This window comes from Neobacillus notoginsengisoli (assembly GCF_003515685.1).
GTDB classification, from domain to species: Bacteria; Bacillota; Bacilli; order Bacillales; family Cytobacillaceae; genus Bacillus_D; species Bacillus_D notoginsengisoli.
Genome location: NZ_QWEG01000006.1, coordinates 230,687 through 286,976, shown reverse-complemented (window position 1 = coordinate 286,976; position 56,290 = coordinate 230,687). Strand labels below are relative to the sequence as shown.

Annotated in this window: 54 protein-coding genes, 1 riboswitch and 1 other annotated feature (1 of these 56 only partly in view); of the genes, 41 read left to right on the top strand and 13 right to left on the bottom strand. The window is 46.4% G+C overall.

What is annotated here, in order from left to right; genetic code table 11:
* Window positions 1-317: 317 nt before the first annotated feature.
* Window positions 318-791 carry an RNA deprotection pyrophosphohydrolase gene (ytkD, locus tag D1B31_RS11620; RefSeq protein ID WP_118920948.1) on the top strand — a complete coding sequence of 158 codons (474 nt, stop codon included), beginning with the start codon at window positions 318-320 and terminating at the stop codon, window positions 789-791.
* 32 nt (window positions 792-823) lie between these two features.
* Here the strand turns inward: ytkD and D1B31_RS11615 are convergent, their stop codons facing one another.
* From D1B31_RS11615 to D1B31_RS11605, 3 genes are read right to left on the bottom strand one after another with little or no spacing between them, the layout of a single operon-like run.
* Window positions 824-1,627 carry an ABC transporter permease gene (locus tag D1B31_RS11615; protein WP_240035247.1) on the bottom strand — a complete coding sequence of 268 codons (804 nt, stop codon included), beginning with the start codon at window positions 1,625-1,627 and terminating at the stop codon, window positions 824-826.
* Entirely contained in the window at window positions 1,617-2,384 is a 768-nt protein-coding gene (locus D1B31_RS11610; RefSeq protein ID WP_118920946.1) for an ABC transporter ATP-binding protein, read from the bottom strand. Before D1B31_RS11610 ends, D1B31_RS11615 begins: the two co-directional genes overlap by 11 nt.
* Before the next feature lie 20 nt (window positions 2,385-2,404).
* Window positions 2,405-3,358 (bottom strand): ABC transporter substrate-binding protein, encoded by a 954-nt coding sequence (locus tag D1B31_RS11605; protein ID WP_420846096.1) that lies wholly within the window; start codon window positions 3,356-3,358, stop codon window positions 2,405-2,407.
* A 161-nt stretch (window positions 3,359-3,519) separates the two neighbouring features.
* Between D1B31_RS11605 and D1B31_RS11600 the strand changes: the two genes are divergently transcribed.
* Window positions 3,520-4,311, top strand: a complete 792-nt coding sequence (locus D1B31_RS11600; RefSeq protein WP_118920944.1) for an alpha/beta hydrolase family protein — start codon at window positions 3,520-3,522, stop codon at window positions 4,309-4,311.
* A gap of 99 nt (window positions 4,312-4,410) precedes the next feature.
* A complete protein-coding gene (locus D1B31_RS11595) occupies window positions 4,411-4,653 on the top strand; it encodes a DUF2584 domain-containing protein (RefSeq protein WP_118920943.1) in 243 nt (80 codons plus the stop codon).
* Between the two features lie 102 nt (window positions 4,654-4,755).
* Here D1B31_RS11595 and pckA read toward each other — a convergent pair whose 3' ends face one another.
* The gene (gene pckA, locus D1B31_RS11590) at window positions 4,756-6,345 is read right to left on the bottom strand and encodes a phosphoenolpyruvate carboxykinase (ATP) (RefSeq protein ID WP_118920942.1); all 1,590 of its coding nucleotides are present in this window, start codon (window positions 6,343-6,345) and stop codon (window positions 4,756-4,758) included.
* A 128-nt stretch (window positions 6,346-6,473) separates the two neighbouring features.
* Here pckA and D1B31_RS11585 point away from each other — a divergent pair, with 128 nt between their 5' ends.
* The 3 genes from D1B31_RS11585 (at window position 6,474) to asnB (ending at window position 10,824) form a co-directional block, all read left to right on the top strand.
* Window positions 6,474-6,848, top strand: coding sequence for a thiol-disulfide oxidoreductase DCC family protein (locus D1B31_RS11585; RefSeq protein WP_118920941.1), 375 nt, complete (start codon window positions 6,474-6,476; stop codon window positions 6,846-6,848).
* Window positions 6,849-6,962: 114 nt separating this feature from the next.
* A riboswitch (SAM riboswitch) is annotated at window positions 6,963-7,081 on the top strand.
* A gap of 218 nt (window positions 7,082-7,299) precedes the next feature.
* Window positions 7,300-8,499: a methionine adenosyltransferase gene (gene metK / locus D1B31_RS11580; RefSeq protein ID WP_118920940.1), complete on the top strand. Its 1,200-nt coding sequence runs from the start codon at window positions 7,300-7,302 to the stop codon at window positions 8,497-8,499.
* Window positions 8,500-8,934: 435 nt separating this feature from the next.
* Window positions 8,935-10,824 carry an asparagine synthase (glutamine-hydrolyzing) gene (gene asnB, locus D1B31_RS11575; protein WP_118920939.1) on the top strand — a complete coding sequence of 630 codons (1,890 nt, stop codon included), beginning with the start codon at window positions 8,935-8,937 and terminating at the stop codon, window positions 10,822-10,824.
* A 98-nt stretch (window positions 10,825-10,922) separates the two neighbouring features.
* On the opposite strand, the gene D1B31_RS11570 is transcribed toward asnB, so the two are convergent.
* Entirely contained in the window at window positions 10,923-11,444 is a 522-nt protein-coding gene (locus tag D1B31_RS11570; protein WP_118920938.1) for a gamma carbonic anhydrase, read from the bottom strand.
* Between the two features lie 146 nt (window positions 11,445-11,590).
* Between D1B31_RS11570 and D1B31_RS11565 the strand changes: the two genes are divergently transcribed.
* Window positions 11,591-12,397, top strand: a complete 807-nt coding sequence (locus D1B31_RS11565) for an alpha/beta hydrolase (protein WP_118920937.1) — start codon at window positions 11,591-11,593, stop codon at window positions 12,395-12,397.
* Between the two features lie 13 nt (window positions 12,398-12,410).
* Window positions 12,411-13,481 carry a tetraprenyl-beta-curcumene synthase family protein gene (locus tag D1B31_RS11560; RefSeq protein WP_118920936.1) on the top strand — a complete coding sequence of 357 codons (1,071 nt, stop codon included), beginning with the start codon at window positions 12,411-12,413 and terminating at the stop codon, window positions 13,479-13,481.
* A 407-nt stretch (window positions 13,482-13,888) separates the two neighbouring features.
* Here the strand turns inward: D1B31_RS11560 and mnmM are convergent, their stop codons facing one another.
* Entirely contained in the window at window positions 13,889-14,461 is a 573-nt protein-coding gene (mnmM, locus tag D1B31_RS11555; protein WP_118920935.1) for a tRNA 5-(aminomethyl)-2-thiouridylate-methyltransferase MnmM, read from the bottom strand.
* A gap of 31 nt (window positions 14,462-14,492) precedes the next feature.
* Entirely contained in the window at window positions 14,493-15,458 is a 966-nt protein-coding gene (gene mnmL / locus D1B31_RS11550) for a tRNA modification radical SAM protein MnmL/YtqA (protein WP_118920934.1), read from the bottom strand.
* Between the two features lie 141 nt (window positions 15,459-15,599).
* Between mnmL and D1B31_RS11545 the strand changes: the two genes are divergently transcribed.
* The 11 genes from D1B31_RS11545 to D1B31_RS11485 all read left to right on the top strand — a co-directional run bounded on the left by D1B31_RS11545 (window position 15,600) and on the right by D1B31_RS11485 (window position 27,529).
* Window positions 15,600-15,932, top strand: coding sequence for a YtzC family protein (locus tag D1B31_RS11545; RefSeq protein WP_420846094.1), 333 nt, complete (start codon window positions 15,600-15,602; stop codon window positions 15,930-15,932).
* A gap of 16 nt (window positions 15,933-15,948) precedes the next feature.
* A complete protein-coding gene (locus D1B31_RS11540) occupies window positions 15,949-16,128 on the top strand; it encodes a glycogen biosynthesis protein GlgD (protein ID WP_118920932.1) in 180 nt (59 codons plus the stop codon).
* Window positions 16,129-16,511: 383 nt separating this feature from the next.
* A complete protein-coding gene (locus D1B31_RS11535; RefSeq protein ID WP_118920931.1) occupies window positions 16,512-17,465 on the top strand; it encodes a hypothetical protein in 954 nt (317 codons plus the stop codon).
* Window positions 17,466-17,487: 22 nt separating this feature from the next.
* Entirely contained in the window at window positions 17,488-19,467 is a 1,980-nt protein-coding gene (locus D1B31_RS11530) for a heme lyase CcmF/NrfE family subunit (protein ID WP_118920930.1), read from the top strand.
* A complete protein-coding gene (locus tag D1B31_RS11525) occupies window positions 19,464-19,940 on the top strand; it encodes a cytochrome c-type biogenesis protein CcmH (RefSeq protein ID WP_118920929.1) in 477 nt (158 codons plus the stop codon). The genes D1B31_RS11530 and D1B31_RS11525 overlap by 4 nt, the downstream gene beginning before the upstream one ends.
* A 62-nt stretch (window positions 19,941-20,002) precedes the next feature.
* Window positions 20,003-20,317, top strand: a complete 315-nt coding sequence (locus D1B31_RS11520) for a hypothetical protein (protein ID WP_118920928.1) — start codon at window positions 20,003-20,005, stop codon at window positions 20,315-20,317.
* A gap of 122 nt (window positions 20,318-20,439) precedes the next feature.
* Window positions 20,440-20,952, top strand: coding sequence for a cytochrome c3 family protein (locus D1B31_RS11515; RefSeq protein WP_118920927.1), 513 nt, complete (start codon window positions 20,440-20,442; stop codon window positions 20,950-20,952).
* Between the two features lie 2 nt (window positions 20,953-20,954).
* On the top strand, window positions 20,955-22,400 hold the full coding sequence (locus tag D1B31_RS11510; RefSeq protein WP_118920926.1) for an ammonia-forming cytochrome c nitrite reductase subunit c552: 1,446 nt from the start codon (window positions 20,955-20,957) through the stop codon (window positions 22,398-22,400).
* A gap of 157 nt (window positions 22,401-22,557) precedes the next feature.
* The gene (locus D1B31_RS11505; RefSeq protein WP_118920925.1) at window positions 22,558-23,739 is read left to right on the top strand and encodes an MDR family MFS transporter; all 1,182 of its coding nucleotides are present in this window, start codon (window positions 22,558-22,560) and stop codon (window positions 23,737-23,739) included.
* A gap of 498 nt (window positions 23,740-24,237) precedes the next feature.
* Window positions 24,238-24,456: a binding site (T-box leader), on the top strand.
* A gap of 181 nt (window positions 24,457-24,637) precedes the next feature.
* On the top strand, window positions 24,638-27,049 hold the full coding sequence (gene leuS, locus D1B31_RS11495) for a leucine--tRNA ligase (protein WP_118920923.1): 2,412 nt from the start codon (window positions 24,638-24,640) through the stop codon (window positions 27,047-27,049).
* Window positions 27,050-27,214: 165 nt separating this feature from the next.
* Window positions 27,215-27,529 carry a rhodanese-like domain-containing protein gene (locus D1B31_RS11485; protein WP_118920921.1) on the top strand — a complete coding sequence of 105 codons (315 nt, stop codon included), beginning with the start codon at window positions 27,215-27,217 and terminating at the stop codon, window positions 27,527-27,529.
* A 161-nt stretch (window positions 27,530-27,690) separates the two neighbouring features.
* On the opposite strand, the gene D1B31_RS11480 is transcribed toward D1B31_RS11485, so the two are convergent.
* Window positions 27,691-27,942, bottom strand: a complete 252-nt coding sequence (locus D1B31_RS11480; RefSeq protein WP_118920920.1) for an alpha/beta-type small acid-soluble spore protein — start codon at window positions 27,940-27,942, stop codon at window positions 27,691-27,693.
* A 115-nt stretch (window positions 27,943-28,057) separates the two neighbouring features.
* Between D1B31_RS11480 and D1B31_RS11475 the strand changes: the two genes are divergently transcribed.
* Window positions 28,058-28,240 carry a sporulation protein Cse60 gene (locus D1B31_RS11475; protein WP_118920919.1) on the top strand — a complete coding sequence of 61 codons (183 nt, stop codon included), beginning with the start codon at window positions 28,058-28,060 and terminating at the stop codon, window positions 28,238-28,240.
* Between the two features lie 72 nt (window positions 28,241-28,312).
* A complete protein-coding gene (locus D1B31_RS11470) occupies window positions 28,313-28,588 on the top strand; it encodes a hypothetical protein (RefSeq protein WP_118920918.1) in 276 nt (91 codons plus the stop codon).
* An 87-nt stretch (window positions 28,589-28,675) separates the two neighbouring features.
* Here the strand turns inward: D1B31_RS11470 and D1B31_RS11465 are convergent, their stop codons facing one another.
* Window positions 28,676-29,947, bottom strand: coding sequence for a BaiN/RdsA family NAD(P)/FAD-dependent oxidoreductase (locus D1B31_RS11465; protein WP_118920917.1), 1,272 nt, complete (start codon window positions 29,945-29,947; stop codon window positions 28,676-28,678).
* Between the two features lie 323 nt (window positions 29,948-30,270).
* Here D1B31_RS11465 and D1B31_RS11460 point away from each other — a divergent pair, with 323 nt between their 5' ends.
* The 3 genes from D1B31_RS11460 (at window position 30,271) to D1B31_RS11450 (ending at window position 34,043) form a co-directional block, all read left to right on the top strand.
* Complete coding sequence (locus D1B31_RS11460) at window positions 30,271-31,872, top strand: putative polysaccharide biosynthesis protein (protein WP_118920916.1); 1,602 nt, start codon at window positions 30,271-30,273, stop codon at window positions 31,870-31,872.
* A gap of 62 nt (window positions 31,873-31,934) precedes the next feature.
* Window positions 31,935-32,651, top strand: a complete 717-nt coding sequence (locus D1B31_RS11455; protein ID WP_118920915.1) for a pseudouridine synthase — start codon at window positions 31,935-31,937, stop codon at window positions 32,649-32,651.
* A gap of 507 nt (window positions 32,652-33,158) precedes the next feature.
* The gene (locus D1B31_RS11450; protein WP_118920914.1) at window positions 33,159-34,043 is read left to right on the top strand and encodes a gluzincin family metallopeptidase; all 885 of its coding nucleotides are present in this window, start codon (window positions 33,159-33,161) and stop codon (window positions 34,041-34,043) included.
* A gap of 120 nt (window positions 34,044-34,163) precedes the next feature.
* Here the strand turns inward: D1B31_RS11450 and D1B31_RS11445 are convergent, their stop codons facing one another.
* Window positions 34,164-34,385 (bottom strand): DeoR family transcriptional regulator, encoded by a 222-nt coding sequence (locus D1B31_RS11445; RefSeq protein WP_118920913.1) that lies wholly within the window; start codon window positions 34,383-34,385, stop codon window positions 34,164-34,166.
* A 533-nt stretch (window positions 34,386-34,918) separates the two neighbouring features.
* Here D1B31_RS11445 and pepV point away from each other — a divergent pair.
* From pepV to D1B31_RS11415, 6 genes are all read left to right on the top strand, one after another.
* Complete coding sequence (gene pepV, locus D1B31_RS11440; protein WP_118920912.1) at window positions 34,919-36,343, top strand: dipeptidase PepV; 1,425 nt, start codon at window positions 34,919-34,921, stop codon at window positions 36,341-36,343.
* A gap of 14 nt (window positions 36,344-36,357) precedes the next feature.
* Entirely contained in the window at window positions 36,358-37,221 is an 864-nt protein-coding gene (gene dat / locus D1B31_RS11435) for a D-amino-acid transaminase (RefSeq protein WP_118920911.1), read from the top strand.
* Window positions 37,222-37,353: 132 nt separating this feature from the next.
* On the top strand, window positions 37,354-37,896 hold the full coding sequence (gene thpR / locus D1B31_RS11430) for an RNA 2',3'-cyclic phosphodiesterase (RefSeq protein WP_118920910.1): 543 nt from the start codon (window positions 37,354-37,356) through the stop codon (window positions 37,894-37,896).
* 44 nt (window positions 37,897-37,940) lie between these two features.
* Complete coding sequence (locus D1B31_RS11425; protein WP_118920909.1) at window positions 37,941-38,918, top strand: diacylglycerol/lipid kinase family protein; 978 nt, start codon at window positions 37,941-37,943, stop codon at window positions 38,916-38,918.
* Window positions 38,911-41,049, top strand: a complete 2,139-nt coding sequence (pulA, locus tag D1B31_RS11420) for a type I pullulanase (protein WP_118920908.1) — start codon at window positions 38,911-38,913, stop codon at window positions 41,047-41,049. The genes D1B31_RS11425 and pulA overlap by 8 nt, the downstream gene beginning before the upstream one ends.
* A 355-nt stretch (window positions 41,050-41,404) precedes the next feature.
* Window positions 41,405-42,178 (top strand): phosphotransferase family protein, encoded by a 774-nt coding sequence (locus D1B31_RS11415; protein ID WP_118920907.1) that lies wholly within the window; start codon window positions 41,405-41,407, stop codon window positions 42,176-42,178.
* Here the strand turns inward: D1B31_RS11415 and D1B31_RS11410 are convergent.
* Window positions 42,170-42,460, bottom strand: coding sequence for a YtzH-like family protein (locus D1B31_RS11410; protein ID WP_118920906.1), 291 nt, complete (start codon window positions 42,458-42,460; stop codon window positions 42,170-42,172). The genes D1B31_RS11415 and D1B31_RS11410 overlap by 9 nt on opposite strands.
* Window positions 42,461-42,679: 219 nt before the next feature.
* On the opposite strand from D1B31_RS11410, the gene trmB reads away from it, so the two are divergent.
* Complete coding sequence (trmB, locus tag D1B31_RS11405; RefSeq protein ID WP_118920905.1) at window positions 42,680-43,321, top strand: tRNA (guanosine(46)-N7)-methyltransferase TrmB; 642 nt, start codon at window positions 42,680-42,682, stop codon at window positions 43,319-43,321.
* A 229-nt stretch (window positions 43,322-43,550) separates the two neighbouring features.
* Window positions 43,551-44,393, top strand: coding sequence for a YtnP family quorum-quenching lactonase (locus tag D1B31_RS11400; protein WP_118920904.1), 843 nt, complete (start codon window positions 43,551-43,553; stop codon window positions 44,391-44,393).
* A 46-nt stretch (window positions 44,394-44,439) separates the two neighbouring features.
* Here the strand turns inward: D1B31_RS11400 and D1B31_RS11395 are convergent, their stop codons facing one another.
* Complete coding sequence (locus tag D1B31_RS11395; RefSeq protein WP_118920903.1) at window positions 44,440-44,760, bottom strand: PepSY domain-containing protein; 321 nt, start codon at window positions 44,758-44,760, stop codon at window positions 44,440-44,442.
* Between the two features lie 175 nt (window positions 44,761-44,935).
* On the opposite strand from D1B31_RS11395, the gene D1B31_RS11390 reads away from it, so the two are divergent.
* The 7 genes from D1B31_RS11390 (at window position 44,936) to murC (ending at window position 53,722) form a co-directional block, all read left to right on the top strand.
* The gene (locus D1B31_RS11390) at window positions 44,936-46,009 is read left to right on the top strand and encodes a M42 family metallopeptidase (protein ID WP_118920902.1); all 1,074 of its coding nucleotides are present in this window, start codon (window positions 44,936-44,938) and stop codon (window positions 46,007-46,009) included.
* A gap of 136 nt (window positions 46,010-46,145) precedes the next feature.
* A complete protein-coding gene (locus D1B31_RS11385) occupies window positions 46,146-46,697 on the top strand; it encodes a DUF84 family protein (protein ID WP_118920901.1) in 552 nt (183 codons plus the stop codon).
* Window positions 46,698-46,846: 149 nt separating this feature from the next.
* Window positions 46,847-47,365, top strand: a complete 519-nt coding sequence (locus D1B31_RS11380; protein ID WP_142922581.1) for a hypothetical protein — start codon at window positions 46,847-46,849, stop codon at window positions 47,363-47,365.
* A gap of 167 nt (window positions 47,366-47,532) precedes the next feature.
* Complete coding sequence (locus D1B31_RS11375; protein WP_118920899.1) at window positions 47,533-47,847, top strand: thioredoxin family protein; 315 nt, start codon at window positions 47,533-47,535, stop codon at window positions 47,845-47,847.
* A gap of 897 nt (window positions 47,848-48,744) precedes the next feature.
* Complete coding sequence (locus tag D1B31_RS11365; RefSeq protein ID WP_240035246.1) at window positions 48,745-49,569, top strand: DUF1444 domain-containing protein; 825 nt, start codon at window positions 48,745-48,747, stop codon at window positions 49,567-49,569.
* A gap of 153 nt (window positions 49,570-49,722) precedes the next feature.
* On the top strand, window positions 49,723-52,236 hold the full coding sequence (locus D1B31_RS11360; protein WP_240035245.1) for a DNA translocase FtsK: 2,514 nt from the start codon (window positions 49,723-49,725) through the stop codon (window positions 52,234-52,236).
* Between the two features lie 184 nt (window positions 52,237-52,420).
* The gene (gene murC, locus D1B31_RS11355; protein ID WP_118920897.1) at window positions 52,421-53,722 is read left to right on the top strand and encodes a UDP-N-acetylmuramate--L-alanine ligase; all 1,302 of its coding nucleotides are present in this window, start codon (window positions 52,421-52,423) and stop codon (window positions 53,720-53,722) included.
* Window positions 53,723-53,758: 36 nt separating this feature from the next.
* Here the strand turns inward: murC and D1B31_RS11350 are convergent, their stop codons facing one another.
* Window positions 53,759-54,874: an aminopeptidase gene (locus D1B31_RS11350; protein ID WP_118920896.1), complete on the bottom strand. Its 1,116-nt coding sequence runs from the start codon at window positions 54,872-54,874 to the stop codon at window positions 53,759-53,761.
* A gap of 484 nt (window positions 54,875-55,358) precedes the next feature.
* Here D1B31_RS11350 and D1B31_RS11345 point away from each other — a divergent pair, with 484 nt between their 5' ends.
* Together D1B31_RS11345 and D1B31_RS11340 are read left to right on the top strand one after the other, a co-directional pair.
* Window positions 55,359-55,838 carry a DUF948 domain-containing protein gene (locus D1B31_RS11345; RefSeq protein ID WP_118920895.1) on the top strand — a complete coding sequence of 160 codons (480 nt, stop codon included), beginning with the start codon at window positions 55,359-55,361 and terminating at the stop codon, window positions 55,836-55,838.
* Between the two features lie 13 nt (window positions 55,839-55,851).
* Window positions 55,852-56,290, top strand: the 5' portion of a protein-coding gene (locus D1B31_RS11340; protein WP_118920894.1) for a YtxH domain-containing protein. It continues 56 nt past the right edge of the window; 439 of the gene's 495 nt are visible here — the first part of the coding sequence; its start codon is at window positions 55,852-55,854; its stop codon lies off the right edge, out of view.

The following is a 56,290-nucleotide window of genomic DNA, read 5'->3' as shown; positions in this document are numbered from 1 at the left end:
ACCTCACGTACGGTTTGATGAGGGGGAACAGGAAAAGGACTTGCCCACTTGTCTGGCTTAGTAAGGTGGAACACCCTGAAACCCGAGGACAAGAAGGGCAAAGTCTAATTCCTGTTTTCTACTCTACAAGGAAATTACAAAAACTGTCTTTGTGGAAAACTCAAAACGAGTTGGTGTAATCCAGCTCCAGCGCCTAGCCCCTCGAGGTCACAAGCCATTCCGACCAAAAGGTTAAAGGCCGAACCTTTCGTCCGGCTCGTCTTGTGCTTGTCGGGGCTGACCAAGGCGCTTGCGCATTTTGTTCCGAGGAGTTGTTTATGAAAGAATTTAAGGATCTTAACGGATATAATGTCGAACTGTCGTTTAGTAAAGGTGCCTTCAAAGAAAAGGCGGTGCATGTACTCGTAATTTGTCTTTACGATGGGAAGTGGCTGCTAACAAGGCATAAGGAGCGTGGGCTTGAATTTCCCGGCGGAAAAGTCGAACAAGGGGAAACACTCGAACAAGCTGCAGCCAGGGAAGTAAATGAAGAAACAGGGGCGGTGGTACAAAACCTTGAATGGCTGGCAGAGTACAGGGTCATGGTACCTGAAGGCCCTTTTGTCAAAGCCGTTTTCGTTGCGGATGTAAAAAGTATGGAAAACCAGAAGACTTACTATGAAACAGAAGGTCCACAAATCATTGAAGGCAGTCTTGAGACAAAGAGGCTTGGGGAAGCATTCAGTTTTATTATGAAAGACGATGTAGTCGGAGAATGCCTGAAGCAAATTGAAGAAGATAAAAGAATATAAGGCCGGTCCAGGGCACCAGCCTTCATATTTTTTTATTCTTTTACAAGTTTCCTCTCGATTAAGGCGACGATTTGATACATTACGGTTGCAAACACGGCAATGACCAGCAAAGATAGAAGGACCAGAGTGAAATTAAAGACCTGAAAGCCATAAATAATCATATAACCAAGCCCTTTTGAGGAAACAAGAAATTCACCGACAATGACCCCAACCCAAGACAGGCCGACGTTTACCTTCAGGGTGGAAATGATGGTTGGGAAAGAGGCAGGCAGAATGGCTTCCTTAAAACATTGAAGCCGGGTTGCACCAAAAGTCTGGAGCACTTTAAGATAATTGGAATCCACCTCCCTAAACGAGGTGTAAACGACAATGGTTGTTATAATGATGGATATGATGGCTCCCATTGAAATAATTGAAATATAACCGGGACCCAAAGCGACAATCAGAATGGGCCCGAGGGCAACTTTTGGCATCGCATTCAAGACAACGAGATAAGGGTCAAGAATTTTTGACAACAGCGGTGACCACCATAAAAGTGCTGCAATCAATGTTCCAAGCAATGTGCCCAAAATAAACCCCGCAACTGTTTCAGTCAAGGTAACGGAAAGATTAGAGAGAAGTGTTCCATCAGCTCCCTTTTGCAAAAAAAGCTGCCATATTTTCGAAGGTGAGCTGAAAATGAGCGGGTCGATCCATTGCTGTCTGCTGCAAAGTTCCCAGCCTGAGAAAAAGGCTAGGAATATGAGGGCCTGAGATAAAAAGACCCTTCTTTTCTCCTTCTTAACTGACAGCAGATACGCGGAGTGCTGGGAGCTGACAATCGCATTATGGTTCAAGGGATTCCAGCTCCTTCCATATCTCTTTGAAAAGCTTCCCGTAGCATTCGTGGTTCCTTGCATCAAACGGAGTCAAAGCTTTCAATTCATCTGGTATTTCAAAAACACGATGTATTCGCCCGGGACTTGAGGAAAATAAATACACCCGGTCACTCATTGCGATTGCTTCGCCAATATCATGGGTAACGAGGACAGCGGTTTTTCCGAGCCCCTTCAGAGTAGCTGAAACGAGATCCTCGAGTTTCAATTTTGTCTGGTAATCAAGCGCGGAAAAAGGCTCATCAAGGAGGAGAACTTTTGGATCCGCGGCTAGAGTCCTAGCGAGGGCGGCTCGCTGGCGCATCCCGCCCGATAATTGCTTCGGCAGTTTTTTTTCTACTCCCGGCAACCCAATATCATACAGGAGCTGTCGTGCGGCTTTTTTCTTCTCCGGCGTACATGTTCCCGCAAGCTTGAGTCCAAGAAGGACATTTTCTTCAATCGTCTTCCAGGGAAACAGATAATCCTGTTGAAGCATATAGCCTATTTGGCGCTCTTCCGGGATGACGGGGTTGCCTTTTACGAGCACATGTCCGAGTGTTGGTTCTACCAAACCGGCGATAATGGATAGGAGAGTCGTCTTGCCGCAGCCGCTTGGGCCGAGGAAGGAGATAAATTCTCCCTCCTCAACAGAAAAGCTGATATCACAAAGGGCCGTGACAGCCATGTTCTTTGTGAAATAGGTGTGATGGATTTCAGTGATTTGCAGGAAACTCATGTGGCTGCCTCCTTTGCGGCTCATTTGACTTTTTCGGCAATTTCCGTATTCACTAGCGTTTTATACTCAATCCGCTGAGGAAGTTCGCCAGCTTCATCCATAATATTCTGGAGATTATTCCATTCGTCTTCGTCAAGGATCGGGTCTGTCGCAAAGGAGCCCTGGCTCTTATATCGGTCGACAACTGTTTCAATGATGTCAAGCTCTGTATCGTCGAAATATGGGGCAATGGCTTTGGCAATTTCCTTTGAATCCGTCTTTTCAACCCACTGTTGAGCTTTGTAGACTGCCTTGGTGAATTTTTCAACTGTAGCGCGATTTTTCTTCATATAGCTTTCTTTTGCCATGAAAGTGGTATAAGGAATGTGTCCGGACTCTGTCCCGAACGATGCGACAATATGGCCTTTTCCTTCTTTTTCAAAAATGCTGGCCGTCGGCTCAAATAACTGTACAAACTCACCTGTGCCTCCTGCAAATGCATTGGCGATATTGGCAAAGTCGACATTTTGAATTAGATTCAAATCTTTGTGGGGATCAATGCCGTGTTTCTTAAGGACGAATTCTCCAGCCATTTGCGGCATCCCGCCTTTACGCTGGCCGAGGAAGGTTTTGCCCTTCAGCATATCCCATGTAAAATTGTCTACTTTCGTTCTGGAAACGAGGAAAGTGCCGTCCGTCTGGGTCAGCTGGGCAAAGTTGATAACCGGGTCGTTCGAGCCTTGAGCGTGTACATATATGGACGTTTCCGAGCCGACAAGGGCAATGTCCGCCCCATTCGAGAGTAGGGCAGTCATCGTCTTATCACCGCCCCATGTCGTTGTCAGTTCGACATCCAGGCCTTCTTCTTTAAAGAAGCCTTTGGCGAGGGCGACGTATTCAGGGGCATAAAAAATGGATCTGGTAACTTCAGCGATCCTGACTTTTTCAAGTTTTTTCTCTGCCGGTTTTTCCTGGCAGGCGGATAAGAGCAGCATTGCGCCTGCTAGCAGCATGAACGCTGCCCTGAACCTTTTTTTCATACACTAACTACCTCCCGGGTAAATAAAAATGGGCTTATTGTTCCTGTGATATCGTATGAAATGGGAGTGATTGTGTGAATGCCCACCGGGAAAAAATAATGTTTGGAGGAATATCGATGGAAGCAGCAGATGGACAGATTCTTTCAATTCAAACGTTTCCGTCGCCGAACCCTGATGTTAGTCTGTTTCTCATTACTTATTTCGCTGACGGATTAAAAGTAAAAGGCATGCTGGCTAAACCTGCCGCCTATGAACCGACCGATGGCTTCTTATATTTGCGCGGCGGGATTAAGAATGTCGGCAAGGTCAGGCCGGCGCGGATCGCCCAATTTGCTTCAGAAGGCTTTACTGTCTTCGCACCGTTTTACCGGGGAAACCAGGGTGGCGAAGGGGAGGAGGATTTTGGAGGCGAAGACCGGATGGACGCTTTCGCGGCCTACCGGCTTTTAAAGGGATTACCTGGCATTCAGGATGTCCATATTTTCGGGTTTTCCCGAGGCGGGGTAATGGCGCTGTTGACTGCGCTGGAATTTCCTGATGCCGCGTCGATGGTTACGTGGGCCGGGGTAAGTGACATGGCCCTTACTTATGTTGAACGGGAGGATTTAAGGCGGATGATGAAGCGGGTCATTGGGGGAACCCCTGTAAAATATCCGAACAGATACGAATACAGAACCCCGCTTTACGAACTTGAGTGTCTGAAAGTTCCAGCCCTCATTATTCACGGTGCCAAGGATGACAACGTATCTCCTGAGCATTCTTACCGGCTTGAAAAAAGACTGAATGAGCTTGGAAAACCGGTCGAAAGCTGGTATTTCGGCGACTATACCCACTTCTTTCCGCCCGCAACGAACAGAAAAGTCGTCGCAGACTTAACGAAGTGGATGAAAAGCCACAGTGGGAAATGATAAAATAATAAAAGGAACAGATGATATATTTGCCGGAGTATGAAAAATCAATGGACAAGTTTAATAACTACAAAAATAATCTAAGGGGGAAGGGCACGGATGGGCATGCCTCTTGAACTGAATACGATGATCGTGACAAAAGGAAAAGAACAGCGTTTGGAGGAAAACTTATTCCTTCTTGAAAAAGAAGGTTACCGCCTTTATCCAATTGATATCCCGATTGATATCAGAAAGGCAATCAATGCTGAGTCGAGAGGAACCGCTAAAATCCGGAAAGTGGAATGGGAAGGAAATGTCACTATGATCACTTACGAATTTACTTCTCTGCATTCTCCTAATTGAAGAGAAAAGAACCCCTTGTAAAATATTTGCCGGGGGTTCTGTAATAGTTGCAAGAAGTTTGTTTAGTTAAAGTTTTTTAGAATAATCATGGGTTCACGGGAATCAGGCTCCTCCCAGCGGTCCGCCCTTTTCGGCGATTTCTGGATTCGCACTTACGAATTTCCTGAAGTTCTCCCGGAACTTTTCGGCGAGCTCATTCGCTTTCTGCCGATAAGCTTCAGGGTCTTCCCATGTCTTTTCTGGCTGGAGGACTTCATCAGGCACACCAGGAACATGGAGCGGCACCAGCAATCCGAAGATTTCATCCCGAATTGTTTCGGTGTTGTTCAACTCACCTTCAAGAGCTGCCTGGATCATTGCCCTCGTATAGGCAAGCTTCATTCTGCTGCCTGTTCCGTACTCTCCTCCGGTCCAACCGGTATTGACAAGGAAAACTTGGACATTGTGTTCAAGGATTTTCTCGCCGAGCATTTCAGCATACCGGTTAGCTGGCAGGGGCAGGAATGGTGCCCCAAAGCAGGTCGAGAAAGTGGCCTGCGGCGAAGTGATGCCTCGCTCAGTACCAGCAAGCTTAGAAGTGTAGCCGCTCAGGAAATGGTACATCGCCTGTTCTTTTGTCAATTTTGCAATAGGCGGTAAAACGCCAAAGGCATCAGCTGTCAGGAAGACGATTGTACTCGGATGCCCCGCCACACTAGGCATAACAATATTTTTAATTGCCTCAAGCGGATATGCGGCTCGTGTGTTTTCTGTCAAATGGCCGTTATCATAGTCAGCCAGGCGCGTATGTTGATCAACCGCAACATTCTCTAGGACAGAGCCGAAGCAGATTGCATCAAAAATCTGAGGCTCTTTTTCACGGCTTAGGTTAATCGTTTTTGCATAGCAGCCGCCTTCAATGTTGAAAACGCCATTTGCAGACCATCCATGTTCGTCGTCACCGATTAGGCGGCGGTTTGGATCAGCAGACAAGGTTGTTTTTCCGGTTCCGGACAAACCGAAGAAAAGGGAGACATCCCCTTCGGTCCCAACATTGGCAGAGCAGTGCATGGGCATGATCCCGGATTCGGGCAGAAGATAGTTCATAACTGAAAAAATCGATTTTTTCATTTCCCCTGCATATTCCGTGCCTCCAATCAGGACAATCCTTTTTTCAAACGAAATAATAATGAATGTCTCCGAATGGGTCCCATCTGTTTCCGGATCGGCCTTGAAACCAGGTGCCGATATAATAGTAAACTCAGGACGATGCTGGAGCTGACTCTCATCAGGACGGATGAATAGCTGGCGGGCAAATAAATTATGCCATGCATATTCATTTATCACCTGTATCGGAAGCTGGTACCTCTTATCCGCACCCGCAAATCCATTAAAAACGAAAACCTCATTTTTTTGTTTTAAATAGTCAATTACTTTATGATAGAGAGTAGAAAATACATGTTCGGAAATGGGGCGGTTTATCTTTCCCCAGTCAATTTTATCTCTTGAGGCGGTCTCATCGACAATGAACTTATCTTCCGGAGAACGTCCAGTGTATTTACCAGTAGAAACACTTAGTGCACCTGTCGAGGTGAGCAGTCCTTCGCCGCGGCTTAGGACATTTTCAACCAATTCCGGAACAGACAGCTGAATTTTTAAAGCGTTTTCATTCAAAAGTTTAATCGGAGTATCTGGATTATGAACACGATACATGGATTGATTTCCCCTTTATCCTTTGTTTTTTTCAACCGGTTTTCATCTCGATAATTAGTATAGCACAATTGTTTAATTGGTCTATACTAATAACTCGGAAATTACAAAAAAAATTGGGAGGGATGGCCATGAAATTTGTAGCCTTGTATGACGGAGATTGTCTTCTTTGCCAAAGATCAAAAGTGAAATCGCAGAAACTGGATTGGCTGGAGAAGGTCAACTGGCTTTCTCTTCAGGAATATGAACGTGAAGGGCGCAAACCCTCCTTTGAGGCCGCCGACCTTCGCAGGGAGCTCCACCTGCTTGACGATTGCGGCCGTGTATATAAAGGGTTTTATGCTATGAGAAAACTGTTGCTTCAGTTCCCGCTCACCATTATCCCTGCACTCTTGTTGTATGTACCGTTTGCATCTTTTATCGGCGCTCCGGTTTACCGATGGATTGCCAAGAACAGGTTCAAATGGATGGGAAAGGAGTGCAGCAATGGCAGTTGTTCCCTTTAACGTGAGTTTTAAAAAAGTGAGTGTCCTAAAAGGCCGTTTTTATATAGTGTTTTTCATGAAAAATACATTGACATGAAACCGCAGTATGGTATGATTTTACCTTGAACGGATACTCTCTTATCCTGAGCCGGTGGAGGGACAGGCCCTATGAAGCCCGGCAACCTGTTGAACGGTAATTTTCGTCAGCAAAGGTGCCAAACCTGACGCAAGGCAATAGCCTTGAACGATAAGAGTGAAAGGCTGAAGCAAACAATGCAAACCTTTCCTCATACGGGGAAGGTTTTTTTATTAAAGCCTTACGAATCAGCGTGGTCAGTGATAAGCCATTCATAAAAACCTAATGTTTACTTCATACTACTTAGGGATATGAGTACCGTGAACCGAGGTGCCGGCAGGACGGAATAGTACCAAGATGCCAGCCTCTTATTTAAAGAAAACAGGAGGAATTCAGATGCCATCAAAACGCCGTTTGTTCACATCTGAGTCAGTAACCGAGGGTCATCCAGATAAAATCTGTGACCAAATTTCTGATTCAATTTTAGACGCGATCCTGGCGCAGGATGCAAATGCCCGCGTTGCTGCAGAAACTTCGGTAACAACGGGACTCGTACTCGTTGCAGGGGAAATTACTACTTCAACTTATGTAGATATCCCGAAAATTGTCCGCGAAACAATTCGTGAAATCGGATATACACGTGCAAAATACGGCTTTGATTCGGATACATGCGCGGTTCTTACTTCCATTGACGAACAGTCCCCAGACATTGCCATGGGGGTCGACCAGGCGCTTGAAGCTCGCGAAGGAAGCATGTCCGATGAAGAGATTGAAGCAATCGGGGCGGGAGACCAGGGCCTCATGTTCGGCTTCGCTTGCAATGAAACCGAGGAACTTATGCCGCTTCCGATTTCTCTTGCCCACAAGCTTGCGCGCAAGCTGACGGAAGTCCGCAAAGATGAAACACTTCCATATCTTCGCCCGGATGGCAAAACACAGGTAACGGTTGAATATGATGAAAACAATAACCCTGTGCGGATTGATACAATCGTTATTTCAACCCAGCATGGCCCTGAAGCCACATTGGAGCAAATCCAGAGCGATCTGAAGGAGCATGTCATCGGCCCGGTAGTGCCAAAAGAACTAATTGACGATAAAACGATTTATTTTATCAACCCGACCGGCCGCTTTGTTATCGGCGGACCGCAGGGCGACGCGGGCTTGACTGGCCGCAAGATTATCGTTGATACGTATGGCGGCTATGCACGCCATGGCGGCGGCGCCTTCTCCGGAAAAGATCCGACAAAGGTTGACCGTTCCGCGGCATATGCAGCGCGATATGTGGCGAAAAACATCGTTGCGGCTGGTCTCGCAGACAAAGTCGAAGTCCAACTTGCCTATGCAATTGGGGTTGCCCGCCCAGTATCCATTTCGGTCGATACATTTGGAACTGGAACCGTCAGCGAAGAGGTGCTTGTTGAATTGATTGAAAACAACTTTGACCTCCGTCCTGCCGGTATCATCAACATGCTCGGCCTGCGCCGTCCTATTTACAGGGCGACAGCAGCCTATGGCCATTTTGGCCGCACCGATGTAGATCTTCCATGGGAGCGGACAGACAAAGCCGAAGCCCTCAAAAACCAGGCTCAAAATTAAAGCGGAAGCGCCTTCGCGACAGACAAAAACCGCCTGTCCCTGCGAGGCTTATTCCTGGGAGCTTTCCTTAGTGGTCAGCCCCGACAAGCTTAAGACGAGTCCCGCAGGATGGGCCTGCCCTCCGGAGGGAATCGGCTTAAGACCTCGAGGGGCTAGGCGCTGAAGCTGGATCACTCTCAAACTGGAGAAGCGATTTCTATATAAAAAGATCATTGTCCGGGAGTTGCATTCATGAATGTAACTCCCGGTTTTTAATTCCGTCAAATTGGCGGAGGGAAATAAAAATGTATAATCTTCATATGGAGGATTATTTTTCCTTCAGCTCTAAGTGCAATTTTCTGCTGAAAAATGTTAGTATAAAATGGTGCAAGTTTTGGCAATCGAAATTTTTGCCATATGACTTAAAAAGCAATGATCGGAGTAGGTGAACACAGAATGTGCGGTTTTATCGGCTGTATGCATGATGAAAAACAGAATTTTAATGATGAAGACAAGCAGCTTTTTAAAAGCATGAATAATATCATCACCCATCGCGGGCCGGATGATGCTGGATATTATTTTGACGAACATGTGCAATTTGGATTCAGACGTTTAAGTATTATTGATCTAGAATGTGGCGCTCAGCCGCTCACATATGAAAATGAGCGTTATTGGATTATTTTTAATGGCGAAGTGTACAACTATGTAGAACTTCGGGAGGAGCTTTTGCAGAAAGGATTGACCTTTGAAACAAGTTCCGATACGGAAGTAATCATCGCCCTTTACAGTCACATGAAAGAAAAGGCGGTTACAAAGCTGCGTGGGATGTTTGCGTTTGTAATTTGGGATAAGCAGGAAAAAACCTTATTTGGCGCGCGTGACCATTTCGGCATCAAGCCGTTTTTCTATTATGAAAACGAGGGTCGCACATTTTTTGCGTCAGAGAAGAAGAGCATCCTGATGGCAATCGAAAATGACGAACTCAACTATGACTCTTTGCAGCACTATTTGACGTATCAATTTGTTCCTGAACCAGAAACGATGACCAACGGCATCCACAAGCTTGAGCCCGGCCATTATTTTACGAAAAAATTCGGCGGCAAAATGGAAATCAAACGTTTTTGGAAGGCGAACTTCTCACCGGTGTTAAAGTCGGAAGATGATTTTGTCAAGGAAATCAGGGACGTTCTGTTTGATTCTGTCAAAATGCATATGCGAAGCGATGTGCCGGTCGGTTCATTCCTGTCCGGAGGCATCGATTCTTCAATTATTGCTTCCATCGCAAAAGAGTTCCATCCGTCCATCAAAACGTTCTCTGTCGGGTTCGAGCGGAACGGATTCAGTGAAATTGATGTGGCAAAAGAAACCGCCGACAAGCTCGGGGTTGAGAATATCAGCTATGTCATTACTCCTGAAGAGTATATGGCGGAGTTGCCGAAAATCATGTGGCATATGGATGACCCGCTTGCAGATCCTGCCTGCGTTCCGCTCTATTTTGTGGCGCGCGAAGCTAGGAAACATGTAACAGTCGTCCTGTCGGGCGAAGGCGCCGATGAATTATTCGGAGGCTATAACATTTACCGTGAGCCTGGTGACCTGCAGGTATTTAATAAAATTCCCCGCGTAGGGAAAGTTCTTTTGAAAGGGATTGCCGGGATGATGCCAGAGGGCACAAAAGGCAAGAGCTTCATAGAGCGCGGGGTTACCCCGATGGAGGAGCGCTATATCGGGAATGCGAAAATGTTCGCAGAGGAAGAAAAGCGCGAGCTGCTGAACGTGTACCGGGAAGGCCTGGATTTTACCGATATCACCAAAAAGCTCTATGCCGAAAGTGTAGGGTATCATCCGGTTGACCAGATGCAGTATATCGACATTCATACGTGGATGCGCGGTGACATTTTATTGAAAGCAGATAAAATGACGATGGCACATTCGCTTGAGCTTCGTGTTCCATTCCTAGATAAGGAAGTATTCTCGGTCGCATCAAGAATTCCATCCGACCTGAAAACCGCTAACGGGACAACGAAGTATATCTTGCGCAAGGCTGCCGAAAGCTTTGTTCCGGAACACGTGTTGAACAGGAAAAAGCTCGGCTTCCCAGTTCCAATCCGCCACTGGCTGAAGGATGAAATGAACACCTGGGCAAAAGACATAATCCGCGAAAGCAACACAGACCATCTTTTCAACAAGCTATATGTAGAGAAACTGCTTGATGACCACTGCCTTGGCAAGGCGGACAATAGCAGGAAAATCTGGACTGTGCTTGTGTTCATGGTGTGGCATCAGGTGTACGTAGAGGAGAAATACTCGTTTGGTTCGGATAAAGTTTATCAAACGATGAATTAACTTACATGTAGAAAGCTCCCTCTTTGACAGGGGGCTTTTACTGTTATTTTGACCATAAAAAAAGCCAGTCCAAAGACCGGCTAAGAGTTTTTGTTGCACTATTCATTTATTGGAACAAGATTTTTATAGTATTGTGCTTTTTCCGCATACTCCTTAGTAATTCTTTCCATTTCCTTTTCATCCTCCGCCGTCAGTTCGCGGACTACTTTCGCCGGCCTGCCGAGTGCCAGTGTGCGCGGAGGGATTTTTTTACCTGGCGGGACGAGGCTGCCCGCGCCAATAAATGCGCCTTCCCCAATTTCAGCGCGGTCAAGGATAATCGAGCCCATGCCGATAAGGGCATTTTTTCTTACAACGCAGCTGTGAAGGGTGCATTGATGGCCGATTGTCACTTCGTCCTCAAGGATGAGCGGATTGTTCGGGCTCTGATGAAGGACGGAATTGTCTTGGATGTTGACTTTTTTGCCAATAATTGTAGGCGCGATATCGCCGCGGATGACGGTGTTATACCAGACACTTGATTCCGGGCCAATTTCTACGTCACCGGTTATGGTGACAAAATCTGCGATGAATGCTGTTTCATCGATTTGCGGAAACTTGCCTTTATACGGATAAATCAATTTATTACGCTCCTTTGCCATGTTTCTACATTGAAAGTGTACAGGATATGGTCTGAAACTTGCAAAGCATATCGGCTCAGGTAAAGCCGAATTCTATGTTATAGTACTTTTAACGTGAGTTAAGGTAAGCTAGGAGGAAGCAGTTTATGTGGAAATGGGAAGCAGACGGCGGTGCGAAAGCCGTTATTGTGATGGTGCACGGTGCGATGGAGCATCGTCGGCGTTATAGCTGGCTGATCGAGATGTGGCGTTCTTCGGGATTCCATGTCATTATGGGTGATCTGCCGGGCCAGGGAATGACGACCCGTGCCAGCCGCGGCCATGTCGATTCTTTCGATGAGTATTTGGACGAGGTGAAGGATTGGATCGAGGCTGCCTATTCATACGGGCTGCCAGTTTTTTTACTCGGTCATAGCATGGGCGGGCTGATTGCAATCCGGCTTTTGCAAGAAGAGGAATTGACGCTTGCGGGAGTAATCTTGTCTTCGCCGTGCCTCGGTCTCGTTCACCAGCCTTCCAGGGTTATCAATACGCTTTCCTACGGTTTAAATGCGGTTTTCCCTTCATTTAAAATGAATTCAGGCATCACTGTGAAAATGGCAACGAGAAATAAGGAAGTTCAGGAATTTGATTTAAATGACACCCTGTATGTGACGAAGGTGTCCGTTAGATGGTACCGGGAGCTTCAGGATGCGATGAAGCAAGCATTCGAGGCACTTGGCAAAATAAAGGACGTTCCGGCACTGGTTATGCAGGCCGGCGATGACAAGATTGTCAATAAAAAAGCGGTTAATACATGGTTTAACCATGCTCCGCTTTCGGAAAAAATGTACAAAGAGTGGCCAAGCTTCTACCATGAAATTTTTAATGAACCAGAGCGCGAAAAAGTGTTCGAATATGCCCGTGATTTTGTCCACGGCCAGCTGCGCTCGATTGGTTACGTAATCGACTAAATAGGTGATAAGAATGGCAATCCCAGTTAAACCGGCCAGCTTAATGGCAAAAACATACAAAACAATCCTGCCGGCAGTAAGGGAAGAACTCTCGCACTGGAAAAAGAGGGCTGAGGCGATCCCAAATGAGGAACTGCGCAGGCAGGCGCTCGCCAGTATTGAAACAAAAACATTCCATTGTGAAGGCGGGGCCATCCTCGCCCTCATTGCGAAAAAGGAATATAGAAGAGCAATTAAATTCATTGTCGCGTACCAGACCATCAGCGATTACCTCGATAATCTGTGCGACCGGAGCACTTCCCTTGATCCGGACGATTTTGCAAGCCTGCACGATGCGATGTTTGATGCGCTTCTGCCCGCTCCTTCGTACGGTGACTACTACTCGAAACGCGAAGACCGGGATGACGGCGGCTATTTGGCGGCGCTTGTTGACACGTGCAAGTCGGTGCTTGAATCAATGGAAAGGTACCCGGTCATTAAGGACCATCTTTTGGATTTATGCGGGTTTTACTGTGAACTTCAGGTACATAAACATGTTATCCCAGAAGAACGAGAGGGACGGCTGATTGAATGGTTCGCAAGGCACAAAAAACGGATGCCGGAAATGGAATGGTATGAATTCTCCGCATGTTCAGGTTCGACCCTCGGCATTTTCTGCCTTGTTTCCTATGCATTAGGGACTGATTTTCTTAAGGATGATGCCCAAAGGGTCATGAATGGCTACTTTCCATATATTCAGGGGCTTCACATCCTGCTCGATTACTTAATCGACCAGGAAGAGGACAGGGAAGGCGGAGATTTAAATTTCTGTTTTTATTATCAAAGCCAGGAAGCTCTTTTTGAAAGGCTGATGCATTTTATCAAAGAAGCTGACCGGCATACGGAAGGACTTCCGAATCCTAGGTTCCACCGGCTCATTAATCGAGGACTTCTAGGGATTTATCTTTCGGATGAAAAAGTCCGCAGCCAGGCGGGCGTACGCCGTCTTGCAAAAAAAATCATCCAGTACGGCGGGCCGGTCAGCCGCTTTTTCTACATTAATGGAATAGCCTACCGCCTGTTCCAAAAAGTACTGCCAAACTAAAAAGAGGCCTCCGTCAGAAAATGGCGGAAGGCCTTTTTAGTGTATTTTAATCCAACTCCACGAAGGGAGGCTAAGTATGCGTTTAGAGCCCGAAGGCGGTTCTGACCATTGCCGTTCGGTCGCTAAGTGAGCCTTTAGAGCCCGAAGGACCGTCTGGCCATTGCCGTTCGGTCGCTAATTGTGCGTTTAGAGCCCGAAGCATCGTCTGGCCACTGCCGTTCGGTCTCTAAGTGTGTCTTTAGAGCCCGAAGGACGTTCTGGCCACAGTTGTTCGGTCGCTAAGTGTGTCTTTAGAGCCCGAAGGACGTTCTGGCCACTGCCGTTCGGTCTCTAAAACCTCCTTCAATGGCAAAAGACTGGCTGCCCCTAGCTGTGCGAGACTTCTCCTAATGACAAGGTGTATGTTGTTAGCGCTTTTCAATCGCAATAATAAACGGCGGATGATTTTGCTGGTTAATAAACTGATATTGAAGAACATGTGCCTTTTTTTGGTCAAGGCGGCTGACATAATCGATCAGACTGTCCCGCTCGGCCGCCCCGCCTTCATGCCCGTGGTACACAACCAGGACGATGATTCCTTCCGGAGCCATCATTTCCAGCAGCTTTTCAACCGCCGCAATGGTTGTGGCTGGTTTTGTGATCACACTTTTATCGCTGCCTGGCAAGTAGCCAAGATTAAAAATCGCGCCTTTGATTTTACCGTGATAGGAAGCAGGAATGAACTCAGCTGCCTGTTCATGCCCCGCCAGGAAAAGTGACGCCTGGTTTAGGGCATCATGCTCGCTCAACCGCTCACGTGTAGCCTCCAACGCTTCAGGCTGGACATCAAATGCGAAGACGGCTCCATTTTTGCCGACAAGCCTGGCTAGAAAAAGTGTGTCATGCCCATTCCCCATTGTTGCATCGACAACTGCTCCGCCGGCGCCAACAGCCTTTTCGAGAAGGTTCCTGGCAAATGGAAGGACCCCTTCAAGCTTCATAACTCATACCCCCACAATCATTTATAAATCTTTATTTAGCTTTTGCCGGTGCATGATGGCAAAACTTGCCTTGCCAGCTGTTGCGGCGCTTCATTTCCGCATCAATTGCATTCAGCACTTCCCACTTGTTGACACTCCACATCGGCCCGACCATCAGATTAATTGGCCCGTCACCGGTAATCCGATGGACAATCATTTCAGGCGGCAAAATCTCCAATTGGTCGCACACCAAATTGATATACTCATCAAACTGAAGGAATTCCAAAAGCCCTTTTTCATATTGTTTAACCATCGGTGTGCCTTTCAAAAGATGAAGCAGGTGAATTTTTATCCCTTGAACATCAAGTTTTGCGACTTCGCGGGCTGTTTCCAGCATCATGTCCGTAGATTCTAACGGAAGTCCGTTAATAATATGTGTACAGATCCGGATTCCATGCCTGCGAAGCTTTTCAACTCCTTCAACATAGCAATTGAAATCATGGGCCCGGTTTACAAGCTTTGCAGTCCGTTCATGCACCGTCTGGAGGCCAAGTTCCACCCATAGGTATGTCCGTTCGTTCAGTTCGGCAAGGTACTCGACGACATCATCCGGCAGGCAGTCAGGCCTTGTCGCAATCGACAGTCCGACAACCCCATCCTGCTTTAGAACTGCTTCAAATTTTTCGCGCAGTTCCGCGACAGGAGCATGTGTATTGGTGAAGGCCTGGAAATAGGCCATATATTTGCCGTCTTTCCATTTTGTATGCATTTTATCTTTAATTTCATGGAATTGTGTTTCGAGCTCATCGGCGCGCTTTCCGGCAAAATCACCTGAGCCAGCAGCGCTGCAGAATGTACAGCCGCCATGTGCGACCGTCCCATCCCTGTTCGGACAGTCAAAGCCGCCATCGAGCGCCACCTTGAACACTTTGTGGCCGAAATGGCTGCGCAGATGGTAATTCCATGTGTGGTATCTTTTCTCGTCCATAGCAAATGGAAAAGGGTTCGTTTGCTTCATACGTGCATACCCCTTTTTCTACTCTTTAGTTTAGGTCCTTATGAATTTTACCATGAACTGACCAACTATGCTATTTCATTTCCTGGCAGTATTTATCAGCTGCAGAAGGTGATAGATGCCGGCTGGGTGAACACAATAAGAATGAAACTGCTTTGGCAGGTTCCGGCCTGCCGGTCAGCAGGCCGAATCAACAAGATAGGGGGGACTTCATTGGCAACCCGGCAATCAATAGACGAATTTATCAGCAAATGCCAGCAAACAATCGAGTTTGCTCAGGAGCAATATAACCATACCGCCAGGCAAGAGCATTATAACGCGGACGGCTATACGGAAGCATTAAAGGCGCTGGAAGATACGTACAATGAAATGACCGTACTGGCATTCTCCGCCAACTCTCAGCAGCGGGAAAGGCTCAACCGAATGAGGCTCCAGCTTCAGGGGATCCAGAACGACTTAATCCTGCAAAGGTATTAAGGAGGGGGACGGACGCATGAAAAAAAGATCAAAGCAAAATAATCCGGAGCAGAAGACAAGAAACGGGTTGAACAGCCAAAATATCGAAGCCGGAAGTGAATTCAATTTAATCGACAGGGCCAAAAAGGCATATGAAGATTCCGGCGGCCAGCGAGTAAAGTCGAAGATGCACGTGGAAAATGATAAATACTCATAACAATGAATTTCCTCTTAGGCAGTGCCCCCCCTGGGCGCTGCCTTTTGATTATGCAAAAATTCCCTTTTGCAACAATTTAACTCACTTTCGTCCGTGGTACTCAAAGCTCTCTGTATAAGTTCATAAAATCTTCATAATTTCTTCACAACCCCTTCAAAAGCTGAAACCCATCCGTATGTTAGCTTTTCGGTATTCTCTCGTTTTTCACTATAAGAAGCCGTTCACAATTTGGAAAACACCCTCTTAAATTTTGTGATGTAGGTCACAGAATGAGGATCTTTTCCGTGGTTTAAATAAGGTAGTAACAAACCAATTTTTCTTAGCTTATAAAACAATGAAACCAACGATTGTGAAGAAATACGCCCATGAAAGGAAGAAGACCAATGGGGAAAAAACTTTCCGTTATCTTATTATGTTTTGCCCTTATGATGCCGTCCTTGGCTTTTGGAGAAGAAAAAGAGAAAGGCATTCTGAAACTAGAAGAACTGAGTGTCCAAGTCATGCCTGAATTCGCAAACCATCCAAATGACAAGGATACAAATAAGCCCCCGCTCCTAATTGGCTACCAGGGCAGTTTGATCAACAATTCCGCCAAGGCACAAACTGGCAAAATTGAAATTCCGCTGCCCGTAAACGAAAAAAACTTCCGGATTGGATTTGCGGCCGACTATTCGAGCGATTTGTCACAGATGTTCGAAATCGAATATAACCTTGACCTTGAAAAAGGAACGATTTCCTGGGAAACAAGCAGGGAAATCGAACCGAAGGACCAGTACAAATTCGTCATTGAATTTTATACTGACGCCATAAAGGTGAATAAAAGCACGAAAACATTGGACTACTCGTTTAAAAGCTTTGCCGATATCACCCTCGTAAATGTCACGGTCCTGGAACCAATTGAGGCAACGAATGTAAAACTGAGCCCTCCGGCAACCGAAGTTCCGCATGAAAACCCTTATGGGCTGAAGATGCATACGTATCAACTTAAAGAAATGAAGGCCGGCGAGGAAAATAGCTTCACACTTTCCTATGACCGGAAGGAAACGAAAACAACAAACGAGCTGATGGAAGAAGTTGGCGGCGAATCGACTCAAGCCAAAGCAATCAAGACTGAAAAAGTGCCGCTCGGACTGACGATTGCCGGCATTAGCGCGGCCAGCCTGCTTGCAGCGGGATTACTTATCCTTTTCCTGAAAAGAAGGCAGCAGCAAGTCCCTGTAACTGTTCCCGCTTCCGGCAGCGGAGCAGAAAAGAAGGCGCAGTTAAGAAAAATGCTAATCGACGGCACAATCACTGAAGACGAATATAACAAATTGCAAAAGAAATTGAACATATAGAAACGACGAGGAGGCCGGCAGTATGTACATCATTGGAAATCTATCTCTGATTCTTGGAATCGTGCTCTCGGCCTATACCCTCGCTGCAACCATCGCCGGAGTTCGAAAAGGAAGCGCGCAATGGCTTGAAAGCGCGAGAGGCGGCATCATCGGCACCTTCATCGCAGCGTTAACCGCTTCGGCATTGCTCCTCTATTTCCTAGGAACGGGGCATTTTGAATTCACATATGTAGCTTCTTACACAAACAGGACGCTGCCGCTCATTTATAAACTGTCGGCGTTCTGGGCAGGCAACGCAGGTTCGCTCCTTTTCTGGACACTGCTTCTTTCTATCTACACAGCCATCATCGGTTTTGCCAAAAAAACCGCCTATACGCCCTATACGCTTGCGGTGCTTTCGCTGAATCTGCTTTTCTTTTTCACCGTCATGATTACGCTTGTGAATCCATTTGAATTGTCTGATACCATACCGGCGGACGGCAACGGTCTGAACCCGATGCTTCAAAACCCAGGTATGGTTATCCATCCAGTCACGCTCTACCTTGGCTATGTCGGGCTTGCCGTTCCATTTGCCTTTGCGATGGCCTCCCTAATGCTGAAAAACATGGATTCTGACTGGCTGAGGCTGACTAGAAAATGGACACTAACTGCCTGGATGTTTTTGACCGCCGGCAACCTGATTGGCGCTTGGTGGGCTTACGTCGAACTCGGCTGGGGCGGCTACTGGGCATGGGATCCTGTTGAAAACGCGTCCTTCATGCCTTGGCTGACCGTATCGGCCCTGCTCCATTCGGTCATGATCCAGGAGCGGAAAAACATGCTCCGCAAATGGAACCTGTTTCTTGTCATCCTGTCATACGGTTTGACCCTGTTCGGAACATTCTTAGTCCGTAGCGGGATTCTGACAAGCGTACATGCCTTTGCAGACAGCGGCCTAGGAACTTATTTTTTCATCTTCCTTGCCTTCATGGCGCTCTTCGCAGCGTATCTCGTCGTCTCAAGGTACGGGCTCATCCGCAGCAAAAGCGTGCCCGTAAGCGCTTATTTTTCAAAAGAAAGCAGCTTCCTTCTCAATAACTATATTTTGCTCGCGGCAGCTTTCGCCGTCTTCTGGGGAACGGTTTTCCCGCTCATCTCGGAAACACTCACAGGTACAAAAATCAACACCGGCGCCCCATACTTCAACAAAGTCATGGCGCCAATCCTTTTGGCCCTCATTTTGCTCATGGCTGTCTGCCCGGTCATTCCTTGGCAAAAAGCAAGCTTGGCCAGGTCTTTGAAACAAGTTCGCTGGCCACTTGCCCTTTCGGCTTTGTTCGCGGCATTCCTAGCCGGTTCCGGCGTTGAAGGGACGTTTGCGATTATCGGAATATCGGCCTGCATATTTATGCTTGCTACCCATACAGCGGAAATCGCAAGAGCCGTACAGGCACGGAAAAAGGCGACAGCTGAAAACACGGTGATTGCAACAGTGAAGCTTTTTGCCAAAAACAAGAGGCGTTACGGTGGCTATCTCGTCCATCTCGGGATTGGTGTCCTCGCGGTCGGAATTATTAGCTCGCAGGCGTATCCGCTAGAGATTATTAAGACGATTGAAAAGGGTGAAAGCTTTTCAATCGGTGGGTATGAGCTTACGTTCAACAGCTTCAACAAAGTGAAACAGGGGGACCGGGATGTTATTTTTGCCGAAATGGGAGTCATGTATAACGGCAGAAAGCTGGCACCGGTGCTTCCAGAAAAAATTTATTACGACAACTGGTCTGAGCCATCGACCGAGGTGGCAGTAAAGAGCCGCTGGAATGAAGATTTGTATGTGGTCCTCAGTTCGTGGGAAACGAAGAATAAAATCACGGTCCTTGCAAGGGTGAATCCATTCATTAGCTGGATTTGGACGGGCGGATATATTATGCTCGCGGGCATTCTGATTGCCTTATCGGGAAAAAGGCGCACAAATGGCAAGTCGGTTGTGCAAGTTGTCACAGAAGGGGAGGCGGTCCGATGATTAGGAAAGTAATCGTCCTGCTGGCTTTTTTCCTGGCTTCGATCCCCGTGGCTGCCTTTGCTTCGTATACGGTCAATTCGCCGGAGTTTAAAGAGGTGACCGGCCAACTTTATATGGACGGCCATTCCGAGCATGAACTGTCAACTTGCAAGGTCCGGAAGATTTATAACAGTGAAGTTCTTGAGATGCTGAATGAAGGCATGCAGCCCGATGAAATAATCAGCCATTACACGGACGTATTGGGACCGGCCGCGCTGAAAGCCCCTGACAATGGGATTAACGGACTTTTTGCCTGGCTCATGCCGGTTGCCGGAACTGCAGCGGGTGGAGTAATCGCTGTCGTTGCCATTAGAAGGATGACGGCCGCGAAAAAGCAAAGAGTGAACGTTCATGACTCGGTTGGAACGCTGCCCGACGGTGATTTTGCAAGCTTTGAAGAGGCGTTCGAGAACGAGAGAAAAAAGTATTTTTAGGTGTGGGTGTTGTCCGGTGTAATCACTGCGGCAGTGAAAAATTTGTGAAGGAGGCGACGAGTTTGCTGTTTATCATAATTGCCTGTGCATTGTTGGTAGCGGCCTGTCTCTACTTCGTCATCCATCCTTTTTTTGCAAAAGGAATGGCGGCTGCCGCTGATGTTCGTGAAAAAGGCCTCGATATGGAATCAGTGTACGAGGCGGTCAATGAACTGGAAATGGATGCGTTAATGGGGAAGATTTCCCGCGAGGATTTCGACAGTATGAAAGAGACGTATTACCGACTCGCAGCACAAACCGTCCAGCAAAAGACCACGGTGGACGAAGAAATTCTGGCAGCGCTCCATACAATCCGGGCCGGGGACAAGGAAGGATAGATCCCCAGAAGAAGAACGGATTGAAGAGCAAATGGAACAGGCCAAAGCCTGCTAGCAGTGTGAATACGGTTAGGACACAAACGTGTTTTAATAGATAAACATTTACCTGGGGAGGTGAAAGAATGTTTAAGAAACTTTTGGCGATAGATAAAAAGATACTCATATTTGCCGCACTATTCGCGGGGATTGTCCTGTCCGTTGTGACCGTAAAAACAATGGCTTACACGGACTCGCCAAATTTCTGCCAGAGCTGCCACATCATGGACTCTGCGTACGGATCCTTTACGGATTCAACACATTCGACTTTATCCTGCAATGACTGCCACCTGCCGCATGATAACGTGGCAAAGAAGATGGTATTTAAGGGAAGGGCCGGGATGGGGCACATGTACTACAATACGCTCGGAACAGATAAAATACCGAACGAGCTGCATGCAACCGAAAGAACAGAGACGGTTGTGGAGCAAAACTGTGTGACGTGCCATGAAAGCACACTGACGAATATTGAACACGATGCGAAGGAAAGCTGCACAACATGCCACCGCACCGTGCCGCACGGAAAGAACTTTAAAACAAAAGAATTCAATAAGCCGCCAAAATCTGGCGAGCTGCTTGAAAACAAGGGAGGATTTTAAGGATGTCCAAGTTCCGTATAGGAGCATACATGATGCTACTGGCACTGATTCTGATTATAACGGGCTGCAGTTCCTCCGGTGAACAGGCAGCTTCCGCCAAGCAAAAAACAACCGGCCTTTCCAAAGACGAAATTTCAAATGAAGCATTCAAGGATATGTTCCCGCTTCAATACAACAGCTATATGAAAAATGAAAAGATGTCGGATACGAAATACAGCGGATCGGTTAAACGTTCCAAGTATGATGCAGACAAAGAGCCGTATCTGCCAATCCTGTTTAACGGCTATGGTTTTGCGACTGAATACAACGAAGACCGCGGCCACGTTTACGCCCTTGAGGATATCAAAAACGTTGCGCGTATCACCGACAAGTCAGTCGGTTCTTGCTACACATGTAAATCAACAGCTGTACCGAAAATGATTGAGGAAATGGGCGAAGGATATTGGAGCGCCAACTTTAACACAGAAATCTTCCCTAAAGGGGAAAAGATGGGCCATTCGCCAATCGGCTGCTCCGACTGCCACGATCCGCAAAATATGGATCTCCGTGTCACCCGTCCAAGCTTCACAAAAGCAATGGAGCGGAAGGGCATCGATGTTTCAAAAGCAACGAAAAACGACCTCCGCAGCTACGTCTGCGGCCAGTGCCACGTAGAATACTACTTCGATGCGACAACAAGCGAAGTAACCTTCCCGTGGGACAAAGGCTTCAAGCCGGAAGAAATGTATGAATATTACTCTACGATTGCAAAAGAGAAAGGCTTTGAAAAAGACTGGGTTCACAATATTTCCGGTACTCCGATGCTGAAGGCCCAGCACCCTGACTATGAAACATTCACAGAAGGCCCACACGGCAAGGCGGGCGTTGCCTGTGCCGATTGCCATATGCCATATGAGCGTGTCGATGGAAAGCGGAAGATCTCTTCCCACTGGTGGACATCCCCGCTTAAGACAATGAAAGCGTCCTGCGGTACATGCCACGGCGACCGTGACATCGATAAACTTGAAGCCCGTGTAATGGAAATCCAGGATACACACATGCGCCAACTGCATAAAGCTGAAGAAGTTTCAATCAACGCCCACTATTATGTGAACAAAATGATTACAACAGGCGTAAGCTCCGATAAGGTCAAGGCCGCGCAGGAGCATGTCCGTAAAGGCCAATGGTTCTGGGATATCGTCGCTGCTGAAAGCTCCGCCGGTTTCCACAACCCACAAGGAGCAATGGATTCACTGGCTGTGTCAATTGAAGAGTCCAACCAGGCCATCCAGATTGCAACGGAAGAGCTTGTCAAAGGCGGCGTCAATATTGATCAGCTGAAGGCTGAAATTGAAAAAGCGAAGAAAGCTGTCACTAGCGAAAAAGATAATTTCCAAAAGAAAACACACGCAATCAATAAAGAATTCCCGGCACAGCAGCCAGCCGTACCGGCAACACCTAAGAAGTAAGCGGGACTTTACTTGGCTTGTGGAAGCACTGTATCCATTTTGGGTACAGTGTTTTTTCTATTTCAGAATAAACCATTGCACAGTTTGAGGAAAAGGACTAGAATATCCTTTGTGTTTGAATGGGACGAAGCTAGTTTTCAGTAAAGGGGGTATCCGGATGCCTCGTTCATTATGGCTGTTGATTATCGGAATGGTAGTCAACGTCACAGGTTCATCATTTCTATGGCCTTTAAATGCAATTTATATTCATGACCATTTAGGGAAATCGCTCACGACAGCTGGGTTCATTCTCATGCTGAACTCTGCCGCAAGTGTAGCAGGGAACTTGGTCGGGGGCAGCCTTTTTGACCGCTTTGGCGGCTATAAATCAATTTTGCTCGGAATCGGAGTTGCGCTTCTCGCGCTGTTTGGACTAACGTTCTGGAACAGCTTTACTCCGTACGCAATCTTCCTGACAATCGCGGGTTTTGGCGCCGGAATCATCTTCCCGGCAATGTACGCGATGTCGGGCGCGGTATGGAAGGAAGGAGGAAGGCGGGCGTTCAATGCCATCTATGTCGCCCAAAACTTCGGTGTCGCAGTAGGAGCAGCTCTCGGCGGTTTTGTTGCCGACTACTCCTTCCAGCTAATCTTTGTCGCAAATTTGGTGATGTATATCATCTTTATGTTCATTGCCTTCTTTGGCTATAAAAACATTGCCGACCGGGGCGGCGCGCAGACTTCTATTTTGCAAGAGAATCCGTCAGCCGGAATGAACAAGAAGTTAAAAGCGCTGCTCATCCTCTGTATCGGCTACCTGCTTTGCTGGGGTGCCTATGTGCAGTGGCAGACGACCATCGCCTCGTATACGCAGGAGATCAATATCACACTTACCCAATACAGTTTGCTCTGGACGGTGAACGGAGCAATGATCGTCCTCGGCCAGCCGGTCCTGAAGGTTTTCCTTAATCGCTTTGGCCGCTCGCTGAAATCTCAGATGGTACTTGGGATGCTGATTTTTGTCGTGGCATTCATTGTCGCCGCCAACTCGGGAAGTTTTTCAGGTTTCCTGGCAGGGATGATTATTTTGACAGCAGGTGAAATGCTGATCTGGCCAGCGGTACCGACGATTGCAAGTGAACTGGCGCCTAAGGGCAGGGAAGGATTCTACCAGGGAATCGTCAACAGTACGGCAACCGGCGGCAGAATGATCGGCCCGCTCCTCGGCGGAATCCTGGTCGACCTGTACGGCATGTCCATGTTATTCATGATCCTTATTGGCCTGTTTGTCATCTCCATCGGCACGACGGTCATATATGATCGCGGCATTAAGAGACTGGAGCATTCAGTAAGTCGATAAGGAAAATCCCCGCCCTTTTTGGAGTGCGGGGATTCTTTTTAACTGGATGCAAAAGTGAATAAACGATTTTCTTTGCAATGGTATTTCGCGATATTTACAGAAGGCGTTCCCTGTGCTGTAAGATCTTTGTTTAACTAGTGAATACTGACTATGATTTTTTGCAGATATAGCCATCCTCAGAGGATGACTATCTCATCGGCCTTAAGTTAGTCATTTCTTGCTAGTTATTCATCATTTTAGATAGCTGAATACCTAGTGATATTCGTGAATTAACTAGTGAAAAAAGGCCATCTCGTTAAAATTTTTCTAACCCGGGTCTGACGCCGGCTATATTGGAAAAAAAATAATAGCAAAAATTCACTAGCCCACCTTCCTGGTTAACAACGTCGAGCGTTTGAAACCACCCAAATAAGCGGATATCCATATACAAACGCCCATTTTCACTCAGCAACTTGCATCCTAACCAAAGTTTATATAAAATAGCAGTATGTTAATACGATAGTGACTGTGATAAGGAGCAGTAGTGACGGAGTCCCGCCAACAAGAGAGCTGGCGGTTGGTGCAAGCCGGCCGGGACCATCATGAACTCGCCTTTGAGTCGCGGGTATGAAGTACCAGTAATGCCTGCCGTTTTCCGCGTTAAGGATGAATGAAGCGAGTGTTTACACACTAATTTGGGTGGTACCGCGGGAAGATATAGATCCTCTCGTCCCTGTTTATGGGATGAGGGGATTTTTTGTTTTTTTGCAAAAGAAAAAGCCGCCGGAGCACAGAAGAGCGCCACTAAGGAACTCCGGTTCCGGGACAGGTTTCTATTTTGCAAAAGGAAAGCGGCAAGGAAGCCAGCCCCTAAAAAAATTGGCAGGCTGCTGAAATTAGATTGAGGGAGGAATTCCAAATGAACTTCAACCACAGGGAAATTGAAAAAAAGTGGCAGACGAAGTGGGAAACAGAGAAAACGTTTAAAACAGTCGAGGATAAGGGCAAGCCGAAGTACTACGCGCTTGACATGTTCCCGTATCCGTCCGGTGCGGGGCTTCATGTCGGGCACCCGGAAGGCTACACAGCGACAGATATCCTGTCCCGCATGAAGAGAATGCAAGGCTACAATGTGCTCCATCCGATGGGCTGGGATGCATTCGGGCTGCCTGCTGAGCAGTATGCATTGGATACAGGGAACGACCCGGCGGAGTTCACCGAGAAAAACATCAATACGTTCCGCCGCCAGATTAAATCGCTCGGCTTCTCGTATGACTGGGATCGTGAAGTGAATACGACCGATCCAGATTACTACAAATGGACGCAGTGGATTTTCGTGAAGCTGTATGAACACGGCCTCGCGTATATTGATGAAGTATCCGTTAACTGGTGCCCGGCACTCGGAACGGTCCTTGCGAATGAGGAAGTCATTGACGGCAAGAGTGAGCGCGGCGGCCATCCGGTTGAGCGCCGCCCGATGAAGCAGTGGGTGCTGAAAATTACCGCCTATGCAGACCGCCTGCTTGAAGACCTTGATGAGCTTGATTGGCCCGAAAGCCTGAAAGATATGCAGCGCAACTGGATCGGCCGTTCCGAAGGTGCCGAAATTACATTCAGCATTGACGGCCATGATGAATCTTTCAAGGCGTTCACAACCCGACCTGATACATTATTCGGCGCAACGTACGCCGTGCTTGCACCAGAGCATGCGCTTGTCAGCAAAATCACGACCGCGGAGCAAAAGGAAGCGGTTGAAGCTTATATAAATAAAGTCAAGAGCAAGAGCGACCTGGAGCGGACGGATCTTGCGAAAGAAAAGACGGGCGTTTTCACTGGCGCTTACGCAATCAACCCGGCGAATGGCGCAAATATGCCAATCTGGATTGCCGATTACGTGCTTGCCAGCTATGGAACAGGCGCCATCATGGCAGTTCCAGGCCACGATGAGCGGGACTACGAATTCGCTAAGCAATTCGAACTGCCAATTGTTGAAGTCGTCGCCGGCGGCAATATTGAAAAAGAAGCGTACACAGGCGACGGGGAGCATGTGAATTCCGGCTTCCTGAACGGAATGAACAAAGAAGATGCGATCCGTGAAATGATAACATGGCTTGAAGAAAAGGATATTGGCACGAAGAAGGTCACGTACCGCTTGCGCGACTGGCTGTTCAGCCGCCAGCGTTATTGGGGCGAGCCGATTCCAATCATCCATTGGGAAGATGGCACAAGCACGGCTGTACCGGAAGACCAGCTTCCGCTTGTTTTGCCAAAAACAAAGGATATTAAGCCATCCGGAACAGGCGAATCACCGCTTGCCAACCTGGAGGACTGGGTGAATGTCGTTGACCCTGAAACAGGCAAAAAAGGCCGCCGTGAAACGAATACAATGCCACAATGGGGCGGCAGCTGCTGGTACTATTTGCGCTATATCGACCCGCATAATGACAAGCAGCTTGCAGACCCAGAGAAGCTGAAGGAATGGCTTCCAGTTGATATTTATATCGGCGGGGCTGAACACGCGGTTCTTCACTTGCTGTACGCGCGCTTCTGGCATAAGTTCCTTTATGATATTGGCGTTGTCCCAACGAAGGAGCCGTTCCAGAAATTGTTTAATCAGGGAATGATCCTTGGCGAGAACAATGAAAAAATGAGTAAATCAAAGGGCAATGTCGTCAACCCTGACCATATTGTTGAAAGCCATGGCGCTGATACATTAAGGCTATATGAAATGTTCATGGGGCCGCTTGATGCATCTGTCGCATGGTCAACAAATGGCCTTGATGGGGCACGCAGGTTCCTTGACCGCATCTGGCGCCTGTTTATCGATACGGACGGATTGGTGAATGAGAAAATTAAGGACGGCGCGAAGAATGAAAACCTAGAACGGGTTTACCACCAGACAGTCAAAAAAGTGACCGAGGACTATGAAGGGCTTCGCTTTAATACAGCGATTTCCCAGTTGATGGTTTTCATTAATGAAGCTTATAAATCTGATGTTTTGCCGGAGGAATTCATGGAAGGCTTCGTCCAGCTGCTGTCACCAATCGCGCCGCATGTGGCTGAAGAACTTTGGGAAAAGCTTGGGCATAACGAGACGATTACCTATGAAGCATGGCCGACTTTCGATGAGTCAAAGCTTGTCGACGATGAAGTTGAAATTGTTGTCCAAATCAACGGCAAGCTGAAGAAAAAGCTGATGGTCCCGAAAGATGCGACGAAGGAAGCGATGGAAGAGCTGGCGATGAAGGAAATTAGCGCCGAGCTTGAAGGCAAAACTGTCCGGAAAGTCATCGCTGTACCTGGGAAGCTAGTTAACGTGGTTGCGAATTAATCCAACTGGAATCCCGCCTTTTTTAAAAGGTACCAACCATAGTTTCAAATCGCCAGCTTGCGCAAAAATCTGGCTGAAAAACAGCGGATATGGGAAACTAGTTTTGAGAAACAAATCAGCATCCTCTGGGAAACCGGAGGATGTTTTTTCCAGAGGGGTGTATGTATGGAAGAAATAAAATCAATTAATACCGAAGAACTAAAGAAGAAGCTTGATAACGGAGATAAGCTTGAATTAATCGATGTCAGGGAAGACGAGGAAGTCGCTTACGGGATGATTCCCGGGGCGAAGCATATGAAAATGAGTGATATTCCGAATCGGCTTAATGAACTTGATAAGGGCAAGGAGTATATCTTTATCTGCCGATCTGGCGGCCGCAGCTTTAACGTATGCCATTACCTGCAGCAGCAGGGCTACAAGGTGACGAACATGGAAGGCGGCATGCTCGAGTGGGGAGGCGATGTTGAGGTTAACCTCTAGTTCGGGGCAGTAGGGATCGTTCTCAACGACCGTAAGCGTAAAAAACTAGTGTTGCGGTCGAATAGGATCGTTCTCAACGACCGTAAGAGAAAAAAACTGGTAGTACGGTCGAATAGGTAAAAGAACTCCGCCAACGTAACGAGGCGGAGTTCTTTTTATTATTATTCTTTCTTCATATTTTCCATGGCCATCCTGACCATTTCCTTCACCATGCTCCCGCCAAGCCTGCCGCCGACCTTACCGGCATCCTCTGCGGCAATCCGGCCGTTATAGCCGCGTTCAAGCGGAACGCCAACTTCCTTCGCAGCTTCAAACTTTGCTTCCTCCGGCCGGCTCGCGCCAACAACTTTTGCCTTCAATTCATCAAGTCCTCGCCGTGCTTCGGGAACGAGGATTTTATTCCTTCTCGCCATGCTGTAAGCCTCCTTTTTGCTTATGTTTCCGCAAAAACAAAAGCTTATCCATCGCTTGTTTTAAAATGTGGGAATTTTGGAAAAACTGTTCGTGTAAAGAGGAGGTTGAAAAATAATGATACAAGTAAAGGTTTTTGATACAGAGCATGAAGCAGATCTAGAAAACGATATGAATAAATTTTTGAAAGAGCTTGACGAAAAGAAGCTCCTGGATATTAAATACAACGTCGCAGCCCTGCAAGAAGATGAAGACGAGCAGATTTACTGTTTTTCGGCGATGGTCATTTATCGGGCGTGACATGGGGTTTATTTAAGAGTTGGAGGGTTATTGGTAAAATAATCATGATTAGCTTCTGAAGGGGATGAAGCCATGAAGTTATTTACTATAATTGAGACAGGATTCGTAATGGGAAGTTTATTTATATTTTACTTTTTTATCGAACCAAGGACAACTTTGCCCATTTTGGCAACTTACTTACTTTTTGGGTCAACAGCGGTTATTCTTCATCAACTACTAATCAGATTAAAAAAGAAATTTGGCTGGATGGAAAAGACGATTGATACTCAACTGGGCGTGATGCTCGTTATAGCCATAGTCTTGACGCCAATATTTTTCGAACTTGTTTTATTCGGAATAGGGAAATAATCATCAACATTTTCTAATTTTGCAGAGTAAAATAATAGGAGCTTCCTGTTTCAAAAAAGGGAAGCTCCTTCTTATGCTTTTTATTAATTAACGGACACCAGCCGCATACTCAGCAGCGCCTCCTCCGGCAAGCCTGCCTGTCACGAACGCAGCGGTAATATTGTAGCCGCCTGTGTAGCCATGGATATCAAGAATTTCTCCGCAAAAGTACAACCCGGCCATCATCTTGGAGGCCATTGTCTGTGGCTCGACTTCCTTTACCGAAACCCCTCCGCCCGTCACAAATGCCTTTTCTAGAGGCAGGGTGCCATTCACTTTGAATGTAAACCCTTTGGATAGCTGGCAAAACTTCCGGATTTTTTCATGTGAAATTTCAGAACAAGGAGCTCCAGAATCAATGCCAGCTTGTTCAAGCAAGAACAGCAGATATCTTTCTGGAATAAGGCCTTTTAATAAATTCTTTATCGCCTTTTTAGGCTCTGATTTCATAGCAGCAATCGTTTCTAGAAACAATGCTTCCCCGTTTTGATCAGGCAATGCATCGATTTGCATCGCCACTTCCTTCAGGTTCCACTTTTTCATTGCTTTTACGACGAACTGGCTGCAGCGGAGAACAGCAGGGCCACTCACGCCGAAATGGGTGAAAAGCATGTCCATCCGGTGGGTGATGAGTGGCTTCCCTTTCGGATTCAGCACACTGACGGCCACGTCGCGGAGTGAAAGCCCTTGAAGGGTCTTCGTTTTGACAAAACCCTCAGCTGATGTAACGGGGACTTCAGTCGGGTACAGTTCGGTGATGGTATGGCCGGCTTTTTCTGCCCAGGCATAGCCATCCCCGGTCGAGCCTGTATGCGGGACAGACTTCCCGCCGACTGCCACGACGACAGCTCCTCCTGCAATCTCCTTCCCATTGGCAAGCAGAACTCCTTTCACCCGACCATCCGCGAAAATCAATTCTTTCACAGGGGAATTTGTATAAGTTTTTACGTTTAGTTCTTCAAGCTTGCCGAGAAGCGCGTCGACTACAGATTGCGCTTTGTCAGTGACCGGAAACATTCTGCCATGGTCCTCTTCTTTTAGCTGGATGCCAAGGCTTTCAAAAAACGCAATGATGTCTTCATTACTGAAAATCGAGAACCCGCTATACAAAAACCGGCCGTTTCCGGGTATATGCTTAATAATTTCGTCGACAGGGAGCCTGTTCGTCACATTGCAGCGCCCGCCGCCAGAAATGGCCAGCTTTCTGCCAAGCTTGTCCCCCTTATCAATTAACAGGACTCGTGCGCCTTTTTCGCCGGCAGCCGCAGCCGCCATTAGCCCGGAAGGTCCGCCTCCGATGACGATCACATCATAATTCATTAAAAACACCAACTTTTTTTCACATAATTTGTGGTAAACTTATTGTCTTATTATAACCATTTAACAGCAGCCATGAAAGAGATGCCTTTAACGAGAAAAAATCGAAACAAAGGGAGTGGCGGTGGCGCAATTGGGAAAAGAAAGGTACACTACTAATTAGTGCGCTGCTACTTACATAGTCTCGTAGAAGCATGGGGACGGTTCCACTGCTTCATTCGTACCACGGTCTAATTTGCGCACGCTAATTGTTTTAATGAAAAAATATCAAAATCGTTTTGCTCTTTTGCGCAACGATTACGCATATCGAAAGAAGAAGGGATATTATGTCGTCAAAGCTTATTAGGGGAACCTTTATTCTGACTCTTGGAACGATGATTTCCAAGATGCTTGGTTTATTTTATGTGATTCCATTCACACGGATTGTTGGGCTGCAGGGAACGCAGCTTTACCAATATTCCTATATACCTTATACAATTTTTATCAGTATTGCCACAGCGGGGATACCGCTTGCGGTTTCGAAGTTCATCGCAAAATACAATGCGCTTGAAGAATATGCGGTAGGCAGGAAGCTTTTCAAGTCTGGCCTCGTTGTGATGATGTGCACGGGGATTGTTTCCTTCCTCGCCCTTTATTTTTCCGCTCCATTGTTATCAACTGGGAAGGATCTGCCTGCCGAAGATATTACATCGGTTATTCGCGCTGTTTCTTTTGCGTTAATCATTGTCCCGTTCATGAGTATGATTCGCGGCTTCTTCCAGGGGCATCAATCGATGGGTCCATCGGCTGTTTCCCAGGTTGTTGAGCAGGTCGTCAGGATTGTCTTTGTTATAGCAGGAGCCTATGTTATTTTAAAATTCCTTGATGGCAACACGGTTGACGCTGTCAGGGCCGCAACATTTGCCGCGTTCGTCGGCGCGGTTGGGGGTCTTTTTGTACTGGGCTGGTATTGGGTAAAAAGGAAGCCGGGCCTAGATGTCCTTTTGGAAAAGGATAAAGGCACTGTGGATATATCGCTCAAGGAAATGTATAAGGAGATTCTTATTTATGCCGCGCCTTTTGTACTTGTCGGAATTGCCAATCCGCTTTTTCAGTTCATTGACCAACTGACATTTGAAAGGGCATTGGTTGCAATTGGCTCTAGCAAGAAGGCTGCTGGAGAGGCTTTTTCCATCCTGAACTTCCAGTCACACAAGCTTGTCATCATCCCTGTTTCACTGGCAACAGCTTTTTCGCTGACTCTTGTACCAAGTATTACGAAAGCATTTGTGGAAAATGATCGGAAAAGCCTGAACAGGCAGCTGAACCAGACGTTCCAGGTCCTCCTGTTCCTGACGCTTCCCGCAGCAGCTGGACTTTCCCTGCTTGCTGAGCCGTTTTATACCGTCTTCTATGGCCATATGGAGTTGGGGACTGAAGTGCTCAGGATGTACGCGCCTGTGGCGATTCTCTTTTCTCTATATGCGGTGACCGCTGCCATTTTGCAGGGGATTAACCAGCAAAAATGGACAATTCTTAGCCTGCTAACAGGCCTGCTTGTTAAGTTTGCTTTGAATATACCGCTCGTTAAGCTGTTTGAAACAGATGGGGCGATTTTGGCCACTTCCCTAGGGTATAGTTCAGCGATTGTCATTAATTTAATTGTGATTAAAGTTTTTTCGAAATATAAATTCAGGCTCGTTGTCCGCAGAAGTTTGCTCATTGTCATTTTTGGCGCGCTTATGCTTGCAGTGACGGCAGGAATCTATAAGTTGCTGACGGCCTTCCTGTCACCAGCTTCCGAGATGCAGTCGCTAATCATCATCTTCATTTGCGCGCTTGCAGGCGGTACTGTTTATTTCTACTTTTCATTTAAAACCCGCCTAATTTACTATTTGTTTGGCGAAAAGGTTGACCGGCTCTTGGGCAAACTTAGACTGCGTGCTTAAGATAGTTTGGTTATGCCAGGGGACTGTTTTTGCAAAAATTCCCTTGAAAAGGAGGGGACAGGTTGAGAATCGATAAAATGCTCGCCAATCTTGGTTTTGGCAGCAGAAAAGAAGTAAAAAAGCTTTTGAAAGACGGGGCTGTGAAAGTAAATGAAAAGCTCGTTAAGGATCCGAAGCAGCATGTCGATCCGGAAAAAGATGTTGTCACGCTAAACGGGGCCGTCATCGAATATAAAGAATTTATTTATTTAATGATGAACAAGCCGCCAGGTGTGTTGTCCGCAACGGAGGACAACCGGGATGAAACGGTTATCGACTTGCTCGAGCTCGAGGACCAGGTTTTTGAGCCGTTTCCGGTTGGCAGGCTTGATAAAGATACTGAAGGACTGTTGCTGATTACAAACGACGGGCAGCTCGCCCACCGGCTCCTTTCACCGAAAAAGCATGTACCGAAAACGTATTTCGCTGTTATTGAGGGTGAGGTAACCGAAAAGGATGCGGAGGCCTTTAAGAAAGGCGTAACGCTTGATGACGGTTATCACACAAAGCCGGGAGAATTGAACATTCTGAAGTCTGGTTTGATGTCGGATATCGAATTGACGATTACTGAAGGAAAGTTCCATCAGGTGAAAAGGATGTTTCAGGCAGACGGCAAGCGGGTCGTCTACCTGAAGAGGCTGTCGATGGGGCCGCTCGCCCTCGATGAAACGCTGGAGCTGGGTGAGTACCGGGAACTGACAGACGATGAAATTATCATGTTAATGGATTATGAACCTTAATTGGTGAACGGCCGGGGAAGTGTTAAGCTTCCGCCGGCCGTTTTTTATTGTAAGAAAGTTTCTGTTTCAATCGCAGGCCGCGTTGGAAATGTAGTGGAATCCCCTCTGAAATAGAACTGTAAATTGTGACGGAATTTTGACAGACTCGGATATCAGTGGAAAATTTTTTGATATAATGAAAAATTTATTGATATATGGCAAAAATTTATTGATAAAGCTGAAAAAGTCTTCGATATATGCAAAAGCCGCCAAAACAAGTGAAATTTAATCCCGTTTTACAGCCTTCACTATAGACGAGTTTCCTGCGAACCGCCAAACAATATAGTGAAAACGCCAGTCAACCCCTTTATTTGGGCGATGCTGGCGTTTTTTTCTTTTAAAATAGAGTGAAAAGTGCATTCGAAGAAAAAAGCGTTCAAAAATATAGCTGAAATGCAAAATCTACGATAAAATTATTTGTAATATTATGTAAGTGACTTAAGGGGGAAGGTGAACACAATTAATCGAATGCTTATTTTCGGAATTTTGCTCTCCTTAATAGTTGCAGGCTGTTCCCATGAACAAGTCAATGAAAAGCCATTTCACGTCCCGGTGAAGACGGAGAACAATAAGAATGTGGTAGTTACGGATGATGGCAAAATTACGTTCAAAATCTATAATACGGCTAAAGTCCCGGATGCACAGGTGGAAGCCCTAAAGAAAGAAATTTCAAATGCGTATAACGTGATCCAAAAATCAATTAAGACAGACTACGTGCCCTCTGAAAGAATTGACATTTTTCTTTTGGAAGGCAGCAAACCGTCTGCGGGTTTTCGAAATAAAATAGAATTGTATGGGGTTCGGACAGGGAAACATCCGCTTGTCCATGAACTCACCCATTCCATCCAGGGATATGGTGAAAATTTTGATTCAACAAGCAGAGGCTACCTGACCCAGGAAGGCTTTGCGGAATATATGGAACAAACGTATGGGCAGCAAAAATACCCAATAAATAAGATGATGAAATATTTTATGGTGAAATCCAGGATAATTCCACTTAGTAAGCTAACGAACCTTGAAGAGGACGATAAACTTTTCCGTCCACCTGGCACGGATCCGAAAGAGATTTCGATTCAAATCATGAGTTATTATCACGCTGCATCATTTGTAACGTATTTAATTGACCAGTATGGCCTGGATGCTTTTGAAAAAATTTATAACCAGGACAATTTGCCGGAACGAATGCAGGCTGTTTACGGAAAGAGCTTAAATGAGCTGGAAGGGGAATGGCTGGCAAATATCGAGGAAAACTTCTCTGAACCGGACATGGCGGAAAAAATGAAAATAGACCAATTTTATTTTTTGGAGTCCACAGTAGACTCACTTGACCAAGGGATTTTTAAAAGAGATTGATATTTCGCCTCTCGAATGAAGCACTGGAACCGTCCCCTGCCTCAAATAAAATGCCGCTCGTTAGGTGAGCGGCTTCAATTGTTATATTGTTTTTTTGCGCGTAATTGGGTTTGCGCTTTGTTAGGAGGATATTTTTACTTTTTTTTGTGTGGTTGTCCATTTGCCGCGGCTTGTGCTTTTGACTAGGTCGTTGTAGGCAAGGACGTTTAAGTCGCGTTGAATGGTACGAGGAGTGATGCCGAATTCCTCTACTAGGTCCTGTGTTGTCACAGTCCCGTTCCTGGAGATGAACAAATAGATGCATTTGATTCGGTTTAACATACGGTTAGTTGAAGGTTTCACAAAACCACTCCCTATCCATTTTTCAAACCATTGGCATATCCTGCTGACGGCGGCTGGTTATGATTCTTTTCGGGAATCTTTCCTGCAGCCACTCCTTTCAAAACTTCCATTTTCCTAATTGTATCCCTAAATCCTCAGAATATCCACCCAATTTAGGGAATTTACAAAATATTTACCTTTTTTCGCTTTGATTATTCGGATTTCCAAGGAAAATATCTCCCTTTTTATACTATATTCCCCAGTTCTTAATGAATATGAATAAAAGAGTGAATTTTCGGTAAGTATTGCCGGCGGAATAGGATTTTTTTAAAATCCAGCTCCAGCGCCTAGCCCCTCGAGGTCTTAAGCCGATTCCCTCCGGAGGGCAGGCCCATCCTGCGGGACTCGGCTTAAGCTTGTCGGGGGTGATCAAGGCGTTTGCGCTTTTTTTTCTTAACGCTTCGTTTTTTAAAAAAACACTGGTAAGATTAGTCCCATAAAGAAATTCTAGGAGTATGGGAAAGTTTCCATATATAATAGTGGGAGGTTTTCTTGTGGAAAAGGTCAATTGGCTTGAAGAAGTAGAAAAAAGAAAGACTGAATTAATCGAAGACACCCAGAAGCTTTTGCAGATTAAAAGTGTCCTGGATGAAGAAGCGGTTTCAGTAGAAGCCCCGCTTGGGGAAGGAATAAAAGAAGCGCTCGACTTTATGCTGAACCTGGGTGAAAAGGATGGGTTCACTGTAATGAACACCGATAACCTGGCCGGGCACATTGAAATGGGTGAGGGGAAAGAGCTCGTCGGCATCCTTTGCCACGTCGATGTCGTTCCTGAAGGGGATGGCTGGACGAGCGATCCATATTCCGCCGAAATCCGCGACGGGAAAATCTTTGCCCGCGGTGCCCTCGATGACAAAGGCCCGACAATGGCCGCTTATTACGGGATGAAATTGATCAGCGAGCTTGGCCTTCCGTTAAAAAAGCGGGTCCGAATGATTATAGGGACAGATGAGGAAAGCAACTGGCGCTGTGTGAGCCGTTATTTTGAAACAGAAGAAATGCCTGGTCTTGGCTTTGCACCAGATGCGGATTTCCCGATTATTTTTGCTGAAAAGGGCATTTCCGACTTTGATCTCGTCCAAAATGAAACTCCTGCTGAAGAGGACGGCCAGCCACAGGTGGAAGTCCTCCAATTCCAATCGGGACGCAGGTACAATATGGTCCCTGATTATGCGAAAGCGGAAGTTCTTTTACATAACGGAGAAACGGAAATTATGCAAAAATTCCTGGATTGCATGGACCAGCATGGACTTGAAAAAGACGTCCATGTTGATGCCGGCATAACGGTTTTTGAAGTAAAAGGAGTTTCGGCCCACGGGATGGAGCCGGAGCACGGAAAAAGCGCGGGCCTTTATTTAGCGGAATTCATTTCGACACTCGAAACCGATCAGAAGGCCAAAAACTATTTCCGTTTTGCCGCTCGTTATTTCTTCAAAGATTCACGCGGCAACAGCCTGGGAATTGCGTATCGCGATGACATTGCAGGCGACCTCACGATTAACGTTGGCAGACTATCTTATTCAAAAGAACATGGCGGCTTACTTGGTTTGAACCTGCGCTACCCGGTTACGGCAACAATTGACGAGATAAAAATGAAATTGGAACCGGTCCTGAAAGAAAACGGCTTTCATATTGGCAAGTTTACAAACTCGAATCCACACCATGTCGATGAAAGTGACTTCCTTATCCAGACCTTGAAGAAAGTTTATGAAGAACAGACAGGCGACAAAGCTGAGCTTCTCGCAATCGGCGGCGGAACCTATGCCCGGTCGCTCAAATCGGGGGTCGCCTTCGGGCCGCTCTTCCCGGGCCGTCCTGATGTCGCCCACCAAAAAGACGAGTACATGTATATCGAAGATCTTTTAAAGGCAGCCGCCATTTATGCACAGGCAATTTACGAGCTTGCCAAGGAAGACTGAACGGAGGTAACCAAATGGAATACGTTATATTAAATGGAGAAATCCTTCCTCGCCAAGATGCAAGGATCGATGTAGAAGACAGGGGCTATCAATTCGGAGATGGCGTTTATGAAGTCATCCGCATATATAACGGTAAAATGTTCACCGTAACAGAACATCTTGAAAGGCTTGAAGCAAGCGCCGAAAAAATTGGCATGAAGCTTGCCTGGACAATCACGGAGCTTGAGGTCCTTTTTGCCAGGCTCATCGAAATAAACAGCCTCGAAACAGGCATTGTCTATATGCAAGTTACAAGGGGGATTTCTCCGCGCAGCCACGCCTATCCGCCTGCAGGCACCGCCCAGACACTTGTCGCCTATACAAGGAACATGCCCCGCCCGGAACTGAACTTTTCGGATGGAGTGAAAACGATTTTAACAGAAGACATCCGCTGGCTCCGCTGCGACATTAAAAGCCTGAACCTTTTAGGAAACATTATGGCAAAACAAAAAGCCGCCGAAGCAGGCTGCTACGAAGCCATCCTGCACAGGGGAGAAAAAGTGACCGAGGGGAGCTCCTCGAACATTTTCATCATCAAAGACGGTTCTATGTATACGCATCCAGCCAATAATTTCATCCTGAACGGAATCACGAGGCAGACAATCGAAAAACTATGCGCTGCACATGGCATTCCGTTTATTGAAAAGGAATTTTCCGTTGCTGAGCTTGAGGATGCCGATGAAGTAATTGTAGGAAGCACCACCTCAGAAGTCACGCCGGTTGTGGAGATAGAAGGCAAGCCTGTCGGAGACGGCAAGCCTGGCCATGTCACAAGGCAGCTTCAGAAGCTGTTTGACGGGGAAATTGAAAGGCAATGCGGGAAACTGGTTAAGGTTTAGCCGCGGCGCACAAAATATAAAAGTTAGTAAAGCTGCCCATTCGAGTATGGGCGGCTTTATTTTTTGATATGATAGGAATTATTGGGCCTAAAAAAAGGATGTTTTGCTAAAATAGTGTAAAAGGGTGATACGATGAGCCATTATTTTTTTGCCGCGGCGCTTCCGCATGAAACGAAGCTGGCAATGAAGGAAATGATGGATAAACTGAAACTGGACTATCCTTTCCGGCGCTGGGTGCACCATCAGGACCTGCATATTACGCTTGCATTCCTTGGAGCCGCACCGGAGGATAAACGAGACTTAGCAAGCACGCTTGTCGAAGAGGCTGTTGATGGGTATGAATCTTTCCCGATGGAAATAACCGGGTTGGGAACTTTCGGCAGAAAGGCTGAGCCGAGGGTATTCTGGGCGGGCCTTAGCGCAAGCGAGGAGTTGAAGAAGCTTAGAGATCTGGTTTTTCATGCGTGCGAAGGAGCCGGTTTTCAATTGGAAACGAGGCCGTTCGCTCCGCATGTTACACTGGCAAGGAATTGGAAAGGGGAAAGACCTTTTGCTGGGACCGGTAAAACTGGCCGGCTTGTTCCGGGATTTACCCTGGATGAGGTCGTCCTTTATCGAACAAATATGGACTCGGTTCCGAAATATGAACCCGTAAAGGAGTTCAGGCTTAGATAGACGTAAGATAGAAAGAGAGTACAATCGGGGAACGAGGTTTGGCTATGAAGAAGATTTATTTTATCGTAAACCCGAAGGCGGGGAATGGAAAGTGCCAAAGGGTATGGGAATCGGTTGAGAAGAAGCTTGCTGAGCTCCAAGTTTCCTATGAAGCCTTTTTTACTCACGATCAAGGCCATGCAACGGAACTCGCAAGAAAAGCGGCCAAATTAGCAGGTGGCAGGCAGGCCATCATTGCCGCGGTGGGCGGTGACGGAACAGCCCACGAAGTATTGAACGGGATAGAGAATAGAGAGAACATCGCCTTTGCTTTTATTGCCGGCGGATCGGGGAATGATTTTTCAAGAGGATTCCAACTTCCGGCCCGTCCCATCGACGCACTTGAAGAAATACTCGGTTTAGCGGAAACGGACCCCGCATATGCTGATTGTGGAAGCATTTCAATTAAAGGCGGCAGCCGCCTCTTTATAAATAGCGCAGGGATCGGTTTTGATGCGCTAGTTTCAAAAAAAGCCAATGAAACAGGCATGAAGGGAATATTTAACCGCCTGTCACTTGGCAAGCTTGTTTATGTATATGTTTTGCTGAAAGAGCTGTTTACGTATGAGCGGGGAACGGTTGAAGTAACGGCTGATGGCCTCCGGCATATTTTTGATGAAACGTGGTTTGTGACCGTGTCGAATCAACCTTTTTACGGGGGCGGGATGATTATTTCTCCGGAGGCCGTACCGGATGATGGGGAGCTGAATATAACGGTTGTCCACAAGCTGTCAAAGGTTAGGCTTCTGCTTGTGTTTATGAGTGTTTTCTCGGGGAAACATATATACTTTAAGGAAGTTCATACGTTCAAAGGAAGGGAGATATCCTTTGATTCCTCCCCGCTTTTGCATATTCATGCGGACGGAGAATATCTCGGCAGGAGTTCCTGGGGAAAAATCAAGGCTGTACCAGGAAGAACGAGAATTTTGTCAAAAAAGCTATTGAAAAAAGATTTACAGATGGGGGGTGAGGCGAATGGCTGATAATAGCATGGCATTTCTTGCCTATCTTGATCGGATGAATGCCATAACCGTACTGCTGCCTCTCCCTATGGAACACCCTGAACCGCATTCTTTTATTTTGCAAAATAATCTAGGCGAAGAAAAGCTGACGATTTTGGATCGGCATTCGGTAGAGGGTTACCTTAAACTTGTATGCGGGTTTTCGGGGGACTATTTATTTGGCACTGATCATTGGGTACTCTGCAGCAATGGAAACAGGGCAGACGTGCAAATAGGGGAAGTCATCCGTACAAGGGAGTTCGATGAAACATTTTATTACGATGGTGATGATTTGGGGGCGAGTTGCAAGGACCGCAGGACGATCTTTAAATTATGGGCTCCTACTGCCACGATGGCCAAGCTTAAGCTGTATCCCCCAGGTGCCAAATACTTTGAATTGGTCAAAATGGCGAGAAATGAAAAAGGTGTATGGTCCGTTGAAATGGACAAGGAACTTGAACTTTACCGATATACGTATATGGTGTCCTGTAACAAAGAGTGGAGCGAGGCCGTGGATCCATATGCGGTTGCGGTCACTGCCAACGGCGCTCTGGGGGTCGTGGCAAAACTTGAAAGAACTGAGATTCCACGGATTCAACTTCCGCCATTCAGCCATCCAGCTGACGCCATCATTTATGAAACTCATATCAGGGATTTCACTATTCATCCCCAAAGCGGGACTGAAAACAAAGGTTTGTATATCGGGGCAGCGGAAGAAAATACGGTCGGCCCTGACGGAAAGGCTACAGGGATTACCCATGTAAAAGAGCTCGGGATAACCCATATTGAATTCCTTCCTTTCAATGATTTTGCCGGGGTGGATGAAACGAGCGCGAACGAGGAATACAATTGGGGGTATAACCCATTGCATTTCAATGCACCAGAGGGGAGCTATTCTAGTGATGCTGCCGACCCCTATGTGAGAATCCGCGAATTGAAGGCGATGATTGAAACGATCCACAGTCTAGATTTGAGAGTGATGATGGATGTGGTGTATAACCATGTTTATATTCGTGAGCAATCCTCTTTTGAAAAGATTGTCCCTGGCTACTTCTTCCGCTACGATGAGGCCGGACTGCCGTCAGATGGAACCGGAGTCGGGAATGATTTTGCAACTGAACGGCTTATGGCACGGAAATTTATTCTTGATTCAGTCCGCTTTTGGGTGGAGGAATATAATATTGACGGGTTGCGCGTTGATTTAATGGGTATTCTTGATGTTCAAACAGTAAATGAAGTCCGCCAAGTTTGTAACCACATCAAGCCGGGCATGCTCATCATCGGGGAAGGCTGGGAATTGAATACGCCTCTTCCGCAAGGACAAAAGGCAACAATCCGCAATCAACACCAGCTTCCGTGCATTGGCCATTTTAACGACCGATTCAGGGATTCAATTAAAGGCAGCACCTTTAATTTGTATGAACGTGGGTATGCCCTTGGGAATGGGACTTATACAGAACAGGCGAAGGAAGCCATTGCAGGCAGCATCGGATTTCATTTTGAACAGGGCTTGTTCAGTGAACCTGGACAATCCGTCAACTATGTTGAATCGCATGATAACCATACATTGTGGGATAAACTGGAGGCATGCTTTGAGGATGTTGGAGAACTTCTAAAAATGAAGTGCCACCGTCTTGCAACGAGTCTCGTCCTTTTGTCACAAGGCATTCCATTCCTTCACAGCGGCCAGGAGTTTTTCCGGACAAAGGGAGGGGAAGGCAACAGTTATAAATCCCCCGACAGCGTGAACAGGCTAGATTGGGAAAGGAAAGCCTCTTTTCCGGAAAATGTCCGTTATATAAAGGGAATCATCGAAATCCGTAAAGCTTTTTCCTGTTTTCGGATGAGAACAGCAGGCCAAATCAAGGCGGACATGAGGGATATGGGGCTCGATTATCCGTTAATTGGTTTTTCCTATGAAAACGGAAAGGATGAAAAGATGCTATTGCTCGTAAACCCGACCGCTTTCATCCATCATATTGAGCTCCCGCGAGGAGAATGGGCAGTCTTAGCCGATGACCTGCAAGCTGGAACCGCACCGTTAAGAGTCATCCCTGATGGAGAAAAAGTCGTATCCGAACCAGTCAGTCTCATGGTGTTTTTGAAAAAATAATCCAATATTTTGTTTTTCTGTCCTCTTCCCCTTGACGAAAATTGGCGAAAGAAGCTAAAATTTAAAGATAGCTATTGCACGAGATATGACAATAGCTGTCTTTTTTAATATAAGACTGTATAAAGTTTGTCTAGCTCCAGCGCCCAGCGCCTAGTGTACTTCGGTCCCCTCGCTACGATAAGTCAACATCGATTCGCTCACGCTCATCGTGTTTCCTTTATCTCCATCGGGGCCCTCCAGTCCATACGGCGCTTAACGGACGCTTACGCTTTTCTTACTGCAATCATGACTTTGGCAAAAATAGATCCGCCTAACAAATACCGACGGCGGCCGGACATAATGTAGGTGACTTACTGTGGACTATATTTTAGGGGAAGATTGGGAAATAACCCCGGCCGGGGGAGCCACGGGGAAAGCATTTTTTGCGAGGCACCGAGAGCAGCAGCTTTTTTTAAAAAGGAATTCTTCGCCTTTTTTAGCTGTTTTATCTGCTGAAGGAATCGTGCCAAAACTTGTGTGGACAAAACGGCTTGAAAATGGCGATGTCATCACTGCCCAGCAATGGAAGAGCGGACGGGAGCTCCAGCCCGCAGAAATGGGTGATAAGCGGGTGGCGAAGCTTTTAAAAAAAATCCACACGTCCAAGCCGCTGCTGTCCATGCTGCTGCGTTTGGGCAAGACTCCCGTCCATCCGGAAAGAATACTGGCACAGCTGGGAGATGGCTTGGACCGGCAGGTGGCTGAATTGCCTTCGATTCGGAGGGCGCTTCTTTTTTTGCAAAAGGAAGTAGGGAATGTGCATCATGACGAGCAAGTTGTCTGCCATTGTGATCTCAATCATAATAACTGGCTGCTTGGCAAAGACAGCCGATTGTATTTAATAGACTGGGATGGAGCGATGGTTGGCGATCCTGCCATTGACCTGGGCATGCTCCTCTATTGGTACATTCCGGAAGAAAACTGGGAAGACTGGCTAAACCGTTACGGCATTGCACTGACCGATTCCCTGCGGCTGCGGATGAAATGGTATGTCACCGCCGAGACAATTGAATCTGTCCAGTGGCATAAGCTGAAAGGCCGCCATAAGGAAATGGAAAAGTGGGAACAATTTTTAACCAACTTAGTCTAGTTCCGCTGAGAATTGATCAATATCATTGACCCAATTGTTCAGCTGAGACTGATGGGATTCGATATGCGCATCCAAATTAGCGCTCTGCGCGCCGTGCTGGCTGTATTCATAGATTTCCTGAAGGATGCCTTTCACATTTTTGTTCATGCCTGTATTCACCATGAGTGATTTGACTAGCCGTTCAACTTGCTCACATTCGGCAACTGAACCACAGCAGTCATCGAGATGATTTGTTAATATGTCTTTCAGGATAGATGCCTGATCCCGGGTGCTCAATGGCATAGTGTCTCAATCCTTTCTTCTATACTGTTATGCGGGGAATCCATGTCTAGCTTATGGATTCCCTTACTTGTTTATACAAAGAATAGGCATGAACGGCTTGCAGAAGAGGAAAGTTCGTGCTAAAACTAATAAAGTGTTTATTTGTAAGTTACTGCTTCGGGCGCCTCTGGACGAAAAGGCCCTCGACGCTTTTCATATTTTAAAATAGGAGTGTCACTGATGAGATTTCGCAATAAACCATGGGCCGGGGAGAAAATCGCCCAATATCCACAATATGTCATTGCAGCCCCGGAAGAACATAAAGGAAAATGGCATGAAGTATTCGGAAACAACCATCCCCTCCATATCGAGGTAGGAACAGGTAAGGGCCGGTTCATCACCGGAATGGCGGAAGCAAACCCCGAGATTAATTATTTGGGCATCGAACTTCATCAAGGTGTACTCGCATCGGCTCTTGACCGCCTGATTGATGCTGAATTGCCAAATGTGAAGCTGTTGAACGTTAATGCTGCTGAACTGCTTTCCTATTTTGCAAAAAATGACGTCAGCCGCCTTTATTTAAACTTTTCCGACCCATGGCCGAAAACAAGGCATGAGAAGCGGCGCCTGACCTATAAAACCTTCCTTGAGTTGTATGAGCAAATATTGGTCGATGGCGGAGAAATTCATTTTAAAACCGATAACCAGGGCCTATTTGAATACTCGCTCGTCAGCTTTTCTGAATATGGGCTGCTGCTTAAGGATATCAGCTTAGATTTGCATAACAGTGAATTCGAAGGAAATATCATGACCGAGTATGAAGAGAAATTTTCCGGAAAAGGAAACAGAATCTACAGATGTGAAGTACAATACAGAACATAAGCTAAAGGCATTCATCCTTGTGGGTGAGTGCCTTTGTTTTCGTTATGGAGGCCGTTCCGTGACAGCCCACCGTGTTTTTGCCGTCGAGCTGTCACATAACCCTCCATTTACATGACAGTTTTGCAGCTCCCACTTCAAGGGTTAAGTTAATCAAAATCCATGGGGTCGAAAACGGAAAACGACAATCATTAATGGTAAAATGAGAAAAGTACGAAGAGGAGGGACGTCAATGGAGAAATTGAAAATCGGCAATCTTGAGCTTGTCTGGCTCAGGGGAGGGGTAACTCATATGGATGGCGGGGCGATGTTTGGAGTGGTGCCAAAGCCGTTATGGGAAAAAAGGTATCCGTGCAATGAAAAAAATCAGATCGAGCTGCGCTCTGATCCAATCCTGATTCAGCATAACGGGAAAAACTATTTGATTGAATCTGGGATGGGGAACGGTAAGTTGACAGATAAGCAAAAAAGGAATTATGGTGCGACAGAGGAATCCAAACTTGAAGCCTGGCTTGAAAAATATCTTCTTATACCGGAGGACATTGACTACGTCCTGATGACACACCTTCATTTTGACCATGCTTGCGGGCTGACAAAGCCTGAAGGCGATGGCTCTCATTCTTCCGTTTTTCCGAATGCAAAAATCATCGCTTCCAATGTGGAGTGGGACGAGATGAGGAATCCGAATATCCGCTCAAGGAATACATACTGGAAAGAGAACTGGGAAGCAATTGAAAGCCAGGTCGAGCCATTTGAAAACGAATGGAAACATGGGCCATTTACTATGATTCATACTGGCGGGCATAGTGACGGCCACTCGATTATCGTGATTGAGGACGGGGGAGAAATGGCAATTCACATGGCTGACCTGATGCCGACCCACGCCCACCTGAATCCGCTCTGGGTACTAGCGTATGATGACTATCCGATGGACTCTATTTTTGCAAAACAGAAATGGATTAACCGTGGGAGAGAAAGAGGAGCCTGGTTTACGTTTTATCACGATGCTTTCTACAGGGCTGTGAAATGGGATGAGCAAGGAGAGATTTCTGACAGTGTAAAGCGCGAGCGGTAACGAGACAAGGAGACTGGCATAACGCCTGTCTCCGAGCCGTTTCTTCCTATAGTCGATGGACATCCAATATGGTCCCTGTCGTGGCATCTGCAACAAATTCATATTGCTCGCCGGAACTTTCAAGATTTGGGGAAATTCTGGTGATGCCGCCTTTATAAACCCGATAGTGTATGCCGTTTTTATCGTAAGGCATTGATTCCATGTGGATCCAGGAGCCATTGACGGGTCCTGAAAGCTTGAATTGATCCTTGGTATGGTTCAAAACCTTCTGGGCAGGTACATCCCGATTATGGCCAATTGCTGTATTCACTGCATAAGCACCTGCTGCGCCTGCGGCGGCGCCGAGTAAAAAAGATTTCCAATTCATTCCATTCCGCCCCTTTGTTTGAGGATATCGTCTAGTATAGTATATCCTAGATGGTATATGAGGGAGTACTGTTTCGTATACAGAATTGGCAACAATCCTGAAAGTTCTGTAAACTATTCCTGTACATAAAATTAGGCAGCCGCAATGGTTCTGTTTAGAGGTAGGGAGATGCGAAATGAACGAAAAGACGTTAAATTTATTTAAAACATTAACCGAACTTCCCGGAGCGCCCGGGAATGAACATGCCGTAAGAAACTATATGAGGAAGCGCCTCGAGCCTGTTTCCGATGAATTGATCTACGATAATCTCGGCAGTATTTTTGGCGTGAGAAAGGGGAAAGAAGGCAACCCGAGAATAATGGTTGCCGGTCATATGGATGAAGTGGGTTTTATGGTTACCCAAATCACTGCGAATGGGATGATTCGATTCCAGCCCCTCGGCGGCTGGTGGAGCCAGGTTCTGCTTGCCCAACGTGTCCAGATCATAACAGAAAACGGACCGGTGGTCGGAGTGATTGGATCGATTCCACCGCATCTTCTGGATGAAACACAGCGGAAAAAACCTATGGAAATAAAAAACATGCTGATTGATATTGGCGCTGATGACAAAGAAGATGCTGAGAAGGCTGGAATCCATCCGGGGCAGCAAATCCTTCCAATCTGTCCGTTTACCCCGATGGCGAATCCGAAAAAGATTTTGGCAAAAGCATGGGATAACCGTTACGGATGCGGCCTTGCGATTGAATTGCTTGAAGAGGTCCATGGCGTGGAGTTGCCAAATACACTTTATTCAGGGGCAACCGTCCAGGAGGAAGTTGGCCTCCGCGGCGCCCAGACAGCGGCGAATCTGATTAAACCGGATTTATTCCTCGCGTTGGATGCGAGCCCGGCAAATGATGCAGCAGGAAATAAAGAAGAGTTCGGCCAACTTGGAAAAGGGACGCTCTTGAGGATATTGGACAGAACGATGGTTACTCATCGCGGCATGAGGGAATTCATCCTCGATACAGCTGAAACCCACAACATTCCGTATCAATATTTCGTTTCTCCTGGCGGAACTGATGCCGGTCGGGTCCACACTTCTTTAGAAGGAATTCCGAGCGCTGTAATAGGTATTTGCGCGCGCTATATCCACACCCATGCGTCAATCATGCATGTAGATGACTATGCCGCGGCAAAAGAACTACTTGTAAGACTGGTCAAGTCTTTTGATAAAACGACAGTCGAAACGATTAAATCGAACAGCTGAAAACTGGAAAGCTAAGGTCAATAATGATAAAGGGACAATAATCAGGGGCCTTCGCTTGGAATAATAGCGAAGGCCCCCCCTTTTTTTTATGACAAGTTTTTCCAGAATAACACCATGTCATCACGGAGGTTCAAGTATGAAAATCATAATTGGTTCAAAAAATCCGGCGAAAGTCTCCGCCGTTAAAAATGCATTTCAAACAGATGACTCCATTGAATTTATCGCGATGGATATCCCATCAGGTGTATCGGCCCAGCCTTTTTCTGATGAAGAAACGATTGAAGGTGCGATTAACCGGGCTCATGCGGCGTTAGAGGAAGGGAATGGTGAAATTGGGATTGGTCTTGAAGGAGGCGTAAATGCGACAAAACATGGCCTGTTTCTTTGTAACTGGGGCGCGCTTGTCCAAGAGGGCTTTCCTCCAATCATTGCGGGAGGGGCAAGGATTCCACTGCCTGATGAGATAGCCGGTAAGCTTTTAGCCGGCAGAGAACTAGGACCTGTAATGGATGATTATACAAAGAAAAAGGACATACGGGAAAATGAGGGTGCAGTCGGAGTTTTTACAAACGGGCAAATCAGCAGGACAGAAATGTTCACGCATGTAACAAAGCTTTTAGCGGGGCAATATGAATACAGAAAAAATAACCTTAATCCCCTCTCAATTCCAGCTGCGCAGCCAAAATGAAGGGTTGTCAGTCTTTCTTTGCGGGAGTATGATAGAATAAGAAACAAATTTTTTGTCGACTGATTCGCAAAAATCGACACAACCTGATTTCCTGCGTTCCTGACCTTGGGCAGGCATTTCGATTTTGCGGATACCTGCCGGGAGGGAAAATGATGAGAATTGTTAGGAAAGGGTTTGTAACGCTTCTAATGGCTGTCTTTTTGCTAGGAGGGTGCTCAAATGCCTCCTATGAGGATAAGAGCAAGCAAGCAGTTGAGGCTGCAAAAGCTGCGTTTGAGGAGAAGTCACAAAACACAAACAAGAATACAGGGGAAATTGGGTTTTATTTGCCTTTTGGTTTCGAGATAAAAGAAGGAAAGCCAAATAATATTATCCTTAAAAATGGCTCGAAAACATATATTCTCTTTTACAACCAAAATGAAAGCAAGGAAAGCAAGGTTGTTTACGAAGCATCCGTTGCCCAATATGAAGAGCTTGAAACAGACGAACAATTCCAGGGCAAAGGTAAGCTTGGATTTATCCTTATTGAAAGGCTGGAGGATGATATGAACATCCTTACAGCCGGTGTCGGCGGAGTAAAAATTACGACGGAGACAAAGACGAGCAGCCTGGATGAAGAGGCAAAGACATTGATGCAAATTGCCAATTCGGTTGAATTCAAAAAATGAAATGGGAGCGGAATGGCTTTGGAAGCCTTCCGCTTTTCTGTTTGTTTCCATGCGTTCTGGGGAATGTTATAAAGCAGGCAGAAATCAAAGGATTAGACCAGAGGAACGTTGATTGATATTATGAAGGAAAGATTGTTGCGATTTGGTGGAACGGGAGGAATAGAGTGATGAAACAGTTAGAGTCAATGGAGCAATTCGAGGAGTTAATGGCTTCGGGCAAACATGTGTTTATGTTTTCAGCCGACTGGTGCCCTGACTGCAGAGTGATCGAGCCAGTCATGCCGGAAATTGAAGAAAAGTTCAGCGATTTTTCGTTTGTATATGTAGACAGGGACAAGTTCATTGATCTATGTCAGCAGCTTGATGTATATGGAATACCAAGTTTCATTGGTTTTGAAAACGGGGAAGAACTTGGGCGGTTTGTTAGTAAGGACAGAAAAACGCCTGAAGAAATCACCGGTTTCATGACAGGCCTGCGTTAATGACCCATCCTCCATCTCTTAACGGAGATGGAGTTTTTTTGCTTCTTTCTTTGTACTAACGCATTTCCTTCGTGGCGTTTTCTATGCGACAGGAATTCGGTTCAGATCGGGTTTGTAGTCGCATAAGTGCTTTCTATGCGACAGGAATTCGATCCGGAGGAGTAATGCAGTCGCATAAGTGTTTTCTATGCGACAAGAATTCGATTCAGAGGAGTAATGGAGTCGCATAAGCGCTTCCTATGCGACAGGATTCCGTTCCAGATCGGGTTTGTAGTCGCATAAGTGCTTTCTATGCGACAGGAATTCGATTCAGAGGAGTAATGGAGTCGCATAAGTGCTTTCTATGCGACAGGAATTCGATTCAGAGGAGTAATGGAGTCGCATAAGTGCTTTCTATGCGACAGGAATTCGGTTCAGAGGAGTAATGGAGTCGCATAAGCGCTTCCTATGCGACAGGAATTCGTTCCGGAGGAGTAATGGAGTCGCATAAGTGTTTTCTATGCGACAAGAATTCGATTCAGAGGAGTAATGGAGTCGCATAAGTGTTTTCTATGCGACAGGAATTCGATTCAGAGGAGTAATGGAGTCGCATAAGTGCTTTCTATGCGACAGGAATTCGATTCAGAGGAGTAATGGAGTCGCATAAGCGGTTTGATGCTCCTGCGCCACAGAGTATTCGAGGAAGCTATTCCAGGTGGCAGCTTCGCCCCTCGGAAAGCGTGTGCCTCGAGACAGGCAAAGATCGCCTGTCTCTGCGATGCAAATTCCTTGGAGTTTTCCTTTGTGTCCCTGCGATGATTATTCTAAGAAGCTCTCCTTTGCGCAGTGGAAATCAACAACCAGGTTTAACACAGAAAAGGTAAAGAAATTGAAAATGATGATATTGGAGGCATAGATATGAAAATGGACAGCCGGAAAATGAGAAAAACCCTAGAGGAAAGGCTTTCGAAGCCAGGCAGAACGTTTTCCTATGATCGTGATAAAGATGAGCTGAGAGTAGAAAGCGAAGAAAGCGGAAAAGGCATCACTGTATCGCTCCCCGGAATTGTTGCCAGGTGGCATCAAAGCAAGGAAAAAGCGATTGATGAAGTCGTCTATTACATAGATGAAGGTCTGGAAGCGATGGACAGTGACCCGCAAATGTCGGGCGGGGAAAAGAAAGTTTTGCCTGTCATCCGTTCCGCTTCCTTCCCTGAAGAAGCGGAAGAGGGCAACCCTTTCCTCTATGATGAGCACACTGCTGAAACCCGGATTTATTATGCCTATGACATGGGCAAGTCATACAGATTGATTGATTCGAAGCTTTTGCAAAAAGAAGGCTGGGAACCGAGGAGAATACGGGAAATGGCGATGTTCAATGTCAGATCCCTGCCTGTGCCGGTAAAAGAGGACACTGTAGCCGGAAACACTTTTTATTTTCTGAACACGAATGATGGCTATGATGCAAGCCGGGTATTGAATAAAGGGTTTCTTGTGGAAATGCAGACAAGGATGTCAGGGACAATGGCATTGGCCATTCCTCATCAGGACGTTTTAATCATTGCGGATATCGTGAATGACACAGGTTATGATGTGCTCGCTCAGATGGCCATGAGTTTTTTTGCGGATGGAAAAGTACCCGTAACGGCCTTGTCCTTTCTGTTCGAAAACGGTGAGTTGGAACCAATCTTCATCCTAGGCAAAAACAGACCGGTAAAAAGGCCGAGACGCCCTTTGAAATAAATTTGTAATCATTCTGTTATCATCTTTTCTTTCCTAAACGTGTTACTATTGGACTATTCATTCGTTTTTTCGCTAATAATCGGTGAATCCTGTCGAAGTTTCGCGAAATCCTGATAAAATAGAGAGAAGAAGTTTTGGGAAAGAGTGATAGAATTGAGTTTATTTAAAAGTTTGTACCAAAGGTTATTTAGAGACATTGAGGATGAATATAACGATGAAATAGAATCCCGTATCGAGCAAAGAGAGAGACGTTCCTTTAAGGAACTTGATGTGAAAGTTGCTTTTGAATATCCAAAAGGAAATTTTCGTTTCCCCCTTATTCCAGATGATAAAAAGCTTCATCGAGAGGAAAGAAATGTTTCTTCAGAAAAAAAACAGGAGCCAATAAGCAGCCAAAACAGGGTGAAAGAGCAACAAACCGATGAACGTCCAGTTAAGAGAGTCAGGCCGTTTACGCCAACTTACATCCCTTCCCCCATTTATGGTTTTGCAAAAACGAATGAAAAGGTTAATAAAGAGGAAGAAGTTGAATATGAATTAAATGGATTTATTTCCGTGGAAGATTCCACAATTGATTCCATTTACATAGAACAAGCAAAAACTCCTGACCATTTTCAACAGGATGACAGTGTAGAGTCTTCTATGCAGCAGGAAAATGAAGCTTGTTCATTAGAAGAAGCCTTAGCAGTCTTACGTGTTTCAGAGGTTGGCGGACTAGAAGCCACGAAGGAACATGAGACTGACTTAAAACCTGCGTTGCCTGAGGCAGTGGAATCCTTGGTCAAAACAGAGGGGCACGCCATTCTTATGGAACCTTCTGGGGAGATGGAAGAAACAGAGGTTAGTCCTTATAAAGGAACGACCGGACTTGATGAGCTGGTTGAGGAAACAGCTGAAGACAATCAGGAGTCTGCAGTTGAAGCCGATTCCTCGGCAGTTCATACAGCTTCATCCGCATTAACTGAAACTACAGCGAGTCAAAGTGAAGCGAGCTTCGATGTGGATGAGGCAACTGCCGATAAACCAGCTCTAAAGGAAACGATTCCTTCACCGACAACACGGTCTACAAAAGCACGCTCTCATCTTCCTTTCAATGTTCTGATGCTGAAGCAAGATAAAAGAAAGCTGGAACAAAAAGCGGCTGAGAGAAGGCAATCGCCTCTGCCAGATGCAAGGAAAGAGCTTATAAAAGAAGGACCATCTAGTAGCGCGCCTGAAGTGAAACCAGTTATAGACAATGACTATTCATTTCCCGGCCTGTCCTTGCTAAACCCGCCGGTACAAGCTGAAGGAGATCCGGCCTGGCTTGCGGAGAGGAAGCAGATGCTGGATACGACTCTGTTTAATTTCAATGTTGGTGCAAAAGTGGTCAATGTAACCCAGGGACCATCTGTAACAAGATTTGAAATTCAGCCGGAACCGGGCGTAAAAGTGAATAAGGTAACGAATCTATCTGATGACATTAAATTGAGCCTGGCAGCCCGAGACATCAGGATTGAAGCGCCGATTCCCGGCAAGCATACGATCGGGATTGAAGTGCCAAATCCAAAATCGCGGCCAGTATTGATTAGTGAAATCATCGGCACCCCTTTATTCATGGAAAGTGCTTCACCACTAACAGCTGTACTGGGGCTTGATATTTCCGGGAAACCGATTGTCACCGATCTGAAGAAAATGCCGCATGGCCTGATTGCCGGCGCAACTGGCTCGGGTAAGAGTGTCTGTATTAATTCCATTTTAGTCAGCCTGCTTTACAAAGCGAGCCCGGATGACTTGAAGCTTTTGCTCATCGATCCGAAAATGGTTGAGCTTGCGCCTTATAACCGGATTCCTCATCTTGTCAGCCCTGTTATAACAGACGTTAAGGCAGCTACGGCGGCGCTAAAATGGGCAGTCGAAGAGATGGAAAAGCGGTATGAATTATTCGCGCATGCGGGGGTTCGCGATATTAACCGTTTTAATGAACTCGCCATGGAGACTAAGCGGTATTCAGATAAATTGCCGTTTCTTGTTATCATTATCGATGAGCTGGCTGATTTAATGATGATGGCCCCTGCTGATGTAGAGGAAGCTATTTGCCGGATCGCCCAAAAAGCGAGGGCTTGCGGCATTCATTTAATCATTGCTACACAGCGGCCATCAGTAGATGTCATCACCGGCCTGATTAAAGCGAATGTACCGACACGTATTGCCTTTTCGGTTTCTTCACAGGTAGACTCGAGGACAATCATTGATATTTCAGGAGCCGAGCGGTTGCTCGGTCGCGGAGATATGCTGTTTCTGGAGAATGGATCATCAAAGCCGGTAAGGCTGCAGGGAACCTTTGTGTCTGATGCCGAAATCGATAAGGTCGTTTCTTTTGCGCGGGAGCAAAGAAGCCCCAACTATTTGTTCGAGCAGGAAGAACTACTGAAAAAAGCACAGGTTACCGAAGAGGAAGATGAGCTTTTTTACGAGGCGTGCGAGTTTGTCATTGAACAGGGCGGAGCCTCGACCTCAAGCCTCCAAAGGCGTTTCAAAGTAGGCTATAACCGAGCGGCAAGGCTGATTGATATGATGGAAGTAGCAGGCTATATTTCGGGGGCCAGGGGCAGCAAACCGAGAGATGTCCTGATTTCCGAGACTGATCTGGAATCCATCCAGGCGGCCGGTTCGGTGCAATATTAAACTGTATGTAAAAATCATTTGGGCAGATACTGTAAATAATAGTATTTAGTGTTTCAAAGGCAAACATGGTATAATTTAATAATATGTTTTAGAAAGCAAGGATACGGCAACTATTTCCAATTAGCAATCGCTGTATCCTGTCATATACTGATTTACAGAAAGAAGTTTGTTGGAGGTTCTTTATATGACTATTTACCATTTGGTGGGGATCAAGGGATCCGGAATGAGTGCACTTGCACATGTACTTCACGACATGCATTATGAAGTGCAGGGCTCAGATGTCGAAAAGCGGTTTTTCACCCAACAGGCTCTTGAAAAAGCTGGAATAAAGATCCTTCCATTTCAAAAAGAAAATATACAACCGGGCATGGTTGTTATCGCGGGCAACGCATATCCCGACACTCATGAGGAAATTCAAGAAGCTGTGAGGTTAGGTTTGCAAGTGATTCGCTATCACACTTTTTTAGGGGACTTTATGCAAAACTTCATAAGCGTTGGAGTGACCGGGGCACACGGGAAAACATCGACGACCGGTTTGCTTGCGCATGTCATGAAAGGGGCTAAGCCCACTTCCTATTTGATTGGCGATGGAACAGGAAAAGGCGAGAAGGATGCGGCCTATTTTGTTTTTGAAGCATGTGAGTACAGAAGGCATTTTCTTTCTTATTTCCCGGACTATGCAATTATGACGAATATCGATTTTGACCATCCTGATTATTTTGCAAATATAGATGATGTATTTTCAGCATTCCAAGAGATGGCGCTTCAAGTCAGGAAAGGAATTTTTGCCTGCGGCGATGACGAACAGCTGCAGAAAATCCAGGCAAAAGTTCCGGTACTGTTTTATGGATTTAACGAGGATAATGATTTCCGGGCCCGGAATATCAATAAAAGCCCAAAAGGGACAACTTTCGATGTGTTTGTCCGTAATACGTTCTATGATTCTTTCTACATTCCTTCCTTTGGGGATCATAATATCCTGAACTCATTGGGGGTCATTGCGTTATGCCACTATGAAGGAATTGATGTTGAGATCGTGAAGGAACAGTTGCTCAGCTTTGAAGGGGTTAAGCGGAGATTTTCTGAAAAGGAATTAGGCGACCAGACGGTCATCGATGACTATGCGCACCATCCGACTGAAATTAAGGCAACCCTGGATGCTGCCAGGCAAAAATACCCCGACAGAGAAATCGTGGCTGTATTCCAGCCACATACGTTTACAAGGACACAGGCGTTCCTTCAGGAATTTGCCGACAGCTTGAACCTGGCTGATAAGGTTTATTTGTGTGATATCTTCGGATCAGCACGTGAAAACCATGGCAAGCTGACAATTAAGGATCTGGAAGAGAAGATTGGCGGCGCCGAAGTGATTTCAGAGGAGAGCACTAAGATTCTTCGAGAACATCAAGGAAGCGTCATTATCTTCATGGGCGCGGGAGATATCCAGAAATTCCAGGAAGCATACGAAAAAGCATTTAGTGCGTAAAATAAGAAGGATGCAGGCGGACCTGCATCCTTTTCATTATTTTAGATTTTCTGGATTCAATTTCTCGAGCTCAGGTACAACGAATTTTCCGTCTTTACGAATCAGCACATCGTCGAAGTAGATTTCCCCGCCGCCGTATTCGGGGCGCTGGATGTTGACCATGTCCCAATGGATGTTGGAATGGTTGCCGTTGTAAGCATCATCGTAGCATTGCCCAGGTGTGAAGTGGAAGCTCCCATCAATTTTCTCGTCGAACAGGATATCCTGCATTGGATGCTGGATGTACGGGTTGACGCCGATGGCAAACTCGCCGATATAGCGTGCACCTTCATCTGTGTCAAAAATTTTGTTGATGCGCTCTGTATCATTGGATTCGGCTTCAACTATTTTTCCGTCTCTGAATGTCAGTTTGACATTTTCAAAAGTAAAGCCCTGGTACGGCGAAGGAGTATTGTAAGTAATGACGCCATTTACGGAATCTCGCACTGGCGCGGTATACACTTCACCATCTGGAATGTTGAGGCGGCCGGCACATTTGATTGCCGGGATATCCTTGATAGAGAAGGTTAGATCCGTTCCCGGCCCTTTGATTCTCACTTTATCCGTCCGATCCATTAGCTCGACAAGGCTGTTCATTGCTTCATCCATTTTGCTGTAATCAAGGTTACATACGTTAAAATAAAAATCTTCAAATCCCTCAGTGCTCATTTTTGCCAGCTGGGCCATTGAAGAAGTTGGGTAGCGGAGGACAACCCATTTCGTGTTTGGCACACGAATATCGCGGTGGACCTTTTTGCCAATGGTCTTGCCGTGGATTTTCATTTTCTCATCCGGGACATCTGCGTGTTCGCTAATGTTGTCCCCTGAACGAAGCCCTATGTATCCATCCATTTCTTTCATGACTGCTGCTTCAAAATCAGCCATCATTGAATATTGCTCTTCCTGTGCCCCTAGAAGGAGTGACCGGTCAACTTGATGGTCCTTTAACAGGACAAATGGGTATCCCCCAGCCACATAGGCTTCTTTCACAAGCGCGTTTACGAGTTCGCGTTGTAGACCGAAGTTTTCGATCAATACCTTTTCTCCCTTTTGGAGCTGGACAGAATAGTTGATCAGGTTCTTGGCAAGCGTTGAGATTCTTGGATCCTTCATGTTTACTGCCTCCATTGTTTAAGTTATTTTTGCAACTAAGTTGATTGAAGCGGAGGGCACCGACTCCGGCGGGATGCAGCGGCAAGGTGGAGACCCCATGAAAAGCGGAAGCGCCTTGGTGGGGCGACAGGCTTAAGACAAGCCGGCCAGAAGGCGCAGTTTGCCTTCTTGACGGATTGGCTTAAGACCCCGAGCCCCTAGGCGCTGTAGCTAGACTGACAGGCGCTAAAGCGCCGAGGAGGCTCCACTGACGCCCCGCGGAAAGCGTGTGCCCGGAGTGGAAATCAACAACTACTTTAGATATGTCCCTTTTAGTTTAACCGAAAGCAAAGATAATGTTGATAAAATGGGCTCGATTCTTGGCGGAAACATTTCTTTTCTTTTAGAAGGAAAAAAAATAGTTTTATGGAAATAATATTAGAGGTACCTGTTTAGTGAGAAAAGGTACGGGTAAAAGTAAATGTAATTAACGGAGGTGTAACATATGGAAATCATTCTTTATTTAAGCGTGGCAGTCATTGCCATTGCGTTCCTCGTATTGGTCATTTCCTTATCGAAAACATTGAAATCACTCCAGGTTACCCTTGAGAGTGTTTCAAAGACTCTTGTTGGGCTTGAAGGACAGCTGGACGGCGTGACAAAGGAGACGGCAGTACTTTTGCATAAAACGAATGCTCTAGCGGATGATATACACAGGAAATCAGAAAGCTTGAACACAGTCGTAGATGCAGTAAAGGGTGTCGGGGAGTCAGTCAACAAGTTTAACCAATCGGTACAGACGATTGTTGGGTCAGTTGACAGGCAGATTGACCAGAACAAAGAAAAAATTTCCCAAATTGTCCAATGGAGCAATGTTCTTCTTGAATTGAAGGACAAGTGGAATGCTAGGAAACAGGCTGCCGCGGCGGCTGATGTGAAGAGGGAATTGATTGAGCCCAAAAAACAAAGGGCTAAATTACAATAAGGAGGCAATTCGTATGGCAGGCAGAGACAATGATATGAGGGATTACGAGGATCGGAATGTTACTTCAAGGGATTTTCTTACAGGTGCTGTTATTGGTGGTCTGATTGGTGCAGCTGCGGCCCTTTTCCTGGCTCCAAAATCAGGGCGTGAGATGAGGGAAACGGTATCCGGGCAGGCTGCGGTACTTAAAGAAAGAACAGCGCAAATGAAGGACACGATGGTGGAGAAAACAAATGAACTCACAACGATGACAAAAGAAAAAACGTCGTCTCTTACCCAGGCGGTCGCCCAGCAATCTTCCAATTTGATGGATAAGGTGAAGGGCAATACTGAAAATCTTGGAGAGCAGGGCGCAGATGAACAGGAAGATGAGACGGAGTACATCCCGTTGGAAATGTCGAATAAGCCGTTTGAGGAACTGACACTTGCAGATGATACGGAAGTTAAGGAGA

Bases quoted from the DNA above. Each gene is read 5' to 3' on its own strand.
- D1B31_RS11525 (WP_118920929.1), top strand. From the start codon at position 19,464: ATGATTAGGAAAGTAATCGTCCTGCTGGCTTTTTTCCTGGCTTCGATC.
- murC (WP_118920897.1), top strand. From the start codon at position 52,421: ATGACTATTTACCATTTGGTGGGGATCAAGGGATCCGGAATGAGTGCA.
- D1B31_RS11385 (WP_118920901.1), top strand. From the start codon at position 46,146: ATGAAAATCATAATTGGTTCAAAAAATCCGGCGAAAGTCTCCGCCGTT.
- pckA (WP_118920942.1), bottom strand. From the start codon at position 6,345: ATGTATCGTGTTCATAATCCAGATACTCCGATTAAACTTTTGAATGAA.
- D1B31_RS11410 (WP_118920906.1), bottom strand. From the start codon at position 42,460: ATGCCATTGAGCACCCGGGATCAGGCATCTATCCTGAAAGACATATTA.
- D1B31_RS11395 (WP_118920903.1), bottom strand. From the start codon at position 44,760: ATGAATTGGAAATCTTTTTTACTCGGCGCCGCCGCAGGCGCAGCAGGT.
- D1B31_RS11605 (WP_420846096.1), bottom strand. From the start codon at position 3,358: ATGCTGCTCTTATCCGCCTGCCAGGAAAAACCGGCAGAGAAAAAACTT.
- ytkD (WP_118920948.1), top strand. From the start codon at position 318: ATGAAAGAATTTAAGGATCTTAACGGATATAATGTCGAACTGTCGTTT.
- D1B31_RS11450 (WP_118920914.1), top strand. From the start codon at position 33,159: ATGCTTATTTTCGGAATTTTGCTCTCCTTAATAGTTGCAGGCTGTTCC.
- D1B31_RS11535 (WP_118920931.1), top strand. From the start codon at position 16,512: ATGGGGAAAAAACTTTCCGTTATCTTATTATGTTTTGCCCTTATGATG.
- D1B31_RS11515 (WP_118920927.1), top strand. From the start codon at position 20,440: ATGTTTAAGAAACTTTTGGCGATAGATAAAAAGATACTCATATTTGCC.
- D1B31_RS11595 (WP_118920943.1), top strand. From the start codon at position 4,411: ATGGGCATGCCTCTTGAACTGAATACGATGATCGTGACAAAAGGAAAA.
- thpR (WP_118920910.1), top strand. From the start codon at position 37,354: ATGAGCCATTATTTTTTTGCCGCGGCGCTTCCGCATGAAACGAAGCTG.
- D1B31_RS11510 (WP_118920926.1), top strand. From the start codon at position 20,955: ATGTCCAAGTTCCGTATAGGAGCATACATGATGCTACTGGCACTGATT.
- asnB (WP_118920939.1), top strand. From the start codon at position 8,935: ATGTGCGGTTTTATCGGCTGTATGCATGATGAAAAACAGAATTTTAAT.
- D1B31_RS11560 (WP_118920936.1), top strand. From the start codon at position 12,411: ATGGCAATCCCAGTTAAACCGGCCAGCTTAATGGCAAAAACATACAAA.
- D1B31_RS11480 (WP_118920920.1), bottom strand. From the start codon at position 27,942: ATGGCGAGAAGGAATAAAATCCTCGTTCCCGAAGCACGGCGAGGACTT.
- dat (WP_118920911.1), top strand. From the start codon at position 36,358: ATGGAATACGTTATATTAAATGGAGAAATCCTTCCTCGCCAAGATGCA.
- D1B31_RS11470 (WP_118920918.1), top strand. From the start codon at position 28,313: ATGAAGTTATTTACTATAATTGAGACAGGATTCGTAATGGGAAGTTTA.
- trmB (WP_118920905.1), top strand. From the start codon at position 42,680: ATGAGATTTCGCAATAAACCATGGGCCGGGGAGAAAATCGCCCAATAT.
- leuS (WP_118920923.1), top strand. From the start codon at position 24,638: ATGAACTTCAACCACAGGGAAATTGAAAAAAAGTGGCAGACGAAGTGG.
- D1B31_RS11600 (WP_118920944.1), top strand. From the start codon at position 3,520: ATGGAAGCAGCAGATGGACAGATTCTTTCAATTCAAACGTTTCCGTCG.
- D1B31_RS11565 (WP_118920937.1), top strand. From the start codon at position 11,591: ATGTGGAAATGGGAAGCAGACGGCGGTGCGAAAGCCGTTATTGTGATG.
- mnmL (WP_118920934.1), bottom strand. From the start codon at position 15,458: ATGAAGCAAACGAACCCTTTTCCATTTGCTATGGACGAGAAAAGATAC.
- D1B31_RS11475 (WP_118920919.1), top strand. From the start codon at position 28,058: ATGATACAAGTAAAGGTTTTTGATACAGAGCATGAAGCAGATCTAGAA.
- D1B31_RS11460 (WP_118920916.1), top strand. From the start codon at position 30,271: ATGTCGTCAAAGCTTATTAGGGGAACCTTTATTCTGACTCTTGGAACG.
- D1B31_RS11610 (WP_118920946.1), bottom strand. From the start codon at position 2,384: ATGAGTTTCCTGCAAATCACTGAAATCCATCACACCTATTTCACAAAG.
- D1B31_RS11425 (WP_118920909.1), top strand. From the start codon at position 37,941: ATGAAGAAGATTTATTTTATCGTAAACCCGAAGGCGGGGAATGGAAAG.
- D1B31_RS11365 (WP_240035246.1), top strand. From the start codon at position 48,745: ATGAAAATGGACAGCCGGAAAATGAGAAAAACCCTAGAGGAAAGGCTT.
- D1B31_RS11465 (WP_118920917.1), bottom strand. From the start codon at position 29,947: ATGAATTATGATGTGATCGTCATCGGAGGCGGACCTTCCGGGCTAATG.
- metK (WP_118920940.1), top strand. From the start codon at position 7,300: ATGCCATCAAAACGCCGTTTGTTCACATCTGAGTCAGTAACCGAGGGT.
- D1B31_RS11540 (WP_118920932.1), top strand. From the start codon at position 15,949: ATGAAAAAAAGATCAAAGCAAAATAATCCGGAGCAGAAGACAAGAAAC.
- D1B31_RS11350 (WP_118920896.1), bottom strand. From the start codon at position 54,874: ATGAAGGATCCAAGAATCTCAACGCTTGCCAAGAACCTGATCAACTAT.
- D1B31_RS11390 (WP_118920902.1), top strand. From the start codon at position 44,936: ATGAACGAAAAGACGTTAAATTTATTTAAAACATTAACCGAACTTCCC.
- mnmM (WP_118920935.1), bottom strand. From the start codon at position 14,461: ATGAAGCTTGAAGGGGTCCTTCCATTTGCCAGGAACCTTCTCGAAAAG.
- D1B31_RS11375 (WP_118920899.1), top strand. From the start codon at position 47,533: ATGAAACAGTTAGAGTCAATGGAGCAATTCGAGGAGTTAATGGCTTCG.
- D1B31_RS11380 (WP_142922581.1), top strand. From the start codon at position 46,847: ATGATGAGAATTGTTAGGAAAGGGTTTGTAACGCTTCTAATGGCTGTC.
- D1B31_RS11485 (WP_118920921.1), top strand. From the start codon at position 27,215: ATGGAAGAAATAAAATCAATTAATACCGAAGAACTAAAGAAGAAGCTT.
- D1B31_RS11345 (WP_118920895.1), top strand. From the start codon at position 55,359: ATGGAAATCATTCTTTATTTAAGCGTGGCAGTCATTGCCATTGCGTTC.
- pulA (WP_118920908.1), top strand. From the start codon at position 38,911: ATGGCTGATAATAGCATGGCATTTCTTGCCTATCTTGATCGGATGAAT.
- D1B31_RS11545 (WP_420846094.1), top strand. From the start codon at position 15,600: ATGAAACTGCTTTGGCAGGTTCCGGCCTGCCGGTCAGCAGGCCGAATC.
- D1B31_RS11400 (WP_118920904.1), top strand. From the start codon at position 43,551: ATGGAGAAATTGAAAATCGGCAATCTTGAGCTTGTCTGGCTCAGGGGA.
- D1B31_RS11585 (WP_118920941.1), top strand. From the start codon at position 6,474: ATGAAATTTGTAGCCTTGTATGACGGAGATTGTCTTCTTTGCCAAAGA.
- D1B31_RS11505 (WP_118920925.1), top strand. From the start codon at position 22,558: ATGCCTCGTTCATTATGGCTGTTGATTATCGGAATGGTAGTCAACGTC.
- D1B31_RS11530 (WP_118920930.1), top strand. From the start codon at position 17,488: ATGTACATCATTGGAAATCTATCTCTGATTCTTGGAATCGTGCTCTCG.